The organism is Streptomyces sp. NPDC027189, from assembly GCF_055566975.1.
The window spans coordinates 490,368-547,442 of the sequence record NZ_JBVHRI010000001.1; the positions used below are offsets into that span (position 1 = coordinate 490,368).

Consider the following 57,075-nt stretch of genomic DNA (forward strand, 5'->3'; position numbering starts at 1 on the left):
ACCGGCGAGCCCGAGGTGCCGCCGATGGTCTGGCAGGCGGAGGTGTAGCGGACCGAGTCCTTCCAGGTCCAGTCGCCTTCCTTGAGGCGGTAGACGAAGCCGTCGATGTTGCAGGCGTAGGTCCGCTTCCAGTAGCCGGAGACGACCGTGATGGCCGTACCCGCGACCGGGTGCGTGTCCTGAACCGTGAGCGCGCTGATGCCGTACGAGCTCTTGATCTGCGCGTAGGTGGTGGTGAGCTGGTAGATCGTGACGTCGGTGTCCGTCATCGTCGAGTACGCGACCTTGCTCGCGCGCAGCGTCCCGACCCTCGTGGCCGAGGAGTTGAGCAGCCCGAAGCTACGGCTGGACGCCTGGTCGACGATGACCTCGCCGGGCTCCGGGAAGCCGGTCTCCAGGCAGTGGCCGTTGGTGAGCACCAGCGCCGGGTCGTTGTCCTCGGAGTTCGGGAAGCGGATGACGGAGCCCGAGCAGTTGCTGAGCGAGACGGTGCCGGCGAAGTTGACGGCCTGGATCGCGGGTGCGGCCGTGCGCTTCGTGGTCGCGCCGTCCGTGGTCACGCCGTCCGTGGTCACGGGCGCCGCGACCGCGGGCGCCACGCCTGCCCCGGCGATCACCAGGGCGAAGAGCGCGGCAACGAGAGGCTTTCTCATGTGGGGGTCCCCTCTTGCGACTTGGGTGACCGAAGAATTTCCGGTCACCTGTTGATTTGTCATGCGCATTGTGAGGGGAGAGGGGTTGGGGGGCAAGGAGTTGTTTTTGGCCTACGGGTCGGCTGGTTCGAGTGCCGCGTCCGACGTATTGGAAGAGCATCGGCACGGACGTGGCGACCCAGGCACCGAGTTCCTGGGACCGGGCCTCGCGGTTCGGGGTGATGCGGCTGGTGAAGAACACGGCGGGCCCCTTGTCGCGCTCGCGGTCGCGCCAGTCCTGCAGATCGGTGAGCCCCGCGTCACGGTCGAGTCCACGCTGCACGTCGGAGATCAGCAGGTCGATGCGGGTGACGCCGAGAACGTGCTCCGCCCGCTCCCGGCCGATGGCCAGCCAGACCTTCGCCCCCTGGGACTCCAGACGCTCGACGAACTCGGCGTTCCGGTCTGGGTGGTCGTCGATCCACAGCACGTGCTCCCGGCGTACGAGGGGACGGCAGAGCCGGGAGTCCTGGCCGCCGGGGGCTCCTCGGAGCGCGCTACGGCGATTCCGGGGACGCCTTGCTGCAACCGCCCCACCAGATCGTCCAATTCCGCCGGCACGACCAGTTCGTCGACGAGGGCCACGAAGTTCTGATCGCGCGCCAGCTCCGGAAAACCGGTGGGCACATACCCCTCCAGCTCGGCGAGCCGCGTACCCCAGACCCCGGGAAGTTCCCGATCCGGCGCGTCCAGGTCGTACGCGGCCAGGCAGTTCGCCGTGGCTTCCCAGGTCCCGTCCGCGGGCCGGACGGACGGTCGGTTCAGCACCTGCCGCGCCGTGCGGTAACGGAGGAACTCGTTCCCGCGCCGCGGCCCCTGGCCGTCGACGCCGGCTGGGGCACGGGCAGCGAGAAGTCCATGCCCTGCCTCCCCCTCACGGCGGGGCCAACCTACTGGCATCGGCGGCTACTTGGGCCGCTTCGTGGCTCCTTGGCCGTGACCGTTGGAGTTGCCTGGGCCCCCCTGGGTCGTGGACGTGGCGGTGGCGGTCGCCGAAGCCGAGGACGCCGGGTCCGTCGAGGCGCTCACGGACGGGGACGCGCCCGGGGAGGCGGCGCCCGCGCTCCCGGAGGCCCCGGGCGACGCGGTGGGTGACGGGCCTGCCGAGGAGGTTCCCGCGGTCGTGGCGGAGCCCTCCGTGGGTGCGGCGGCCCCCGTGGCAAGTCTCGGGGGCGAGGCCGTCCGCCCGGTCGTACCGTCCCGCCCCTTGGACGATCCGGACGGCCCGGAGTCGAAGGCTCCCGAGATCACGAGGGCGAGGAGGACGACGCAGACCGCCCCGCCGGCCACGGACAGCCGGCGCAGCAGCCGGGTACGGCGCCGGCGCAGCAGCCGGTCGCGGCGGCCGGACGGGGCACCCGGCGGATCACCGGGAACGGCGCCCTGGACGAGCGTGTCGTCCCCGTCCCCGTACGCCTCCCGCAGGGCGGCGTCACCGTCACCGCCCTCCTCGTACCCCTTACGCCAGCCATGCGCCTCGGCCGGGTCCGTGTACGCCTCATAGGCCGGGGGCGCCTCGCCGTCGCTCTGCGGGAGGTACACCCTCGGCGCGGCTTCGGGTTCGCCGGACTGCCAGGACATGGGCGCGCATTGTAGGGACCGCAAGGGCTTACGGTGTAGCGAGCGGACAAAGATGACCAAACCGTCACGTCTCACGTGGTGAAAAACACGCCCCGCGGAGCGTTACGCGGCCGTAAGCTCACGGACATGCAGGTGATCCAGTCCACGAAGCTCGCCAACGTCTGCTACGAGATCCGGGGTCCGGTTCTTGAGGAGGCGATGCGGCTCGAAGCTGCCGGTCACCGCATCCTCAAGCTCAACACGGGAAACCCGGCGGCGTTCGGTTTCGAGTGCCCGCCCGAGATCCTGGAGGACATCCTCCGCAATGTCTCGTCGGCCCACGGCTACGGCGACGCGAAGGGCCTGCTCGCGGCGCGCCGGGCGGTGGTCATGCACAACCAGACCCTTGGCATCGAGACGGACGTCGAGCACGTCTTCATCGGCAACGGCGTCTCCGAGCTGATCGTGATGGCGATGCAGGGCCTGCTGGACGACGGCGACGAGGTGCTCGTACCGGCGCCGGACTACCCCCTGTGGACGGCGGCGGTGTCGCTGTCCGGCGGCACGGCGGTCCACTACCGCTGCGACGAGCAGTCGGACTGGATGCCCGATCTCGCCGACATCGAACGCAAGGTCACGGACCGCACCAAGGCGATCGTCATCATCAACCCGAACAACCCGACGGGTGCGGTGTACGACGAGGCGATGATCCGGGGCCTGACGGACATCGCCCGGCGCCACAACCTTCTCGTCTGCTCCGACGAGATCTACGACAAGATCCTTTACGACGGTGCCACGCACACGGCGACCGCCGCGATCGCCCCGGACCTGCTCACGCTCACCTTCAACGGCATGTCGAAGGCGTACCGGGTGGCGGGCTACCGGGTGGGCTGGATGTCGATCTCGGGCCCGCGCGCGCACGCGGACTCGTACATCGAGGGGCTGACGATCCTCGCGAACATGCGCCTGTGCGCGAACATGCCCGGTCAGCACGGTGTGGTCGCCGCGCTGAGCGGACGCCAGACGATCAACGACCTGGTGCTGCCCGGCGGGCGGCTGAAGGAACAGCGGGATGTCGCCTACGAGTTGCTGACGCAGATCCCGGGCGTGAGCTGTGTGAAGCCGAAGGGGGCGCTGTACCTCTTCCCGCGCCTCGATCCGAAGGTCTTCAAGATCAAGGACGACCGGCAGATGGTCCTCGACCTGCTGCGCCGCGAGAAGATCATGGTCGTCCAGGGGACGGGCTTCAATTGGCCCGAGTCGGACCACTTCCGGGTGGTCACGCTGCCGACGGTCGGGGATCTGACCGACGCGGTGACCCGGATCGGGAACTTCCTGGACGGCTACGGCCAGCCGTGACGCTCACGCTGTGTGCGCAGCGCGACGAGTTCTGCGACCGGGCTCAACTTTAGACGAAATCTAAGCTAGGATGGCTTCCTGTCAGAGCACAGGAGGCCATCCCATGTACGAACCGATCCGCACCAAGTCGGTCCACACGATGGCCGGCACCGCCCCCTCCGACTTCCCCCACCGGTCGCGCGAGGAGGAGCTGGACATCCAGCTCGCCGGTCACCTCGCGGCACTGCTCGCGATGACGGACGAGATCCGCGGACTCGCGCCGTCCGCCGACCTGGACGCCGCCGCCGAGCGGCTCGCCGAGCAGGTGGCGCGACTGCGGGGAGGGTCGGCACCCGTACGTTCCACGGTGGCCGCCGCCATCCATGAACCCGGCGTCGCGGCGCTCCACCAGCGGGCGCACGCCCTCGCCGGACGCGCCCTGGTCGTCGCGGCATCGCGCGCCGACACCGCCGCCGCGATCCTGGCGGCCGAGCGCATGGACGCCCACGCATCCGCCGCCGACCCCCGCGAACTCGCGTCCCACTGAGCCCCCCCCCCGGCTCCCTTCGGACGGCCCCGGTCCGCGTGTACCCGCAGCGACGCGCGGACCGGGTTGCCACAGCACCGCCTTCGCAGCGGCACCCCGCGAAGTGACACCCCCGGTTCCGGTTGCCTACCGGGACCCGGTGGTCACCCCGTGTTCATCCCCCGAGACGGGGAACGTTGGATTCCGAGGTGCACTCTCCAGGCGTGAGACGTATCGCAGGGATCGTCCTGGCGGTACTGCTGATCGGCGGAGTGGTAGCAGCCGTCGTCGCGGGCCGCAATGGTCAGGACAAGGGCACGGCAACGAAGACCGTGCAGGGAGTGATCGGTTCGGAGAAGGCGGAGTTCTTCGCCGATCCCGACGTGGTGAAGGCCCTCGCTGCCAAGGGCTACACCGTGAAGACGGAGACTTCCGGGTCCTGGGCCATGGAAGGGCTCGACCTCAAGGGGTACGACTTCGCCTTCCCGTCCAGCCAGGCGCCGGCCGACGAGCTCGCCGACAAGTACCACGTACGGCAGCCCCTCCCCCGGCCCTTCTACTCGCCCCTAGTCGTGGTGGCCCATCGCAGCGCGGCCCAAGTACTCGCCGCAGGCGGACTCGCCACCCTCGACAAGAACACCGGCACCCTCAAGATGGCCGCCTACCTCGACGCGGCCGAGCACGACCGGACGTGGCAGCAGCTCAAGGGGGCCAAGGCGCACGGGGAGTTGACCGGCACGCTCTACATCACCACCACCGACCCCGAGACCTCCAACTCCGGCGCCCTCTACCTCGCCGCCGCCTCGTACGTCGCCGACGGCGGACGCGTGGCCGCCGACACCGCTGCCGTCGGGCGCACCGCGCCCCTGATGCACAAGCTGATCAGCGTCCAGGGCGCCCAACAGTCCAGCACGGACGCGGCGTTCAGGGACTTCATCAGCGGCGCGGGCAACCCGCTCGTCCTCGTGTACGAGTCGCAGGTCGCCGCGCTGCTCGCCGAGGGCCAGGACGTCGGCGACCTCACCGTCCTCTACCCGGACACCACGGCGAACAGCGACCACACCGTCGTACCGCTCACGCCGCAGGGCCGCGCGCTGGGTGAACTCCTCAGCAGCGACCCGACCTTGCGCAAGCTCGCCGTCCGGCACGGGTTCCGGCCGCAGGGCGCGACCGCCGAGTTCACGGCGGCGACCGCGAGCCACACCGCGTATCTCAACCAGAAGCTGACCGGCGTCCGGCAGGCGCCCGTGCCCGCCTCCAAGGTGCTGCACGAGATGGCGCGCCGGGCCGGGAACTAGGGGGAACCGACACATGACAACCGAACAGAACGAGTTGACCCTCACACCGCCCGAGGCCGTCGCGCCCGTGCCCCGTGAGAAGGCCGGCGGGCTCGTCCCCGTCGACCCGTCCGTGCGGGACGAGATGGCGCGGCGCGCCGCCGAGTACGTCGGCGGGCTCGCCGCCCTCGACGCCCGCTCGCCCGAATTCGCCGGCAAGGTCGGTGAGATCGCGGGCCTGGGCGCCGGCGAGATGCGGGGCGCCGCCGCGCAGTCCAACCGGATGCTGGAGCGCACCCTGCGCAGTCTGCCGGGCAAGGGCGAGGACGCCCAGTCGCATGTCGCGGGCTCGCTCGTCGAACTCCGCCGCGTGGTCGAGGACCTGGACCCGCGCGACCTGCCCGCGAGCAAGGGCAGGAAGTTCCTGTCCCGGCTCCCGGGCGGCAACAAGCTGCGCGACCACGTCGCCAAGTACGCCTCCGCGCAGGGCACGTTGAACAAGATCGTGGGCTCCCTGCGCGGCGGCCAGGACGAGCTGCGCCGTGACAACGCGGCGCTGCAGACCGAGCGCGTCCGGCTCTGGGAGACGATGGGCAAGCTCCAGGAGTACGTCGTCCTGACCCAGGCGCTCGACACGGCGGTCGAGGAGCACATCGCCGGCGTGGAGACCCAGGACCCGACGCAGGCCGACACCCTCCGCTCCGACGTCCTCTTCCCCGTCCGCCAGAAGCACCAGGACCTGCTCACCCAGCTCGCCGTCTGCGCCCAGGGCTACCTGGCCATGGACGTGGTCAGGCGCAACAACGACGAGCTCATCAAGGGCGTCGACCGTGCGGCCACCACCACCGTCTCGGCCCTGCGCATCTCCGTGATGCTGGCCTCCGCGCTCGACAACCAGCGCAAGGTCGTCGATCAGGTCAACGCCCTGCGCGGCACGACGGAGGACCTCATCCGCGGCAACGCCGAGATGCTCGCGACCCAGAGCGGCGAGATCCAGCGCATCGCCGCCGACCCGGCCGTCGGCGCGGAAACCCTCCGCACCGCCTTCCAGCAGATCTACCGCACCCTCGACGCGATCGACACCTACAAGGTCCAGGCGACCGAGGCGATGGCGACGACGGTGGAGTCCCTGACCTCGGAACTCCAGCACGCGAGCGCCTACTTGGAGCGCAGCCGCTCACAGGGTGCGCTGGAAGGAGGGCTCGCATGAGAGAGGGGAATTCATCACCCCCGGAGCATGGGGGCAGTCGTTCCGCAGGACGGAGACGGGCACACGCGGCCCACGGCGCGGCAGCCGCCGTCGCACTGGCGTTGGTGACGGCGGGATGCACATCATCCGCAGAGGACCCCGCCCGGGCCGACAAGCCCGAACCCGGCACCCTCCGCATCCTCGCCTCCAGCGAGCTCAGCGACATGAAGCCGATCCTCGACCGGATCCACAAGGACACCGGCATCACGGTCAAGCCCACCTACATGGGCACCCTCGCCGCCGTGGACCTGCTCGCGCAGGGCAAGGCGGACAGCTCTTACGACGCCCTCTGGCTGTCCTCCAACGACTACCTGCACCTTCGCCCGGACGCGGCGAAGAAGGTCGTCTCGGAGACCCCGGTCATGTCGAGCCCCGTGGCCATCGGCGTCAAGCCGGCGACCGTGAACGCGCTCGGCTGGAAGCCGGACGACGTCACCTGGTCCCAGGTGGAGAAGGCGGTGACGGACGGAAAGCTGACGTATGGCATGACCGACCCCGCCCGGTCCAACTCCGGTTTCTCCACGCTGATCTCGGTCGCCTCGGGCCTCTCCGGCGCCCAGTCGGCGCTCACGGACGCGGACGTGGACAAGGCGACCCCGAAACTGCGGGAGTTCTTCAAGGGGCAGAAGCTGACCTCGGGTTCCTCGGGCTGGCTGGCGACGGCCTACGAGCGTCGAGGCACGGTGGACGCGCTGCTCAACTATGAGTCGGTCCTCAAGGGAATCAAGGGCCTGACCGTCATACGGCCGCGCGACGGAGTGGTGACCGCCGACTACCCGCTCTCCTCCCTGGCCGCGTCCAGCAAGGACACCCGCGAGACCGTCCGCCGCCTCACCGAGGCCCTGCGGACACCGAAGGTGCAAGGCGAGATCACCCGTGACACGCATCGCCGTCCGGTCGTCGCCTCCGTGCCTCCGGCCGCGGGCCTCGACACGGGAAGGCGCCGCGAACTCCCCTTCCCCGGCAGCCGATCCGTCGCCGACCGGCTCCTCGACTCGTACGAGAACAAGCTCCGCCGGCCGTCCAGGACCGTATACGTTCTCGACACCTCGGGCTCGATGGGCGGCAACCGGCTCGCCCGGCTGAAGAAGGCGCTCACCGATCTGACGGGCGACTTCCGCGACCGCGAGGAGGTGACGCTGATGCCGTTCGGGTCGAAGGTCAAGAGCGTCCGCACGCATGTGGTGCGGCCCGAGGACCCGAAGGCCGGGCTCGACGGGATCCGCAAGGACACCCGCTCGCTCAGCGCCGAGGGCGACACCGCGATCTACACGTCGCTGGAGAAGGCGTACGAGCATCTGGGCGCCGGCGACGACACGTTCACGTCGATCGTGCTGATGACGGACGGCGAGAACACGACGGGCGCGAGCCCCGGCCACTTCGACGACTTCTATGCCGGGCTGCCGGGCGGCCGGCGGGAGATCCCCGTCTTCCCGATCCTGTTCGGCGACTCCGACCGCGGCGAGCTCCAGCACATCGCCGACCTGACCGGCGGCCGCCTCTTCGATGCCCAAAAGGGCTCGCTCGACGGCGCCTTCGAGGAGATCCGTGGCTACCAATAAGCTTGTCGGCTTCCTTGAGTCCCGCAAGAACCTCACCGGCAGCGCCTGCGGGCTCGTCGGCCTGGCGCTGACCTTCACCGGGGTCGCGGGCCCGTACTGGCCCGTCGTCGTCGCCGGTCTGTACGGCGCGGGCGCCCTGATCGCCCCGCCGGAGCGCCCGCCGCTCCCGGACTTCCCGGACCCGTCGGCCCAACTCGACGAGTTGCGCGGCGACTTCGGCAAGCTGCGGGAGTATCTGGATGGGGTCGAGCTGCCACCCGCCGCGGCCGGCCGGCTCACCGAGCTGACCGAACTCCTGGCCGCGCTGCTGGACCCCGGCTGGGTCGCCGAGGTGCTCGCCCAGGACCCGGAGGGCGTGCACATACTGTCCCGTGCCGTGCGGCAGGACATCCCCGAGGCCGTCGACACCTTCGTACGGACTCGGTGGTGGACCCGGCTGACCCCCGGCAGCGAACCGCCGGAGCGCCATCTGGAGCGCCAACTCACCCTGCTGTACGAGGAGTCGGACCGGCTGGCGGCCTCGCTACGGGAGACCGAGGCGCGGCGGCAGGAGTCGCACACGCGCTATCTGGAGGACCGGGGGCGCTCGTAGCCCCGTCACGCGTTCGCGGCGATGACCACCAGGATCACCACCACCGCGATCAGCAGGGCGACCTTCAGCGCCTTGGCCCAGGCCCCGCCCGTCCGCTCCTGCTCCCCCGGCCCGTGCGGCACCGGAACCGGCACCGGCCCGTTGAACACGTCGTGCCCCGTCACCGCCGCCCGCGTGCACCACGGACAGGACGTCAGATGGGAGCCGTACGTGTGCAGCGGCCGGTTCTGGCAGACCCGTACGAGGGAGCGCTCCTTGTCCAGGGCGCGCAGCCAGGCCTCCGCCGGGGGGCGCGCCGCGGGGGCGTGCACGCCGGGGCCGAAGGCGGCGCGGGCCAGGGTGAGGAGTTCGGGGGGCAGCACGGAGGGGTCGATGGTGCCGCGCGGGATGACGACCAGCTCGGGGCGTACGACGTAGGAGCAGCTGGCGGCGATGTTGTCCTTGACGGTCGACTCGGAGGCACTGTCGTGCGGGACGCCGCCGAAGGGATGGTTGCCCGCGGTCAGCAGCTGGTAGACGAGGACCGCGAGGGCGAAGTCGTCGGTGCCGCGAGTGGCGGGGCCGCCGGCCTGGCGCTCGGGGGACGAATAGTCGGTGGTGTGCATCAGACAGGGGAAGAGTTCCCCGGTCACCGGATCGTTGAAGGCGATGGAGTCGCAGTCGAGGAAGGTGACGAACCCGTTGGCGTCGACCACCACGTTGCTGCTGGAGAAGTCGCCGATGACGAGGTTGTCGTAGTGCATGCGGGCGGTCATGAAGGCGAGGTTCCAGGCGACGCCGAGCAGAAAGCGCCAGTCGGCCCGGTCGGGGAAGAGCTTGAGTCGCTGGGCCCGGGTGAACAGGCCGATCAACTGAACGTGCTGGGGCTCGCCGAAGCGGCGCATGGCGTAGCCGAGGAACTCGCCCTGGGGGCCGCGGGCCAGGGCGGTGGGCCAGGCCAGTTCGGGCGGCTGGGACACGTCAGTGGGGCGGGCGGCGAGCGGGGACATGGTCAGCATCCGCATCAGCCGGCGCTCCTGGTCCAGGCCCGGCGGTTCGCGGTAGAGCTTGACGACGATCCCGTCGTCGCCGACGACCGGGAAGACGGCCGCCTGGCCGCCGCCCTTGAGCGGCAGCTCCGCGAGGGTGACCGGCTTCCCGTCCAGGAACACCGTGAGGCCGCTCATGGCCGCGCCTTGAGCACGGCCCGCAGCAGGGTCTTGTCGTCGGCGTTCAGAGCGGTGAGCCGGTCCGACCTCAGCAGGGTCGCGAGCCCCTCGTGGGTGTTGTCGGTCACGGTGTCGAGGGAACGGAACACGGCGTCGACGAAGGACGTGTTCGGGGACAGCGCGCCGCCGCCGGCGCGGTTGAGCGCGGCCTGCACGAGTCCGTCGGTGGACAGCAGCACCCCGTCGATCCCGTCGTCGGACACGCAGTCGGTGTGCACCCAGCGGGCCGCGTCCGGCGAGGTGAGGAAGACCGTCTCGTTGCTGTACTCGCTGGCCGCCATCGCCTGCGGCAGCAGATGGAACTGCCGCTCCCCGTCCTCCGTACCTGCGCGGAGTACGACGAAGCCGTCGCCCACGGTGAGATGGCCCAGCCAGCCGGGCGCGAGCACCACGACGGTGAGGGTGGTCGCGAAGTCCGCGGCGTCGGCGCCGGTGGCGTCCAGGAACATCTTGCTGACGTCGTGGAAGGCGTCTTCGAGCAACTCGTGCACGGCCTCCCCCGGATGGCATTCCGCCGCGGCCGCCGCCCGGCGCGCGAACTGCTCCGCGGCCAGTTCGACGGCTAGCCGCGATCCCTCCTCGGAGCGCGGCCTGCTGCCCGCGCCGTCCGCGACCGCGAGCACCGCCACGGACGCCGACACCGTGTACGCGCACGCGTCCTGGCAGGGCAGTCCCTGGCGGCGGTGGCGGTAGCCCTCGACGCTCATGCCGTGGATCCGCCAAGGCGATTCACGCTCGTCGACTCCGGTCATCGGTCAGGATTCCCATCCGGTCGTGAGCCAGGACCCGTATCCGGCCATGGGTCAGGATTCCCAGGCCGGACGCTGCGTCTTGAACTGACTGAAGATCTTCTCGAAGACCTCGTCGCCCGCGCCCTTCTGCTCGGCGTTGGCGCTGGCGGACATCATCTGGAGCAGCTCGCGGAACGGGAATCCCTGCAGGCGGGCGTTGAACTTCGGCGCGAACGCCTGGAGCACCTGCTCGCCCATGTCGGTGATGCCGCCGACCCCTATCGCGTACAGCCGGAAGCGACGGGCGCGCTGCTCCTCGGCCAGGACCGGGATCAGCCGGTGCCAGGAGTCGGTGAGATGGCCCGTCCCGTCCGTCGGCAGTCCGTCGGTGACCAGGCAGATCTGCGGCCGGTAGTACTGGAGTCCGGAGGCGCGCAGCTCGGCCTTGCGGGCCGCGACGATGTGCATCGACAGCTCCAGTGCCTCCGTCATCAGGGTCACCCCGGCGGCGGTGAGCTGCGGCGGCCGGAACATGTGCGCGGGCAGGAAGGGGCTCACCGGGGCGCGCGGGGCGAGGAGTTGGGGACCACGCCAGGCGGCGACGCCCTGGCCTCCGAAGGTGACCAGGGCGACCTCGACGCTGTAGCTGAGGCTGACGTCGTCGTGCAGTTCCCGGGTCCACTCCATGAGCGCGTTGTTGAGCGTCTGGATCGGCTGTCCCGCCATGGAGCTCGATGTGTCGAGACAGAGGACCAGCGGCAGGCGCTGCGCGTTGTTCTCGAACTCGATGTCGGCGTACTCCGCCGGCAGCGTGGGCGGGTATTCGCTGTGCATCTCTGTTTCTCCTGGTCTCGGGCCGGTGCCGTTGTTCTCAGGTCCGGGTGCCGTTGTTCTCAGGTCCGGGTGCCTTTGGCATGCCGTCCCGTGGTCGGCGGGAACGCGTACAGGACGTCGGAGTCCCGCTCCCGCGCGTCGGTGACGTCGACGAGTGAGCCGGGAGCGGGCGGGGGCCGCCCGGGCTCCGCCCACACCACCCGGTACAGCACGCGGTCCAGCTCGACATAGCCCTGCGGATGCAGTTCGGTGCGGACGACTGCGGACCTGGCGGGGCCCGGCACGTTCCCGACCCGCCGACCGTACTTGGGCGTCGGCGTGACCCGGAGGCGGGTGGTGGTCTCGTCCCGTGCCCGGGCGTGGGCGCTGGCGGGCACGGCGCCCACGCCGGGCGCGGCGAGGGCACGACGCGGCAGCGTGCCCACCGCCTGGGAGGACCGCCGGATCAGGAACAACAGGACGGCGAGGAGGAGGACGAGTACGGCGCAGAGGACAGCGAGGATCTGGGTGGTGGTGTCCCAGCCCGAGCCGGAGGAGGCGGCGTCGGGCGGAAGCGACGCGGGCTTGGTGGGAGACGGGCTCTCGGAGGCGGGCGCTCGGCCGTCGGCGATGGTGTACGCGTGCTGCTTGGAGAGGTCGGTCGCCTGACTCAGCGCGATCAGGTCGTGACCGTTCAGCGGACCCTTGGCGAGCTGGGCGCACAGGTCCTTGGGGTTCTTGGAGTTCTTGGGGTCGCAGACCGGGAGGCTCGCCAGCTCGTTCACCGCCTCGCGCGTCAGCTGGTCGATCGTGGCGCCCGGATCGACGAGACGGGAGCCGGGCTTCGCCAGCAGGAGGAGCGCGGTTCCGCCTGCTCCGGTGTGCCCGCCCTTCGGTACCTCGACCACGAGCTTGGCGCGTTCGCGAAACAGGGTCTGCTCGACGTCCTTGCGCTCCTTCGCGCCGCCGTCGAACGCCACCGCCTCGTCCAACGTGACCCGGACGGTCCCCTGACCGATCCACTGGGACCAGCACTGGAGGCGCTCCTTGAAGTCCTTGCCGCACACCTCGTCGGCCGACGCGGCCCCCGCGGGAGCCAGCACGGCCAGCACTCCGAAAAGCACGGTGAAATAAAGCGAACGCCGCATCGGAAACCCCCCGTGGCCTGAAAGGCACACCCCCGTGGCCCTGAAAGGCACTCGCCCATAGTGGGGGCAACCGGCGTGCGCCCGGAAGGGGTTTGGGGCACACGACGGCTTTCACTTCTACAACTTGAAAACCTGATGGCAGCGGGTGAACATCTGCCGCGCCCGTTCCACCCAATCACTGGCCAGAGCATCGAAATCCGCTTGCGTCATCCGGCAGGTCAACGGGAGATCGCAGACCCCGGCGAGACAGGGACGCGGCCCCCGTACGTCCCACACGGACAGCATGGGATTCAACTGTTCGGTATTCCACGCGTTCGACGCCGCCGCGGCGACGGCCAGTTGATCCTGGCGCAGATAATGGCCGTCGGTCGCAAAAGCGACAAGGAGCCGTTTGGTGGTCATGAACCTCACCGTGACCATTCGCCCCGTTTCCTTGAGATCGAATTGCATGGACACCGAAACGGTGTCGGTCACCGTGTGGTAATTGCGCAGGCCCACCCAGTTCTGCACCAACTGCCGCCAGTGCGTGCCTATTTCGAGGATCTCGTGGCCGCGGCCGGGAAAGGACTCAGGCGTCGCCACGGCCCACCGCCTCGGCGACCATCGCGTCGGTCAGCCCGGCGTCCAGCAGCGCCTGGGCGTGCAGCAGCAGACAGGAGGGCACGGACACACTCGTCCCCTGCTTGCGGCGGCCGGCCAGGTCACGGGTGCGCGCCTTGATGCTGTGGGCCACGGCGGGCGGCGGCCAGGACGCGGACTTCGGCGCCTGCTCCAGCAACTCGGCCAGCAGCTGGCCGAGTTGGGGCCGGTCCTCGGGCCGCTTGGCCAGACAGTGCGCGATCAGCTCGCGCATGGACGCGGGTACGCCGTCGAGCTCGGGCTCGGCGAGGACGACCCGGTAGCGCACCGCCTCCCCGCTGCCGTGCGGCGGGCGGCCCGTCAGGGCGTAGACCAGCACCCCGCCAAGGGAGAAGACGTCGCTCGGCGGGCCCACCGGCGCGCCCTTGATCTGCTCGGGCGACATGAAGGGCGGGGTGCCGACGACGACGCCCACCTGAGTGAGTCCGGGGGCGCCGTCGACGCGGGAGATGCCGAAGTCGATGACGCGGGGCCCGTCGGAGGCGAGGAGCACATTCGCCGGCTTCAGGTCCCGGTGCACCACGCGAGCGGCGTGGATGGCCTGAAGCGCCTCGACCAGGCCCGCGCCGAGCGGCCGTACCTGCGGCTCGGGCAGCGGCCCGTCCGTGCGGACGGCCTCGGCGAGCGAGGGTCCGGGCACATACATCGTGGCCAGCCACGGCAGTTCGGCCTCGGTGTCGGCGTCGACCACGGCCGCGGTGTACGCGCCGCTCACCACCCGCGCGGCCGCGACCTCGCGCGCGAAGCGCTCTCTGAACTCGCCCTCCGCCGCGAGCTCGGGCCGCACCACCTTCACGGCGACCTCGCGTCCGGCCGGCGAACGGCCGAGATACACCCATCCCATCCCGCCGGAGCCCAGCCGCCCCACGATGCGGTACGGCCCGATCTTCATGGGGTCGCTGACCGGTGTGCGCACCCCGCTCACCTCATTTCGGGGTTCGTTTCGGGGTTCGTTGCAGGATGTCCCCGAGTGTCCCGCGAATTCCCGGTCTGGGCACAGGTGATGGCGGAAGTGGTGGCGGCGTCCCGTGCGGACACGGCGACGGTGATCCTTTCAGCGGAACGCATCGACGCGCACACCGCCGCGCTGGCCGAGCCGCGGGAACCGATCGCCGCCGGCTGACCCCTCCGAGCCGCGCGATGCGGCTCCCTCATCCGGCCCCGGCCCGCGTGCACCCGCAGCGACGCGCGGACCGGGCGCCACAGCACTACGGTGTGAGCACCTTCGAGCGTAGCTTGCTCTGAGCGAACTCAAGGTTCTCCTCCACACGCTCGCGATGCTCAGCAGGCAGCTTCCCACCCTGGAGCAGGCGTTCGCAGCATCTCTTCGACTCCTCGTACTGTCCGACCCAGTAGGCGGAGATCGCGAGTTCGTCGAGCGCGCGCCAGTCGTACCAGTCGAACTCGACGAACAGGATGTCGTTGGGACGCGGGGTCACCGCAGCTCGCAGCGCAGACTTGTACGCAACCTCCCATCGCGGCCCGTTGAGCCGGGCCAGGCGCGCGAGGTCACCGAGGGCCTCGGCGCGTGAGGGGCGGCTCTCGTGCGCGCGAAGGTACCGGTGCATCACCTCGGCCAGCGGCCGCTGAAGCTCTTCCGCGAGCCGTGCGGCATAGAGGCCGGCGCAGAAGGCCTCTTCGCCCCAGCCGCCCATGGCAGCGCGGCGGTCGTAGGCTTCCAGCGCCTTCTCCGGCTCATCGGCGTCGCGCCAGCTCTGGGCGAGATAGAAGACGTAACGGGCGTTGTCTGGCTCCTTGGCCAGACCTTGCTGGAGGATCTCCGCGTCGCGCAGGTACTTCTTACGCAGGCCCTCACCCCTGAGGCGGCCCCCGCCACCCACGATGAGCATGTTGATGCCTTCGAGAGTCCCGACGGAGAACCGCGTGTCGCACTCGAGGTACTCATGCAGGACGCCGACGTACCGCCACGGCAGCCGCGTGGAAACCAGGACAGGGCGCCAATGGATGAGGGGCCCGTGGTGGATTGCGACCCGGTAGGCGTCGAGGGTCAACTTCGGCATGCGAAAGCCGGGCTGCACCTCCATCACGTCGTCGGCGTCGATGAAGAGGAGGTAGTCGGCGCTGCTGCGGGCGAGTTCGATCGCCTCGGTGCGGCTTCCGTCATACCCCTTCCATGGCCGTTCGTACAGTTTGCCGGGCAGATCGCGGTAGACGTCGCGAATGACGTCCTGGGTACCGTCGGTCGAGCCCGTGTCCACGATGACCCAGGTATCGATCAAGGGCCGTACGGATTCCAGACAGCGTCGGATCACCGGGGCTTCGTCCTTGACGATCATGTTCAGACAGATCGTTGCCTTCACGTGTCCCATCCCACTCAACGGCGGCGAATGACCGATATGTGACGGTATCCAGCCGCTCAAAGCGACGCAAAGAGGCTGGACCGAAGGAGCCTTTTCCATCGATCTGAGCGACCGTGGTCGCGGCCTCGTCAGCCCCGGCTCTTGAGCGGAATCGTCACGCTGTCCGACCAGAGCACCATCAGCCCGGCGACGCCGTCGTCTACGACCGCGGAACACCTGGAAGCTCTACGGCCGAGTTGAGTACTACCTGCCCCGCAACCTGAAGATGCGCGACGTATTCCTGGTCCAGGGCCCCCACCGCGATCAACGACAGGACCCGCAGGAACAGCAAGTGTGGCGATTCCATGGCGCGTCACTCGCCGAGCAAACGCAGGTGGCGGCCGAGCATTCCGGCGAAACCACATCCTTGGTGCGTACATTCGGGTGGTCTGCGTGCCCCAAGTGCCTGCCGAATGGCGGGGTCTTCAGGACGGCCTCGTAACGTCGGCGGAAATGACGGTGGTTCGGACTCCGGTACCGCTGGCACCGCCACGACCTGTTCAGTGTCGGCGACCCGAGATCAGCCACACCCATCCGTCCCTCACTATTCCACGAGATGTGACAAGGTGAAACGTACGAGATTGTGGGCAGGGCTCGCCGGAGCTGCGGCGGTTGTCACCGGCGTGACCATCTGGGCGATTCAGCCCGAGCCGGCCGCGCCCCCGGAATCCAAGGCCATGTCGGTGACCCAGAGGACCCATGAAGCGGGCGTGCTCTTGGAGACCGCCCTTAAACAGCAGCAACGACAGGATTCCCAGGGTGCCGCCCAAACCTACAGGCGCGTACTGAACCTGGACCCCGACAACAAGTTCGCGTGGTACGGCCTGGGCGTCATCGCGCAGATGAGCGGCAACGCATTCGACGCCCGTGCGGCATACGACAAGGCTCTGAAGATCGATCCGTCATTCATGTCGGCTCTCTTCAGCGAGGCGATGATGCTGAAGTCGAGCGATCCCGACCGGACCGTGGAACTCCTGAAGCGTGCCGCAGCTGCCGAACCGAAGGCGGCCACGATCCATATGCAACTCGGGCAGATCCTGGCGGCGAAGGGCCGTGACAACGAGGCCAAGGATGCTTTCCGTCACGCCGTCACGGCCGATCCCTCGCTCCGTCCTCAGGTGCCGGAACCGTACCGGGATTCCGTAAGCCACTCGACGACTTCGAGCGACGCAGGGAGCATCAGATGACGTCGCCCCCGATAGCCAGGTTCTGCGCCTTCACCCCGAGCCACAGGCCCTGTTTTCCGGGTCTTCAAAGTTGAGCGGTGCGTCCCGCTGAGCGCGCCGGCTGCCGTCACAGCACGTGACTGCGTGGGGGACCTCGGCCCTGCATACAGCGCACCCGTGGCCGTTCGTGATCACTTCCGTTCTCTACACAGAAGGATCATGCGGGAGCTTCGGACTTGGTCACCGATACACCGTTGTTGCTTGATCCCGACGGAGTGTTCGTCGAGCGGGTCGAGCCGCTCGCCGACGGGAGTCGTCGGGCACAACTCGTCACGGCCGACGAGACGGCCAGTGCCTGCCCTTCCTCTGGGGTCTTCGCCTCCCACAGGAAGGGCTCGGCCGTGACCCGACCCCGTGATCTCCCCTTTGGCGAGCGGGGATTGGAGTTCCGCCGGCACAAACGCCGCTGGTACTGCCGGGAGGTGGGCTGTCCTCGGAAGTCCTTCACCGAGCAGATCTCGCAGACACCGCCGAGCGGCACCAAGTCGGCCACACCCGCCGGAAGTTCCTCACCTGGTGCGCGGACTCCGACGTCCCCGAGGTGCGGCAGTTCGCCATCGCCATCGACCGGCGGCGGCCCAGAACCAAGCGTTCATCGGCACCAGGTGCCCACGTATTCCTGCTTATGTCGCCCCACGTACGCGGAAATGTGGGGCCACCACCCGATAGCCAGTAGCCTCAAGGCGTGCGGGTGCAGCCCGGATGGTCAGCCACCGGCACCAGATTGGCCTCAACGCTCGAGTACGCGAATTTGTCGAGGACTGTGATCCGGGATTTCCGATCTGAGTTCAGCGACCTACGAACGTGTGCCGAACCGATGAATCGAGCGCCTCCGGTCACAAGGGCGCGCATAATTCGCCGAGTTTTCTTACGATCCGGCGCTCCGTATTAGGGATGCCTGGTCACCCAATTCCTGCACCATTTACGCCACTCAGGGCTTCAGCATCTTCGCGGCAGGCAGGGCTATTCACGCTGTTGCCGTCGATTACGAGCGGGCAAATTCAATGAGGCCGCGGGTGCGGACAGAACGCGGACGATGCCCCGAGGCCCAAGCCTCGGAGCATCGCCGCTCATTCCCACGTGAAGCAGGCAGACCGCTACGGGACCGCCTCTGACATGGAGTTACGGAATCACACCGCAGACCACCCAGGCGGTGAACGGTGACCCCCCTCCCGTCCTGGTAGCCGTCCACCCGACGGCCGGGGTACCTACGCCGCCGGGACCGAGGATGGGGATGCTTTCCCTGAGGGGGCCGCTAGACGAGGAGCCTCCGCCTCCGAGGGCGACGTCGTTGTTCAAGCACTTGACGCTCGCCGTGTCGTCAGCAAGGGGGAGGAGCACGTCGTCGGAGACCGGGGCGGACACCAAGACGTAGGTATCCGCAGGCGAACCCGTGGCACCGGTGGCACCGGTGGCACCCGTCGCACCCGTGGCACCCGTCGCACCCGGGGCACCCCCCTTACCCGGATCACCCGTCGCACCCGTCGCGCCGGTCGCACCCGTCGCACCCGTCGCACCCGTCGCACCCGGGGTACCCACACCCGTGGCACCCGTCGCACCCGTGGCACCCGTCGCACCCGTGGCACCCGTGGCACCCCTGGGACCCGTGGCACCCGTGGCACCCGTGGCACCCGTCTTGCCCCGGTCGCCCTTGTTGCCCTTGTCGCCCTTGTCGCCCTTCGGCCCGCGGTCGCCCTTCGGCCCACGGTCGCGGTCACCGCCGAGGGCACTCTCGGCGCCGTTCGGGTTGTGCAGCGTCGCAGCGCTTTCGGCGCCGGACTTGTGGATCGCGTCGGCGATGGCGGTCGCGCTCGGGGCGACATTGAGCGCCACGGCCAGCGCGCCCGCCGACAGCATCGTGGCAGACCTGACGCGTGAACTTCGGATCGTTCTACGGCTCACCAGAGAACCTTCCTCGAACTTGGATTGACCACGCCTCAAGCGCGCGCACTTGATTTCCTCCGCATAAGTGTCACAGCGCCTGCGGCTACGGTCATCCTTAACTCTCGACGATTGAATGATTACGATCCGGCCCGTGTCACACGCGAGGATCACTCGTACGGCCCCCACACATCGAACGCAGCCATACACGTCGACGGAGCAATGAGGCTCAACTTCCTTTCTATCGTGCCAAATTGTCCGGACGCCTCATATCGGCAGACACTCCGGCGGTCCCCCTCGACAGATGATCCAGCACTCTCGGTACGCAGAATCGCCGGCTTGCTCCGCGCCCCCCTCACGGGTGCCTTACCAGTGGGCATGTGCCCATTTCGATCGGGTACCGAATTCACGAAGGTCGGCGATCCCAGCGATTTGCCATTCACTTGAGGTACGCGCAGGGTCTCGGGCCGACCACTGACGCCCGGCGTTTCATGGAGCAGTTATGCAGGGCCCAGCGCCGCTTGTCGCCACGGCTGTCTTCGCAGAAGCCGCTTCCCAAGGCCCCCACCGCCCATGCCGGGACCCGTCGTAACCACCCGTGCGACGCTCGCTGGGGCCGTCCTGGCCTGCCGCACACCTGATCCCCGCAGACACACGCGTCGTCACATCTCCCGGCAACCTTGCTGACGGCCTGTCAACGATGCATGGATCCTGCTGCGGTGAGACACCATCACGTACTGGCCGCGCAGCCGCCGGCACCGCCCTGCCCGGCCGCAATGCGGACCCCGCGGAGGGGTGGGTCACTTCACGCGCTGCTCACCAGATGCCTGCGAAAGGCATCGCAGCTGCGGGGTGTCGGCTCGTCGAGCCGGATCACGCTCCTTGCCGCCATTGCGATGCTCTCTTTTCTCCGATAAAGAGATCAGTCGGCTACTTCGCTGAGCCACGAAAACCCCTGCAGGCGACATCGCCGCGCGTGACTTCCATTCAGGTGATCGCTCAACCCATCCGCCGTTCCGGCTGGCCCGCTCGTATATATAAGGGAGCAGTTCCTGCTACAGACCGTAGGAGATTTTCATGGTAATCGCCGCGCCGCTTCCCCAGCCACGCGAAGAAGTCCGGAGCACCGAAGCGGTCGAACCCACAAGACGCAGAACGGGGCCGTGGCTGTGGCCGTCCGTCCTCGCCCTCGGCCTGACCAGCCATGGCGTCACCGCCCCGCTGCTGAGCCGCGACGAACTGGTCACCTGGGACGTGGTGAACCGCGGCACCGGCCAGATCCTCGCAACTCTCCAGAACGTCGACGCCGTGCACGGCACCTATTACCTGCTGATGCACATGTGGGTGGTCCTCTTCGGTGATTCCGTCATTTCCCTGCGACTTCCCTCAGTATGCGCGATGGCCGGAGCCGCGTCCGTCACGAGCCTGATCGGAAACCGGCTCTTCGGGCGCCGTGCCGGAATTCTCGCCGGAATTCTCTTCGCCCTCGTGCCGGCGGTGAGCCGCTACGGTCACGAAGCGCGCAGCTATGCGCTGGTGATTCTCATGGTCGCCCTCGCGACACTCCTCTTCCTCCGGGCTCTGGACAAGCCCCGCAGTCCGTGGCGTTGGGCCGCCTACGCGCTGACGCTGACAGGTGTCGGACTTCTCCACCTCATCGCCCTGTCCGTCGTGCTCGCCCACGCCTGCATGCTCGCGGCACACGCACGACACGACCGCTCCGTGTGGTGGAAGTCCGCCCTGACCCTCTTGGCCGTTGCCGCCTGCGTTGCTCCGCTCACCCTGCTCGGCCGTTCCCAGGCCCACCGCCAGCTGTACTGGGTCCAAGAGCCCGATGTCTGGGCGCTTTCCTCCATCTGGCCCGACGTCTTCGCATCCGCCCTGTGCTGCGGAGCGCTGATCGCCCTCGCATGCCTGGCCCGCTCGCCCCGCAAGGCCCCCGTGCTCCTGTGCGCCGTCTGGGCCGTTCTACCGTCCGTCCTCGTCTGGCTCGCCTCCCATGGCGACGTCTCCTACTTCCGTCACGTGTATATCCTCTTCACCCTCCCGGCCTGGGCACTCCTCGCCGGCGCCGGCCTCGCCGCGACCTTTCACTCCCGGAAGGCAACCGCGGCCCTCCTCGCGACACTGGCCGTCCTCACCCTGCCCGACCAGAAGCGAATGCGGGAGCCGTTCGAGCACAACGTCCCCGTCCCCCTCGACTACGCCGCCGCGGCCGACATGGTCACGAGGTACCACCAGCCCGGCGACGCCATCGTCTACGACCGCCAGGACACCTGGCAGCTCGACAGCGGTGTCCAGTACTACCTGCCCCGCGATCTGAAGATGCGCGACGTGTTCCTGGCCAAGACCCCCACTGCCATCAACGATCTGTACGCGATCCAGTGCCCCGTCGCGTACCTCTGCCTCGGAGGCGAGCAGCGCATCTGGCTACTGACCCAGGGCGCCGACCCGGACCCCTTCAACGCCATCAGCACGGACCAAGCGGGCGCTTTGCGGTCCCGGTACCAGGCGTCCATGAGCGCATCTGTGACGGGGATGACCGTCACCCTGCTCGTGCGCAAGGAGAAGAGCTGAACCACCTGTGGTGCTCAAACTGGTTCCGCCGGCACCCCCCGGCAGGCGTCGGAGGAGCGTACGCCGTTGTCCGCGACGGCGTACGCCACCCGGGGCCGAACAGGGGAAAGCGGGCCGTAACGGGCGGGTCGTGGCTGCGCCCCGCTCCGCCGTGCCGCTACGGGTGAGGCATGGCACTACTCTCTCTTCCCGCCGCCCAGGACACCTGCGATGTTCCTGCCCCCGAAGCAGAGCACGACCGGTGGCCGACACCGGTCGGGCTGTGGCTGTGGCCTTCGATGGTCACCCTGGTCGTCGCCACGTGCCGGATCGGCGAACCGCTGCTCGGGCGCGACGAGTTGACCAGCTGGGACATGTCCGGCCGCAGCATCGGCCAGGTGCTTGCCACAGTGCAGCGCGTGGACGGGGTGCTGGGCACGTACTACCTGATCCTGCACGGATGGAGGGTCCTCTTCGGGGACTCGGCCGCGGCTCTGCGCATGCCCTCCGCGTTGGCCACGGCAGGCGCCGCCGCGTGTGTGGCACTGATCGGGCAGCGGCTGTTCAGCCGCCGCGCTGGAGTGGCCGGCGGCCTGTTGTTCGCCCTTGTTCCCGGGGTGAGCCGGTTCGCTCATGAGGTCCGTCCCTACGGCCTGGTGATGCTGGCCGTGGCCCTGAGCGCGCTGCTGCTGCTGCGGGCCCTGGACCGCCCGGGCAGCCCGTGGCGATGGGCGGGTTACGCCCTCGGCCTGGTGGCCGTGGGGCTGTTCCATCTGCTCGCGCTGACGTGCCTGATCGGGCATCTGGTTCTCGTGGCCCTGCGGGTCCGGCGCGAGCGTCGAGCGTGGTGGGGCTTCTGCCTCGCGGTCCTCGTCGGTCTCGCCTCGGTGTGCCCGTTGGTGGTGCTGGGCAGGGCACAGACCGTCCGGCAGATCTACTGGATCGCCGAGCCGACGGCCTGGGGCCTGGTCGACATCTGGCCGCAGCTGTTCTACTCCGGCGTGTGCGCAGGAACGGTGATCCTGCTGGCCATGGTGGCGTGCCGGGAGCGCCGCGACGCTGTCGTCTTCTGCGCCGTGTCCGCCGTGGTGCCCGTCTTCCTCATCTGGGCGGTCTCCCACGGGGAGAGCTCGTACTTCTACTTCCGGTACATGCTGTTCACCCTGCCGGCGTTCGCGGTTCTCGCCGGAGCCGGGCTCGCCGCCGCGGCTCGGTCCCGGCTGGCGCTCGCGTCGGCCTTCGCGGCCCTCGCTCTGTTCACGGCATCGGAACAGGAAACGTTGCGGGAGCCGCTCGCGCACTACTGGTCGGGCGGCCCCGACTTCGCGGCTGCCGCGCGGACCATCCAGAAGTACTACGTGCCCGGCGACGCGGTCGTCTACCCCAGGAAGGAAGAGGAAGCCATCGCGCTGGGCGTCCGCTACTACCTTCCTCGCGATCTGAAGCTGCGCGACGTGTTCCTCGCTGAATCGCCCACCCACCGCAACGATCTGGCGGCGACCGAGTGCCCGCTGCCGGCCCGATGCCTGCGAGGCGAGAAGCGGATCTGGTTGGTGGTGAGGGGGGACGAGACGGATCCGCTGAACGGGCTGCCCATGGACCAGTCAGCGGCTCTTCGCACCCACTACAGGCTATATGGGGCCGAGCGTCCCAGCGGTCTGGCAGTGGTTCTGTTGGTGCGCACCTCGTAGTGACGTCGGCTGCATGATGTCCACCCGCCACCCACTACGGCGATGCCGTAGTGGGTGGCGCCGGGACGGGGATATCTCCGTCTTGCTCTGTCTGGATGTGACCGACAGCAGTGGCGCCAACGCCCTGCAGTGGGATTGCACCGAAACTCCCTGCCGGTGCCGGCAGTTGGAGCCGGTGCCCGGGCAGGACCGGGCCCCTCAAGGGCCCGGTCGATTGACGGAGAGCGCCGCCTGACCGCACGTCCCCTGAGTTTCATGGGTTGGTCCGGCCGCCGAGGGAGTCCTGTCAGCTTCCCTGTCCGCGTCGCGGGCTCGGCCAGGCGATGCCTGTCGCGGTGACCTGCGCGGCGTCGCTGTCGTGGGCGACGTAGTAGGTCGGGCGCTGCCGAACGGCGGTGTAGATGCGGCCGATGTACTCGCCGAGCAGACCCAGGCAGATGAGCTGGACAGCGCCGATGAAGAGAACGGCGATGATCAGGGAGGTCCAGCCGGGGGCGGTGTCGCCCGCCGCGTACACGGTCAGGGTGTACAGGAGCACGCCGAGGCAGACGAATAAGGCGAGGGTGCCGAGCCAGGTGGCCGGCCGCAGCGGGGCGACGGAGAAGCCGATAATGCTGTCGACCGCCGGCAGGACCATCTTGCGCAGGGGGTACTTGGTGTGACCGGCGACGCGTTGATTGCGATGGTAGGTGACCTCCCCGCTGGGGAAGCCCAGCCAGGGAACGAGGAGCCGGTACACCTGCGGCTGGTCGGGCAGGGCTTTCAGGGCGTCGAGGGCGCCTCGCGAAAGCAGACGGAAGTCGCCGGCCTGGGCGGGGACGTGGCTGCCGACCACAGGTGCTGCGCGGCATCAACTCCGGGGGCCGGTGGCCTTGTTCGCCGGGCTCGCGCTCAGCAGCGACGTCCCGCCCCGGCGCACCGGACCCTGCCGGACGCGCCGTACCTGGAGGTCGGCGCGCTGATCGTGGCCAATGCCGCCGTGACGGTGCTTCGCTTCGGGCTGCTGCGGTTGTGGGTGTTCAGAGGCCCGTGACACACCGGCATGGCGTGTCTGCGTACCCCTTACCTGCACCGGTGGATAGGTTCGGCGAACGATCGTCCACGACGGCGGAGTGAGTCCAACCGATGAGCGCAATGCCGACCGTTATCCCTGCCGATGTCCGTGCCGAGCCCGCGCAGTTCGACAGCACACTCCCGGCCGATCCGGTCCCCCTGCACGAGCGGTCGCGCAGGCTGGCACGCCGCTATGGGCCGGCGGTCGGATGCTACGCGGTACTGAAGCTGGCCGGTTTCGCGGTCTTCATGTGGCTGGTGGACTCCTCCGGCTACCACCTCACGAAGTCTCTGCGGCTGGGCGGCGGCGCCCACCCCTGGGACGTACCCGCTTCCTTCGACGGCTGGTGGTACCAACAGATCGCGGAGTTCGGGTACGACCCACAGCTGGTGCCGGTCACCAATTCCCCCTGGTACACAGTCCAGGAGAACTCGGCCGCGTTCTTCCCGCTCTACCCGGGCCTGATGCGCCTGGTCTCCGAAATCACCGGCCTCGGCCTGTACGGCGCCGGAATGCTGGTCTCGGTGGTTGCTTCGCTGTTCGCCGCGGCCGGCATCTTCGCCGTCGCGGAGCGGCTCGGCGGGGTCCGGGCCGGTGTGATCGCGGCCGGCCTCTGGGCGGTCATCCCGGGATCCGGCGCAGAGTGGGCGGTCTACTCGGAATCCGCCTTCGTCGCGCTCGTCGCATGGTCCTGTTACGCCGTGATGACCGGGCGGTGGATCACTGCCGGAGTGCTCACCCTGGCGGCCGGGCTCAGCCGGCCGACCTCGGCGACCTTGATCGCAGCGGTGGGCCTGGCGGCGCTCGTCGCGCTCTTCCGGCGCAGGGACGAAGTCGGGCGCCCTCTGGTCGCGATGGCGCTGGCGCCGCTCGGGTTGTTGGGGTACGTGGGCTGGGTCGGCTGGCGGATGGGTGACTGGAGCGGCTACTTCAAGCTCCAGCGCGGGGCCTGGCTGCACTTCTTCGACGGGGGCCGGTTCACTGTCGCCACGATGCGGAGCATCCTGCTCGGGCGCAGCGACTACCTGTTCGCCTCTCCCATTCCCGACCTGCTGGCCGGACTGATCATCATGGCGCTGCCGATCCTGATCGTCCTGTTGGTGCGGCTGCGCCCACCTTCCGTCCTGATGGTCCATACCCTGGTCACCATCGCTGTCATCGTTGGCAGCCAGCAGGTCTTCTCCAACGTCTCGCGCTTTCTGCTGCCCGCCTTCCCGTTGTTCATCCCTCTCGCCATCGCCCTGAGCAGGCTCCGCCGACCTGCCCTGGCGGCTGTCCTCGGCACCTGCGCTCTCGCCTCCGGCTGGTACGCCGGATTCGCGATCTTCGAACTCGGTGCCCCGTAGCAGCGGCCCGCCGTTGACGGAACCCCCGGGAGTCGGCCCCCGGTGCGAAACGACGGGGTCGGGGCCCGCGCCGTACGCCGTTGTACGGTGCGGGCCCCGACCCTGTTCGTGGCGCTCCTCGCGGTGCCTGTCACCGCGGCCGGTCGTGACGACGTCGCAGGTCAGGGCAAGCCGGACCGGCCGCGGAGCTTGGCGGCGGGCGTCAGCCCAGGCGCTGCACCAGCGCGTGGTACTCGTCCCACAGCTCCTTCGGCGTGTGCTCGCCAAAGGTGTTGAGGTGCTCGGGCACCAGCGCGGCCTCCTCGCGCCACACGTCCTTGTCGACGGTGAGCAGGAAGTCGAGGTCGGACTCCGAGAGGTCGAGACCGTTGGTGTCCAGGGCCCCCTTGGCCGGCAGGACCCCGATGGGCGTCTCGACACCCTCGGCCTTGCCCTCGAGGCGCTCGACGATCCACTTCAGGACACGGCTGTTCTCACCGAAGCCCGGCCACACGAACTTGCCCGCGTCGTTCTTGCGGAACCAGTTCACGTAGTAGATCTTCGGGAGCTTCGCCTGGTCCTTGTCCTTGGCGACGTCGACCCAGTGGCCCATGTAGTCGCCCATGTTGTAGCCGCAGAACGGCAGCATGGCGAACGGGTCGCGGCGCAGCTCGCCGACCTTGCCCTCGGCCGCGGCGGTCTTCTCGGAGGCGACGTTCGCACCGAGGAAGACGCCGTGGTTCCAGTCGAAGGACTCCGTCACCAGCGGAACCGCGCTGGCGCGGCGGCCGCCGAACAGGATCGCCGAGATCGGCACGCCCTTGGGGTCCTCCCACTCGGGCGCGATGATCGGGCACTGCGAGGCGGGGACGGTGAAGCGGGCGTTGGGGTGCGCGGCGGGCGTACCGGACTCGGGGGTCCAGTCGTTGCCCTTCCAGTCGGTGAGGTGCGCCGGAGTCTCCTCCGTCATGCCCTCCCACCAGATGTCGTTGTCGTCGGTCAGCGCGACGTTCGTGAAGACGGAGTTGCCCCACAGCGTCTTCATCGCGTTGGCGTTGGTGTGCTCACCGGTGCCGGGCGCGACGCCGAAGAAACCGGCCTCGGGGTTGATCGCGTACAGCCGGCCGTCCTCGCCGAACCGCATCCACGCGATGTCGTCACCGATCGTCTCGACCGTCCAGCCCGAGATCGTGGGCTCCAGCATGGCGAGGTTCGTCTTGCCGCAGGCGCTCGGGAAGGCGGCGGCAACGTACTTGGACTCGCCCTGCGGCGGCGTCAGCTTCAGGATGAGCATGTGCTCGGCCAGCCAGCCCTCGTCGCGCGCCATGACGGAGGCGATGCGCAGGGCGTAGCACTTCTTGCCGAGCAGCGCGTTGCCGCCGTAGCCCGAGCCGTACGACCAGATCTCGCGGGTCTCGGGGAAGTGCGAGATGTACTTCGTGGAGTTGCAGGGCCACGGCACGTCCGCCTCGCCCTCGGCCAGCGGCGCTCCGAGCGTGTGCACAGCACGCACGAAGAAGCCATCGGTGCCGAGCTCGTCGAGGACCGGCTGTCCCATGCGCGTCATCGTGCGCATGGACACGGCGACGTAGGCGGAGTCGGTGATCTCGACGCCTATCGCGGAGAGGTCCGAGCCGAGCGGGCCCATGCAGAACGGGACGACGTACATCGTCCGGCCCTTCATCGAGCCACGGAAAACGCCCTGCTCACCGGCGAAGATCTCCCGCATCTCGGCGGGGGCCTTCCAGTGGTTGGTCGGGCCCGCGTCCTCCTCCTTCTCGGAGCAGATGAACGTCCGGTCCTCGACCCGCGCGACATCGGTCGGGTCGGAAGCGGCGTAGTACGAGTTGGGGCGCTTGATCGGGTCGAGCTTCTTGAAGGTGCCCTTGCGGACGAGCTCCTCGCTCAGTCGCTCGTATTCGGCCTCGGATCCGTCACACCAGACCACGCTGTCCGGCTGGGTCAGTTCTGCGATCTCGTTGACCCACGAGATCAGTTCCTGGTGATTGGTGGGGACGACGGTAGTGGGAGCCGCGATGTCGCGCGCCACGATTGCTCCTAAATGAGGGGTTTTGTTGTTGTGCCCCGTGGGGGCTGCGACCCGGATGCTTCACGATGGTGGATCTCTGGCGCTCATCCGGTGCCGACCGCACTCATTTGATCATCCGACTGAACCGCCCATATGTCCAGAGGACGTCACACCTGAGCGGAGTGAGCATCGCCACTCGCCGGAAGGTTTCCCTCCACACACCCCGGGTTCACCCCGGGTATCCCTGGGAAGTCCGGCCACCCGCGTGAGACCATGGCCACTATTGGCGGCTCATTACGCCGGACCGATACGTAACTTACGGTTGCGTAGGTACGATTCGACGCATGACTGCGCCCGTCCCCGACGCGCCCACGGACTCGCCGGCTGCCGGCCACGATCCCGCCGCGCTCTCTCTGCCGCATCCGGTCAAGCCGAAGCTCCGCGGCTGGCTGCATCTCGGTATGTTTCCGGCCGTACTCATCTCCGGTCTGGTGCTCACCGCTCTCGCGGACTCGCCGCGCGGCCGCATCGCCTGCGGGATCTACGTCCTCACGGCCTGCCTGCTGTTCGGAGTGAGCGCGCTCTACCACCGCGGCAACTGGGGCCCGCGCATGGACGGCGTGCTGCGCAGACTCGACCACGCGAACATCTTCCTGATCATCGCGGGCACCTACACGCCTCTGACGATGCTGCTGCTGCCGGGAGCCAAGGGACAGTGGCTCCTGTGGGGCATCTGGGGCGCGGCGGCGGCCGGCATCATCTTCCGCGTGTTCTGGGTCGGCGCCCCGCGCTGGCTCTACACCCCCTGTTACATCGCGATGGGCTGGGCGGCCGTCTTCTTCCTCCCGGACTTCATGCGCACGGGCGGGATCGCCGTGCTCGTGCTGGTGATCGTCGGCGGCCTGCTCTACAGCGCGGGCGGCGTGATCTACGGGATCAAGCGCCCCAACCCGTCACCGCACTGGTTCGGCTTCCACGAGGTCTTCCACTCCTTCACCCTCGCGGCCTTCGTCGTCCACTACGTCGGAATCTCGCTGGTGGCGTATCAGCACGGGTGACCTGCGACCCGGCTCCCCGCCGGGTCTTTCCGACCGACTCCTCTTCAGTGGCCGTGGCTTGGAAGCCGCGGCCACTTCGCATGTCAGGACGGCGACACCCACCAGCACCAGGCCGACGACGGCCGGCGTGCCCCCGGCGATGAATCCGGCCACGCAGAGCACCGCCGCCAGCAGCGCCACCACCCTCGTCACCACGACGTTCACCTCGCCCTCCCCTCCAGTGATCACATTCCGTGCCTCGCCGCGATCTCAGAGTGACACGCGGCACTGACAATGAACCCGACCGAACAGATTGACAGACACAATCTTTTGAGAGTTACTCTCATTTCATGGTGACTCTCACTCAGGGCGGCGCCGAACGGCGCGACCCGCGCCGCTGGTGGGCCCTTGGGGCCCTGGTCGCGTGCATGCTCGTGCTGGGTTTCGACATGACGATCCTCAGTGTGGCGCTGCCGACGATGGCCCGTGACCTGGGCGCGTCCACCGGCCAGCAGCAGTGGATGGCGGACGCGTACGTCGTGGTCTTCGCCTCACTGATGCTTCCGGCGGGCCTGCTCGGCGACCGCTTCGGACGGCGCCGGATGCTCATCACGGGCCTCGGCATCTTCCTGGCCGGCTCCCTGGTCGGCGCGCTCGTCGACGACGTCACCCCGGTGATCGTCGCCCGCGCCCTGATGGGTGTCGGCGGCGCGCTCGTGATGCCGCTCGCGATGGCCGTGCTGCCCTCGCTGTTCGGTCCCGACGAGCGCACCAAGGCCGTGGGCGCGGTCTCCGCCGCCTCCGCCCTCGGTCTGCCGCTCGGCCCGATCGTCGGCGGCTGGCTGCTCGACCACTTCTGGTGGGGCTCGGTCTTCCTGGTCAACGTGCCGATGGCCGCCATCGGCATCGCCGCCTGCGTCTTCCTGCTCCCCGAGACCCTCCCCCACTCTCAACTTCGTTCGAGCGGGGGGACCCCCATCCCGGCCTCGCCCAAGGTCGACGCCGTCTCCACCGGGCTCACCGCGGCCGGCCTCAGCATCCTGATCTACGCGATCGTCGAGGCCCCGCACCGCGGCTGGGGCGACCCGCTGATCCTCGGCTTCCTCGCGGCCGCGATCGTCCTGGTCGCACTGCTCGTCATCCGCGAACGCCGCAGCGTACGCCCGATGCTGGACCTCTCCCTCCTCGCCCAGCGCGGCTTCCTGCTCAACATGCTCGCCGCGACCCTCGTCATGTTCGTGCTCTCCGGGCTGATGTTCGTGCTGCCGCAGTATCTGCAGGCGGTGCTCGGGCACGACGCGTTCGCCACCGGAGTGCGGATGCTGCCGATGATGGGCGGACTGCTGATCGCCTCCAGGGGTGCCGGGCCACTGCTGACGAAGTTCGGACCGCGCGCGGTGATCAGCGCCGGGCTCGTCGCCCTCGCCTTCGCCGCGATACTCGGCAGCCGTACGTCCGTCGACGACGGCTACGGCTTCACCGCCCTGTGGCTGTCCATCGCCGGGCTCGGCTTCGGCTTCGCCGTGGTCCCGGCGATGTCCGCCGCCCTCGGCGCCCTGCCCCGCGACCGCGCCGGCAGCGGCTCCGGGCTGCTCATGACGGTGCGCCAGGTGGGCGGCGCGATCGGCATCGCCCTGCTGGGCTCGCTCCTCGCAAGCGCGTACAGCGACCGGCTGGACACCTCCGGCCTGCCGCACGCGGTCGCGGGCGCCGCCTCCGACTCGGTGGTCGGCGCCCATGTGGTAGCCGCGCGGCTCGGGGACCACGCGCTCGCCGCCTCCGCGGACGCCTCGTACATCCACGGCATGGACCTGGTTCTGCTGGTCAGCGGGATCGCGGCGCTCGTCACCGCGCTGCTGGCCGCCGCGCTGCTGCCGAACCCTGAACCGGCCCCCGACGCCGCGCCCGGCCGCACCCCCGAGGAGGACACCGACATGGCCCCGTCCCCCGCGGATGCCGGACAATGAGCACCATGGCCGCCACCGCACACAGCTCCACTCCCGCCGCGGTGCCCCAGCCGGGGCTCCGCGAGCGGAAGAAGATGAAGACCCGGATCGCGATCCGCGACGCGACGTACCGACTGATCCAGGAGCAGGGGTACGACGCGACGACCATCGAGCAGATCGCGGAGGCGGCCGAGGTCTCCCCGTCCACGGTGTTCCGTTACTTCCCGACCAAGGAGGACATCGTCCTCACGGACGAGTACGACCCGGTCCTCGAGCAGGAGCTGCGGGCGCGGCCCGCGGACGAGCCGTGGTTCGACTCCCTGCGGCACGTGTTGCAGAAGGCCATCGGCCTCGGGAACACCGAGGAACCCGAGGTGACCCGGCTGCGGACCCGGCTGATGGTCGAGGTCCCCGCGGTGCGCTCCCGGATGATGGAGAGCATGTCGGTCACCGGCCGCCTGCTGTGCCGGGCCATCGGGGAGCGCGTCGGCCGGGACCCGGAGAGTCTCGAAGTACGCGTCTTCGCGATGTCGCTGATCGGCGGCCTGATGGAGACCTCCCTGTACTGGGCCGAGGGCGGCCACCAGGAGGACTTCGCCGACGTCGTCGACCGCGCGGTGGACGTCCTGGAACACGGCCTGACCGCCACGGCCCGCACCATGCCCACCCCCGGAAACCCGGAGGCCGCAGGCACCCCCCGCATGACATCCTGACCATGTGAACGGACCGGAGATCCACGTCGAATTCGCCCCCGAACTGGGGCTGTTCGTCCCGCACAGGCGACGCACCGGTGCCACCCAGGTCGGCACCGACGGTTCCTCCACGCTCGGCCATGTCATCGAGTCACTGGGCGTCCCGCTGACGGAGGTCGGCGCCCTGGTCGTGGACGGCCGGGAGGTGCCGTTCGCGCACATCCCGGCGGCCGGAGAGACCGTGCAGGTCCGTACGGTCGAGCGCCCGCAGCGGGTCCCGGGGGCCCCGCTCCGCTTCCTCCTCGACGTCCACCTCGGCACGCTCGCCCGCCGCCTGCGCCTGCTCGGCGTCGACACGGCGTACGAGTCCACGGACATCGGCGACCCGGCCCTCGCCGCCCGTTCGGCGGCCGAGCGACGCGTGATGCTCAGCCGCGACCGCGGACTGCTGCGCCGCCGCGAGCTGTGGGCGGGCGCGTTCGTGTACAGCACCCGGCCCGAGGACCAACTCCGCGACGTGCTCCACCGGTTCGCGCCCGAGCTACGGCCGTGGACGCGGTGCACCGCCTGCAACGGCCTGCTCCGCGACGCCACGAAGGAGGAGGTCGCCGACCAGCTCGAACACGGCACACGACGGTCGTACGACGTCTTCGCGCAGTGCGGCGAGTGCGGCCGCGCCTACTGGAAGGGCGCACACCACGAACAGCTGGAGGCCATCGTGGAACGCGCCCTGACCGAGTTCCCGAGCCGGGCCTAGCAGTGCTTCGTCCGGTCCTCTGATCTTGTCTTGCCTGGTCGGCGACCTGTTGGCGGTATGAGGCCCGGGAGGTGGGACGACGACGGCAGTGGACTTCAGCCCGTGGCCACCGGCTCGTCCGCCGCCTGTGGCCGTGGTACCAGCCCACCTGCCTGAACCGGCCCGGTCCTGGCCGCGGTGGCCGCGGTGCAGAGCGGGCGCAGGAGGAACACCGCGGCGGCTACCAGCAGCCCGTCGCGGACGGCCAGCATGACGACAGCGGACCAGGTGCTGTTGATGACGCTCCAGTAGGTACACGGGTAGAGGACCAAGGTGAAACCGCACGCCGCGAGGATCATGCGGGCCGGAATCCGCAGCCCTGAGGTCCGCCAGCTGGTGCCGACGGCGGCGAGTCCCACGGCCCAGATCATGAACTGAGGGCTGAAGACCCGGCTGGTGAAGATGCAGAGCAACACAGCGGCGAGACCCAGGACGCACGGCGCGGCGCCCGTGAAGAAGCTCGCCGGAAGGCGCAACCTCAGCCACACCAGCCCGGCCAGTCCCAGGACATTCAGTACCAGGAGTGCGTGCGCCACAAGGTCTACGTACGGCCCCGTGAACTCCATCGCGCCATAGGCCATCTCCGCCTGCCCCGGCCAGCCGAAGTGGCGGGCCACATGGAAGGGCAGCGCGCCGAACGACTCGATCTGGAGACCACGATCCCGCTGCTCGGAGAGGAAGGACCACGCCCCTGGCAGGGCGGCGCCGAGCGCCAGGCAGAGACCGGCCGCGGCTCCCAGGGCCCGCTTCCACGCCGCACGCATGGCCCCTCCCGACCCGACCCCCAGCAGCACAAGCACCGGCCAGAGCTTCATGGTTGCCCCGACGCCGACCAGGGCACCCCCGACTCGGGCACGGGTGGGCAGCCAGAGCAGAGCGGCCACGCAGATGCCCGTGACCGTCATGTCCAGGCGTGCGTAGGGCATCGACCCGAGCAGCGGGATGCCGATCGTCCAGACCCAGGCGCCCATCATGCTGCGCCCCTCTCGACGGCCGGTGCGCACCAGCGCGGCGCACACGGCGGCGTCGACCAGGAAGGCGGCCAGGACGAAAGCGTGCTTGTAGGTGAGCACCGGCAGCAGCGCGGGCGCCAGGACCGCCAGAGACATGCCCGGGGGGTATTGCCAGGTCTCGTCGCCTACGGGGAAGCTCCCGGACTGAAAGACGTACAGCCACTGCTGGTAGATGCCGAGTTCCCCGTCGTTCCCGTCCACGACCGGCAGGGAGACCAGGCCGAACACCAACATCAGCAGCAGCAGTCTGCTGATCCCCCACTCGAAGAGCGGTCCCGCTTGTCGTCCCCGGTCCCGTTGGTGGCCGATCATGAGATTCCTTTCCTTCGTGCCGCGCACCGCATGCACGCAAAGGCCCCTAACTCCGGACAAATGGCGCCGAATGTTTCAGACCAAAGGATGCCGAAAGAGCACGGGAACCCTAGGGGAGCCACCGCTTCGGGGTATGGGCGCCTGGCGCGGCTGCTGCACTTTTCGCCCGTTCGGCGGGCTTGGCGCCGGGTTACGGGTGCATGCGACGGACGGGGAAGGCCACTTGGCCTTCCCCGTCCGTCGCATGCGAGGTGAATCTTGCAGGGCCGTCGAAGCTAGCGCATCTTCCTCACATCACCCTTTCCACAGGCCACCCCGTCCCTGTTCGGGTCGAGGCCCAGTGGGTCGTCCCTGCCGTTGACCTTCAGACGGCCGTAGTCGTTCGCCTTGAGCCAGGCGCAGCGCGCGGCCGTCGTCTTCTTCACCTCGGGCGGGAACACCGTCGGCACACACACGTTGGCCGAGCCGTAGTGCCGTTCGCAGCCGGAGATCGTCGTGCTGACCTTCTGCGAGGCGCGCTTCTTGCCGGGGCTGACGGTCTTGCCCTCCAGGGAGTCGGCGAAGGAGTGGACGTGTGCCGAGGCGGTGTCCGTGGCCAGCGCGGACGGGCCCTGGAGGTGCACCCACTTGGCGACCGACGGGACACCGTTGGCGTCGACCGCGAAGAGCATGTACCAGCCGGGCGGCGCCAGGTTGGGGTTGCTCGTCACGTTCAGGTCGACGTTGTTGCCGTCCACGCTCAGCGGCAGGTCCACGAACCGCTGGTTCGGGTCCGAGGAGTGCGTCACCGCGGCGGGGCGGATCAGCTCGGCCTTGACGATGGGCCGGTCGACGGTGATGCGCTGGGTGTCGCCGTACACCCACTCGTTGTCGATCACCGAAGTGATCGTCGGGCGGGTGCCCTTGAGCAGGTAGGGCGGGGTGTAGATGGACACGTTGTGGTTCCAGGTGCCGTTGCCCGGGTTGTCGCCGGTGGCCATCACGCGGCCGTCGGGCAGCAGGAACGCGGAGGAGTGGTAACCGCGGGCCTCCGGGTCGGCGGCCACCGGGTCGAAGGTCGTGGTCGCCGGGTCGAAGATCGACGCCTCGTAGACGGGGTTGGCGCGGTTGTGCAGGCCACCGCCCGTCTCCAGGACCTTGCCGTCGGGCAGGAGTACGGCGGAGACGTACATCTTGCCCTGGTTGCCGGTCTCGGCCACCTTGCCGTTGCCCAGGTCCACCGTGCCCTGCGGGATCTGCGGGCCGACGGTGTACGCCGGGTCGGCGGCCTTCAGGTCGATGATGTCGGTGAGCCGGTTGGCGTCCGGGTTTGAGTCGATGTTGCCGCCGCCGATCGTCAGGACCTTCTGGTCCTGGGCCGGGGGCAACAGCACGCTCGCGGACTGGTCGCGTTCGTCCTTGTTCCTGAGCCCGGAGACCGCGGTCGTCGTGTTGGCGTCGTAGTCGTAGATCGCCGAACCCGTGCCGGGCGTGCCGTTGCCGAAGACATGGCTGCCCGAGTAGAAGAGCCGCCCGTCCTGCATGAGGATCATCGACGGGTACAGGCCCCAGAACGACCAGGTCTGGTTGACCTGCCACAACGGCAGCCACTTCTGCTCCGCGGCCGACCAGCGCTCGGCGGTCACCGAACCGGACGAGTCCTCGCGCAGACCGCCGAACGAGATGATGTCACCGTTGCCCAGCTCGGTGGCCGACGGATACCAGTGGCCGTCGTTCAGGTCGTTGGTCTTGCTGTACGTCTCGGTGACCGGGTCGAAGATGTACGAGTCCTTGTACCCCTCGTACCCGTGCCCGCCCGCGACCGGGAACGCCTTGTTGCCGCTCATCACCAGCACACGGCCGTCGGCGAGCTGGACGTGCCCCGCGCAGAACATGTCCTTGGGCGTGGGGATCGTCTTGTAGGTGCCGTTCGCCGGGTCGTAGACCGCGCTGGTGAACGTGCCCGCGTTGAACTGCTCCTCGCTGTTGCCGGAGCCCGCGATCAGCAGCACCTTGCCGTTGTTGAGGACGACGGAGTGCATGGAGCGGACCGGGTTCTGCGTGGGCAGCACCGTCCACTTGCCGTCGGCGCACTCCTCGGCGGTGCCGGTGCAGGTGGCCGGCGGGATCGGGTCGGAGACCTGCTCCATCGTGTAGTCGTCGGTGGTGGCGGAGCCGGTGCCGTAGACCGAGACGCCCCAGGTGATGCGGTCCGTGCCCGCCGGGACGGCAGGGGTCCGGACGGTCGCCTGGGTGTAACTGCCCGCCATGTCCAGCGTCTTGAGGTCGGTCCAGTACTGCCAGCCCGCGGTCGTGTCGTGCCGGAAGAGCGTGATGGCGGCGTCGGGAGTCGTCGTCTTGTACCAGAGTCCGAGGTCGTACTGCTTGCCCGCGGTGACCACCGGCGCGCAGGTCGTGTCCTCGGTGATCAGCGCCTTGCGATCGCCGTCGGTCCGGCGGGTCAGTGTGACCTTCATGGCCTTGGAGCCGGAGTGGGAGTCGGCCACGGTGGAGAAGGTGAAGTCGTTGTCGCCCCAGCCGGACTTCTCCCAGCAGTACGGCATGCCGTCCGTGCCGTCGGTCTCGAAGCCCGGGTTCGTGACGAGGTTGGCGGCGGACGCCGGCTGCGGCGAGATCAGCAGCATCCCGGCGGCGAGGCCCGCCACGGCCAGTAGGGAGGTTCTCCGCCGTGGTCGTGCCACGTGGTGCATACGTTTCATGCGGCTCTCCTTGCTGTGCGGCTCCCGCCCGCGGACTTGCTGTTGCGGCGCGGCAGATAGACCAGCGCTTCGGTCCCTGCGAAGCGCAGGACGAAGGTCGTCACCAGGGCCAGTGCGGTGGCGGAGAGTGCGCCCATCCCGAAGCGGTCGACGAAGAGCGCGATCAACGGGATGCGCAGCACCAGATCGGCGTTGGCGAGGAGCGCGAACCGGCCGACACGGTCCCACCAGTGCCGGTGCTTTCGGCGCTCACGGAAGAGAAGGTGCTCGATGAGCAGGAAGTTCCAGGCGACCCCGAGCTGGTTGGCGAGGATCTCGGCCGGTACGTAGTGCAGTCCCGCGGCGGTCAGCGCGTACAGGCCGAGCAGGTTCGGTACGAAGCCGGTGGCGCCGATCAGTCCGAAGACCACCATGCGGGCGACCGGCGTGGCGGTGCGCAGCCCGACGAGGTGGCGCAGGAACCGGAAGCCCTCCTGCGCGGTCGACTTGGATTCGCCCGCGAACCGGTCCTGGAAGACGAAGGGCACCTCGGTGACCCGGCGGGGGCGGCTGCGCACGGCGAGTTCGAGGAGGATCTTGTAGCCGAGCGGCTGGAGGACCTCCGCGGTGACCGCGCTGCGGCGGATCGCGAAGAACCCGCTCATCGGGTCGCTGATGCCACGCAGCCTGCGCGGGAAGAGCGTCTTGGTCAGCCAGGTCGCGCCGCGTGAGACGGCGATGCGGTAGCCGCCCGCGAGTCCGGCGCGGCTGCCGCCCTTGATGTAGCGGCTGGCGACGACGAGCCCGGTGTTCGCCCGCTCACCGGTGGCGACCAACTCCGCTACCAGGGACGGCGGATGCTGGCAGTCGCCGTCCATGACGACGATCCAGTCGGACCCGGCCTCCTTCATCCCCTCGACGACCGCACCGCCGAGTCCGCCGACCGGCTTCTCCCGGTGCAGAACGGTGACCGGGAAAGGGCAGTCCTTCGCCGCTTCGTGGATGACATCGGGGGTGTCGTCCGTGGAGTCGTCGACGAAGACGACCTCGCAGGGCAGCCGCGCGGGCACCGACTCGGTGATCTGCTGCAGCAACTCCCGTACGTTCGCGGACTCGTTGAACGTCGGTACGACGATGGTGACGGCGCCCGGCTCGGGTACCTCGGCACCGCGTACGGCCGGGTCACCCAGCTCCTCGGGAACAGTGGACTCGTAGCTCATCGGGACCCTCCCACGGGCTCGATGCGGCGGATCTCGATGCGGTCCTCGCCCTTGCCGAAGGTGGCCACCGGCGTCGAATGCTCGATCGCCGCCTTGACGTTGGGCAGGTCGACCGCGTCGCGGCGTACCGTCGGGGAGGCCACGACGTAGTCGAGGTCCTTCCAGCCGCGCGGCATCGTCTTGGTCACGGCGGGGTCGAGGTCGGCCTTGTAGAACCAGATGACGCCGAGCCCCGGCCGGTAGCCGTCGTGGACGAGGTCGAGCCAGAGGGCGTCGTCGACGAGGACGCGGGTGTCCTTCGGGTCCTCCACCTCGGTCTTCAGCCACGAAGAGGCCGCCCGGTAGGGGGCGTTGGCGTCGGCAGTCACGGCGGTGTGGTCACCGTCGTACCAGTGGGGCACGACATAGGCGCCGGCGGCCAGCACGAGCACGGCCGCAAGTCCCCTGCGCCCCCAGGTGACGTACGTCTTCTCCTCGTCGCTGCGCCACCTGCGCAGCACCGCGTGGGCGACGCTCGCGGTGCCCCCGGCGAGGACGAGTGCGAGGAAGGGCAGCGCCTGGATGACGTACATCGCGGGCAGGTAGCCGCTCGGGCGCAGCGCCACCAGGGCGAGGATCGCCACGGTGAGCGCGGGTCCGGCCAGGGCGCGCGCGGTCACCGACCAGCGCCAGGTGACCAGGAGCAGCAGGGCGCCCGCGAGGCCGCCGAGCGGCAGCACACGGTCGTAGTACAGCCAGGACTGCAGGACGCCGTATGAGCCGGTGCCCCGGTCGAGGATGAAGCCGGAGCCGGGGCGGCTCATCTGGTACCTGATGCCGTCCCAGAGCGAGACGTGTCCCGAGCCGGGGAACAACTCGCCCTTGAGCAGGGCGAAGAGCGGGTACGCCAGGCCGATCAGCGCGCAGGCGGTGACGGCGCCGGTGAGGGCGAACTTGCGGGTGTCGCGGTGGCTGTGCCGCCACATGGTGACCATCAGCGCGGGCAGGATGACGAGCATCGTCTCCTTGGTGAGCACGGCGGCCGCGGCCGCGATGCCCGCCCCGAAGTGGTGCCAGAGATGGCGACTCGGGGACGCGGCCAGGCAGAACGCCAGGAGCGTCCACATCACCGCGATGTTGTCGAGGAAGATCTCGCGCTGGAGCACGACCGACAGCGGCGAGAGTCCGAAGAGCACCATCGCGAGCCCGGCGGCCCACTGCGGCAGCGAGAGGCGGCGCGCGAGGATGTACACAAGGACCGCGCTGATGGCGCTGATCAGCAGCATCGCGAAGCGCATCGAGCCGACGGTCATCAGGGACGGGCTGAGGTGCGCGGGGATCCAGGTCAGCACGGCTATCTGGATCCAGCCGAGCGGCGGGTGGTCGTACCAGTACGTGTAGTGGGCCAGGCCCTTGCCCTGCTGGACCGCCCAGGCCTGGGCGAGATAGGTGCCCTCGTCGTCGCTGAGCGTCGGATAGGCGGCGATGTTCCAGCCCTGGACGACGAGGATCGCCGCGAGGAGCACCGCGCACAGGATCAGATCGGAGCGCGAGCTGCGAAAACGCAGGACCGGGTGAGCGTTGGGGACGATTTTGGGCGCACGAGGCCGCTGCGCGGGGACCGTGGGTGTAGTCGCCGCGGGAAGAGTGGAGGTCACGCAGGAACGTCCTCTCGGATCACTTCGGTGAGATGCGCGCCGACATGACTGGTCAGCTCCCAGTCATTGCGCCCCCGTTGCTCGCGCCACACGGCACGCACGGCGGCGCCCGCCAGCAGCACCTGGTAGAAGGGGCCGCCGACAATGAGCTTCAGGTAGTGGATGAAGCGGACTCGAAGCCCGTACTGCTTGCCGAAGTCGTGGAGTCCGACAAGCTCGAAGGCGAAGGTGACCAGAGCGGTCACGGCCGGCAGGAACGTGATGAAGGCGATGCCGACCGGCACGTCGAGGAAGAGCGCGATGGCCACGTTGAGCGGGATGACCACGCCGGAGACGGCCTGCAGGTACGGCGTCATGAGCGTGTAGCGGGCGAGCAACCGCTGCCCGAAGCTCGGGAGTTGCCTCCAGTCCTTCTTCCGGTAGACCTGCAGGAAGCCCTGGTTCCACCGGGTGCGCTGCTTCATCAGCGACATCAGGCTGCCCGGGGTCTCCTCCCGGGTCACCATGTCGGAGTCGTACGCGACGACGACCTTCTTGCCGACACTGGAGAGCCGCACACCCAAGTCGCAGTCCTCGGCGAGGCAGTTGGGATCCCACCCGTCGGCTTCCCGCAGGACCTTCGTCCGTACGAAGACGGTGTTGCCGCCGAGCGGGATGAAGCCCTTCTGCGCGTGCAGATGGAGCCTGGAGCGGAACCAGAAGAAGTACTCCAGGCAGTTGCGCAGGCTGTACCAGCTGGAGTGGAAGTTGATGAGCTGGACACCGCCCTGGACGACGTCCGCCTCCGTCGTACGGAACGCGTGGTCGACGTGGGCGAGCAGCTCCGGATGGACCTGGTCCTCGGCGTCGAAGACTCCGACGACGTCCCCGCGGCAGTGCGGCAGCGCCGTGTTCATGGCCTTCGGCTTGTTCTTCTTCTCGTGGGTGTCGACGACGACGCGGACGCGCGGGTCGCGCTCCTCGGCGGCCCGGGCGACCGCGGTCGTCTCCGGGTCGTCGTGGCCGACGATCACGATGATCTCGAAATCGGTGTGGCTGGACTCCAGCAACCGCTGGATCGTGTGGTCGAGCACGGCCTGCTCGTGCCGCGCGGGCAGCAGCAGCGAGAAGGACAGGCTCTCACCGCCGTCCGGACTGCTGAACCGGGTGGAGGCCAGCACTTCGGGCGTACGCCACGCGTGCATCTGCCACCACAAGGTGAAGGCTGCCATCCAGAAGAGCGCCAGAGAAACGGCAACGATGAAGACAGACGTGAGCAACAGATCCCCCCAGATCCCCAAAACCCCCTGTCGCGACAGCGAGTCACACCTGCCGCGCCACCGTGGAGAGACTAAGTGGGAGCTGTGAAGCCTATGGGTTGTTCAGATAAATAGAATGTTTCGGAATCCTCAGTCAAAGAAGGGGATGTATCCGGCTACGTCGGGGGTTTCCGGTCCAGGGGTGACTGTTTCAGACGGCGTTTGCGCTGCCGAGCGCGTCCTTCAGCCGCTGGACATCCGTTGTCGGCGCGTCACATGTGAAGTTACGGCAGACATACGCGGCCGACTTTCCGTCAACCAGCGGGCGACCGGCGAGCAGTGGCAGCTCGTCACTCGCCGGCACTCCCACGGCGACGACGGCGCCCGGGGCGGTGCCCAGAAGTGCCGCACGGTGCAGGACCCTGGTGGCCGGATCGTCGGCCGGCCCCACGATCGCGACCTCGCGCGGCCCGTCGAGGAGCGCCTCGGCGACCGCCAGACCCCAGCCGATGAAGCGGGGCGCGCGCGGACCGAGCGCCTTCACCACACCCAACGCCCGCTCGGCGGCGGTGCGATGGGGTTCGGCGCCGGTCTGGGCGGCATAGCTCAGCAGCGCACCGGCCGCCGCGCTCCAGCCGGAGGGCGTGGCGTTGTCGGTCGGATCCTGTGGTCGGCGGATCAGCTGCTCGGCGTCGGCCGCCGTGTCGTAGAGCGCACCCGACTCGGAGTCGGTGAACTGCGCGATCACGTGGTCGAGCAGGAATCCGGCGAATTCCAGCCAGACACCTTCCCCGGTGACGGACGCGAGCGCGAGGAAGCCCTCGGCGACATCCGCGTAGTCCTCCAGCACTCCTGTGTTCGCGCCGACTTGACCGTCCTTGCTGGTACGGGCGAGGCGCGCGCGATCGTCCATGTGCAGCCGTACGAGGAGGTCGGCGGCGCCGATCGCGGCGTCCACGAGGTCGGGGCGCTCGAAGTAGGCGCCGGTCTCCGCGAGGGCGGCGACGGTGAGCCCGTTCCAGGCGGCGACCACCTTGTCGTCGCGGCCCGGGGCGGGGCGCTCGGCGCGCGCGGCGAGCAGCCGCTCGTGGATGGAGGCGATCTTCTCGGCGTCGAACACGCCTTCGTGCTGCGGGAGTTGGAGGACGGACGCACCCTCCTCGAAGGTGCCCTCCTCGGTCACCTCGAAGTACTGGGCGGCGAGTTCGGCGTCGTCGCCGAGGACTTCACGGAGCTGCTCGGGCGTCCATACGTAATACGCGCCCTCGACATGCCTGCCGGTCCCGTCGTCGCTGTCGGCGTCGAGGGCGGAGGCGAACCCGCCCTCGTTGGTGCGCAGTTCACGCACCATGAAGTCGGCGGTTTCGAGGGCGACGCGGCGGGCGAGCTCGGAGCCGGTGGCACGCCAGAGATGTGCGTAGACACGGCACAGCAGGGCGTTGTCGTACAGCATCTTCTCGAAGTGGGGCACGATCCAGTCGCGGTCGACGGAGTACCGGGCGAAACCGCCGCCGAGCTGGTCGTAGATGCCGCCGCGGGCCATGCGCTCGCAGGTGTCCTGCGCCATCTGCAGGGCGCCCTCGGAGCCGGTCCGCGCGTGGTGCCGCAGCAAGAACTCGATCACCATGGACGGCGGGAACTTGGGCGCCCCGCCGAATCCGCCGCGCGCGGCGTCGTACTCCCGGGTGAGCCCGAGGAGCGCACCGGCCAGCTCCTTCCCGCCGGGCACCTGGTCGTCACCGAAGCTCATCTCCCGCCCGGCGAGATCCCGCACGATCTTGCCCGCGACCTCGGCGACCTCGTCCCGCCGGTCGTTCCAGGCGTTGTGCACGCCCTCCAGGACCTGCCGGAAGGCGGGCATGCCGTGACGGGGTGCGGGCGGGAAATAGGTACCGAAGTAGAAGGGCTCGGCGCCCGGCGTGAGGAACACGGTCATGGGCCAGCCGCCCTGCCCGGTCGCCGCCTGCACGGCCTCCATGTACACGGCGTCGACGTCCGGTCGCTCCTCGCGGTCGACCTTGACGCTCACGAAGTGCTCGTTCAGATACGTGGCGGTCGCCTCGTCCTCGAAGGACTCGTGCGCCATGACGTGGCACCAGTGGCAGCTGCTGTAGCCGACGCTCAGCAGCACCGGCACATTGCGTTTGCGGGCCTCGTCGAAGGCCTCGGCCGACCAGGGCCACCAGTCGACGGGGTTGTCGGCGTGCTGGAGGAGGTACGGGGACGTCTCATGGGCCAGTCGGTTCACTCTCCCACTCTCCCACGGTGTCCGGGACCGCGTAGAAGCGCAGGTGCACCGGGCGTGCCCCGGCGGGGGCATCTTCACGACAGTGGCCGTACCGGTCCAGGAGCGCCCGGTACTCGCGTACGAAGTCGAGGAGTTCGTCCCTGGTCATCCAGTTGCCGGAGCGCTGGACCTGGGCCCACCCCTCCGGGCCCGCGTACTCCTGGTGGGCGCGGAGATAGAGCTCGGTGTCCATCTCGATCTTCAGCAGCGCCACGCCCTCGGCGGCGGCGTACTCCTCGGCGGTCATCGTGGCCGGATCGGGTGTGGTGTGGCTGAACGGGAGCGCCCGCCACCAGCGTTCCCGGCCGCCCGACTTCTCAGGGATCTCCTCGATGAGGCGCTGCTCGGCGAGCTTGCGCAGGTGGTAGCTGGTCGTGCCGGAGCTCTCGCCGAGCTCCCTGGCGAGCACGGTCGAGTTCGCCTCGCCGTGCCGGCCGAGGTAGTCGAGGATGCGGCGGCGCAGCGGGTTGCCGAGGGACTTGTACAGGGCGGTGCGTTCGACGCTGGTCAGCTCGGGGTCGGGCATGTCGGGGTCGGGCATGCGACCACGGTATCCCCGGCCCACTTCCCTCCGCAGAGTAAGTTCTGCAGAATTTTCTTTGCAGAATTCTCTCTGCGGTTCTATCGTGGTGGCATGCGAACGAAATGGGCTTTGGTGTTACTCGGCGCCACCGCCGTGGCGCTCGTGCCGTGGATGGTGCTCCTCGTCCGGATGCTCCCGGCGAGCACCGAGGTGCGGAACTGGCAGGTGGCGTGGGTGGGACTCGACGTACTGATGGCCGTGGGGTGTGCGGCCACCGCCGTGCTGGGCTTCCGCCGCAATCCGCACGCCCGGCTGACCGCGTCGGCCACGGCCGCGGTCGCGGTGCTCGACGCCTGGTTCGACATAACCACCGCGCGGCCGGGCGCCGCCCTCGTCCAGGCCCTCGCCTGCGCGGTGGCGGAGGCGGGGCTTGCCTGCGCGTGCGTGTATCTCGCGCTGTCCAAGGGGCACGCGGTGTGTGAAGGAGCGGGGTAGCCCTGTCCGAATGATCGCCGGGCCTCTCGCGTTCCCGTCCCGCACGAAGGACACTCATGGGCAAAGGAGTTGCTGCCGGAGGGGGACGTGACATGCGGGACAGCCATCGGGCGGAAGCCGAGCGGCTGTTGGCCCGGGCGGTCGAGGAAGAGGTCCGGCGCACGGGTGGGCGCGTTGACGGGGGTGTGCTGCTGTCCCGGGCGCGGGGCGCGCTCGACGCGATGGGGCAGACGGCTGCCGAGGAATACGAGGCGTATACGCGGGCCCTCGACGACGCGGAGGCGGGACGGCTGACGTTCGGGCAGCGCTATGCGCGGGAGGGCGGCGGAACTCCCCTACTGGTGGCGGCCGTTGCTGCAGTCGCCGCAGTCGTCGCGGACCTGGCGCTGGGCACGGGCGCGGGGACGGCGATCGGCGCGGGTGCCACGGTGGGGGTGGTGGGCGCGGCGGCCACCGTGCTCAAGGTGACGGCCTCTCATCTGCCGGCCGCGAGCCGCCGGGCCGGGGCCATCGGGCAGCCCGGCGGCCCCGAGCAGCTGCGCCTGCAGTGGCTCACGGCCCTGGACGTACGGGGCATCCGACCGTTCCTCGACCAACAGCGGGTACTCAGCGCCTCCACGGGCGCGAAACAGGGTGCGCCCCAGTTGCGCCGCACCGACAAGAGCGCGGCGGCGCGGCGGCGCAGTGTGCTGGAGCAGTCGTTCGGTCAACTGCCGGAGCCGGCCGGGCCGTTCGCGGGACGCCGCGCCGAGCTGTCACGGGTCGCGCAGTGGGTGCACGCGGCGCGCGCGAGCACCGAGACGAAACCGACGGTCGTCGTGCTGTACGGCGCGCCCGGCTCCGGCCGCAGCAGCCTCGCGATCCGGGCGGCGCACGACCTCAAGGACCAGTTCCGCGGTGCCTGCGTGGTGGACCTGCGCGGCGACAGCCCGGACGACCCTCCGCTGACCACACGCGACGCGCTGCTCCACCTCCTGAACCGGCTCGGCGCACCGCGTGAGCAGCTCCTCTTCCGCGAGCGTTCCTCACCGGACCAGCAGGTCAGGCGGCTGAGCGAGCTGTACCACCAGCACCTGACGGGCCTGCCGGTGACGATCGTCCTGGACGACGCAAGCGACGCCGAGCAGGTGCGCACCCTGGTCCCCGAGCGCTCGGAGAGCCTGGTCCTGGTCACCGCCCGTAAACCGCTCGACCTGCCCGCCGACCTCCCCGCCTGGGTGCACCAACTCCCCGTCGAGGCGCTGGACGCGGCAGGCGCCGAGGAGCTGTTGAACGCGGCGGCGCAGGACAAGTCCAGCCCCTACGACGCCGAATCCACCGACCACGTAAGGGAGTTGTGCGGCGGCCTGCCCCTGGCCCTGCGCATAGCCGGCTCCTCCCTCGGCCCCCGCACCCCGCGCCAACTGGCCACGGACCTCACGGCGTACGGCCCCGTGGAACCGGTCGAGCGGGTGCTGTGGCTGCGCTACACCGACCAGTCGGACATGGCGCGCCGGCTCCTGCGCCGCCTGGCCCTGGCCGGCCGCGCCTCGCTGGGCGCGGCCGCGGCGGCTTCCCTGCTGGCCACCGACGAGCCGGAGGCCACCCGCCACCTGACCGCGCTCTCCCAGGCGGGTCTGATCGACCACGTCCGCGGCAGCCGCTACCGCCTGCACGACCTCGTGCGGGCCTTCGCGGGAGCCCGCCTCCTGGACGAGGAGGAACCCTCCGAGCGCACGGCCGCGCAGGAGCGCCTGATCGTGAACTACGCGGAGCTCGCCGACACGGTGATCCGCCTGGTCGACGGCAAGACGTCCACGCGCGCCGGTCAGTTCGGGCCGCACGGCTTCACCTCCCTCGACGCGGCCCTGCGCTGGCTGGACGACGAGTCGAGCTTCATCACGGCGGCACTGCGGCACGCGGAGGGCGTGAACCAAGCCGCGGTACTCAACCTCCTGGGCGCCCTGTGCGACTACTGCCTCCTGCGCGGCGACCTCTACCGCCTGGGTGAGATCAGCGAGTTGACGCAGGCGGTCGACCAGGGCCTGCTCGTCCGCTCGGTCCAGTGGCGCACCGGCATCGCGGCCCGCCAGCTGGGCGAACTCGACAAGGCGCGCACGACCCTGGCCTCGGTCGTGGACCTCTACTTCGAGGCCCACCACGACGCGGGCGCCGCCAGGGCGCTCTGCTCCCTCGGCATCACCCTGCACCACCAGGGAAACCTCACCGAGGCGGCGGCCAAGCTCCAGGAGGCCATGGACCTCCAGGCCTCCCCCGACCTCGCGGCCGACCGCGCCTGGACGATGCACGCGCTCGCGGCGGTGGAACGTGACAGGGCCCGGCTCGCCCGGGCCCTGGACCTGCTGACCCAGGCCCTGGTCCTGCACCGCGAGGGCGAGTCCGTGCACGGCGAGGCGTGGGCCCACTTCCAGCTCGGCCAGCTCGGTCTGCGGATGGGCGACGTACCGCGCGCGGAGCGCGAACTGCGCGAGGCCCTCGACCTGTACGGCCGCACCCGCGACACCCGCGGCGAGGCCTGGGCCCTCACCCAGCTGGCCCGCGCCCGCCTCCTCGACGGCGACCCGTCCTCCGCGGTCGCCGGCCTGCGCCAGGCGGCCTCCCGCCACCGCGAGAACGAGGACGCGCGCGGCGAGGCGTGGACGATCTACTACCTGGGCCAGGCCCTGGAGGAGACCGGCAATCTGGACCAGGCGGTCCGCGAACTGGAGCGCTCCCGCACGATGTTCTCCCGCATGCGCGACGTGTACGGCCTCGCCTGCGCCCGCCACCACTCGGCCCGCGTCACCCGAGACCAACGGGCCGCCCAGACAGGTTCGTTGAGGAACTCGGGCTTCGCCCGCCAGCTCCTGGTCGACGCACGCGCCGACTTCCAGCGCATCGGCGTCGCCCACGGCGAGGCCTGGACCTGTCTGGAACTGGCGGTCGTCGACGCCGGCAACGCCCGTACGCAACAGGCCCTGGCCCTGTGCGAGGAGGCGATCGGCCTCTTCACGTCGTACGGCGACCGCCGGGGCGAGGACTGGGCCAAGTTCCTCAGGTGCACCCTGCTCCCCTACGCCGCCCCCGGCGGCTACGAGGTGGGCGCCGCGGTGGCCCAGGAGGAACTGACCCAGCTCTCCCGCACCGGACATCCCTCCCGGGACGGAAAGGTGGACGACTACATCGAGGCGTACCAGCTGCTGCTGGAGCGGGGCGTGGACCTGGACGCCGGCTGGCAGGCCTGGCGACTCGGGATGGTGCCGGGGCGGCATGCGCGGGATGTGATGGGGGTGGCGGTCGGCGCCGGGCGGGAGTGAACCCGGGCGGCGCCGCCCACGCGGAGACAAGGCTGCCGCGGATCCCCGCCGGGCATGCGCGGCCCTCGCGGAGGGAGGCGGCCGACAGGGGCGGCGACAGGGGTCTCCCGGGCGCCCCGGTAGGGGTGGGCGCGACACGTGCGAAGGTCCGGACGCGGTGTGTCGCGGCGTCCGGAGGTCCGGACGCGGTGCACCGTCACGTCCAGACGTCCAGACGCGGTGCACCGTCACGTCCAGACGTCCAGACGCGGTGCACCGTCACGTCCAGACCTCCGGACGCGGTGCGCCGCGTAGCCGTATCCGCGCGACGCCCGCAATCACCGCCGCATCGGCTCGACGCGAGCGAGATGCACGTCCGCTGGAACGGCGCGGCGGGCGCGCACTCCGGCCATCCGCGGCCGGAGTCCGCGCACCTGCTGCTGTCCCTGCCCCGCCCCTGGCGGGCCCGCTCCTGTTGAGTGCTGCGCACTCGCAGGGGGCAGGCTCAGCCCTTCGCGGGCGAAGCCTTCCCGCCCTGGGCGGACCCGGCGCCGGTGGCCTTGCCGGTCGGGCCGGAGGCCGCCACGTCCTTCTGCGGGTCCTCCTCGAAGGTGACCTTGCCCATGTGCCGGTTCATGGACTTCATCAGCCCCCACACCGCCAGGGCCATCACCGCGAAGACGATGAAGCCGAGGACGCCGGGGGTGACCTTGTTCTGGTCGACCTCCTTGGCGAGGGGGACGAGCTGTGTCAGTGCCAGGCTTGCGCTCATGTCAGGCATTGTCGCGGATGCCCGCAAAGAGGTCGTCCTCGGGGAGGGAGGTATCGACGAAGGACTTGGCGAGCTCGTACTCCTCGGTCGGCCAGACCTCCTTCTGGATCTCCATGGGGACCTTGAACCAGCCGCCGTCGGGGTCGATCTGTGTGGCGTGCGCGATCAGCGCCTTGTCCCGGATCTCGAAGAAGTCCGCGCACGGAACGTGCGTGGTCAGCGTGCGCTCGGTGCGCTCGAACTCCGACCAGCGCTTCAGCCACTCCCCGTACGGCGACTCCAGGCCGCGGTCGAGGAGGGCATTGTGCAGAGCTTCGGTCCGCGGGCGGTTGAAGCCCTGGTTGTAGTAGAGCTTCTGCGGCTGGAACGCCGGGCCGAACTCGGACTCCGGGTATTTCTCGGTGTCCGCCGCGCCCTCGAACGCCACCATCGAGATCTTGTGGGTCATGATGTGGTCGGGGTGCGGGTAGCCACCGTTCTCGTCGTACGTGGTGATCACCTGCGGGCGGAAGGAGCGGATCTGCTTGACCAGCTCACCGGCCGCCTTGTCGACGTCTTCCAGGGCGAAACAGCCCTCGGGGAGCGGGGGCAGCGGGTCGCCCTCGGGCAGGCCCGAGTCGACGAAGCCGAGCCACTCCTGCTTGATCCCGAGGATCTCGCGGGCCTCGTCCATCTCCTTCTTGCGTACCTCGTGGATGTGCTCCTCGATGTACTTGTCGCCCTGAAGTTTCGGATTGAGGATGGAGCCGCGCTCCCCGCCCGTGCAGGTCACCACCAGCACGTCCACCCCCTCGGACACGTACTTCGCCATGGTGGCCGCGCCCTTGCTCGACTCGTCGTCGGGGTGGGCGTGCACGGCCATCAGTCGCAGCTGGTCAGTCAAGACACAATCCTCGGTCAGTCGGCTGTCGCCTCGTAGGTCGGCTGTCGGCGCCCGGCGTGAAACAGCGCGATGGGCGGCTTCTATAGTGACGGAATCGGGGGGCCAATAATTCCAGAGCCCGGTCTCCGGGCCCCTTCCAGGACATTGGTCCCGGCCGGCCGAGAGGACGATCATGAGTACGGCGAGCACGCAGCTGCCCGAGGGCCGGTACGGCCGCTCCGCGGACGAGCGCGCCGACCGGAAACTCAAGGTCATCGGAGCTGTACTGGGCGTCGCCCTGCTTGCCCTGGTCGGCTGGTTCGGGTTCCAGTATGTCGTCGGCAACAAGATCAGCGCCGAAGTGATCACTTTCAAGGCGGCCTCGGACAGCGCCGTCGAGGTGCACCTGGAGGTGCGCAAGGACGCGGACGCCCACGGCTACTGCACCCTGCGCTCGCAGAACGCCGACGGCGCCGAGGTGGGTCGCGCGGACTTCCGTTTCGACGAGGACTCCTCACGCATCGACAAGGTGGTTACCCTGCGTACGACGGCCCGCGGCTCCACGGCGGAGCTGCTCGGCTGTCACGCGGACTGAGCGAACCAGCATGGGCAGGGGCACAGGCGCTGACGCGGGCACCGACACGGGTCGGGATCACTCTCAGCTCCTACCCGCTGACCTGCATTGACGTAATTCTGATGCCTTATGTCCTCCCCCTTGAGCCGCTGAATTGTTAGGCTCGTGGTTTCGCCCACCCGTGAAGGAACATTCTTCTGGGTAGGGCGATGCTTTGTATTCCCAGTACCTACGAGGAGCACCTGTGACCCAGACCAGCGAGAACGTCACCTGGCTGACCCAGGAGGCGTACAACCAGCTCAGGGCCGAGCTGGAGTACCTGTCTGGTCCTGCGCGCACGGAGATCGCCGCCAAGATCGCGGCCGCGCGCGAGGAGGGGGACCTGCGCGAGAACGGCGGGTACCACGCGGCCAAGGAGGAGCAGGGCAAGCAGGAGCTCCGTGTGCGCCAGCTGACCCAGCTCCTGGAGAACGCCAAGGTCGGCGAGTCTCCCGCGGCGGACGGTGTGGTCGCGCCGGGCATGGTCGTCACCATCGCCTTCGACGGCGACGAGGACGACACCCTGGACTTCCTGCTGGCCTCGCGCGAGTACGCCAGCTCTGACATCGAGACGTACTCGCCGCAGTCCCCGCTGGGCTCCGGTGTGAACGGCAAGAAGGTCGGCGAGGACGCCCAGTACGAACTGCCGAACGGCAAGTTCGCCTCGGTGAAGATCCTCAAGGCCGAGCCGTACCAGGGCTGAGCCCAGGACCAGCGACTACGGCGATGCCCCCGGCCGCGTGGCCGGGGGCATCGTCATGCCCGGGTCAGGCCGTGGCGGACCGGTACTTGCGCACCGCCAGCGTCCTGAATATCAGGATGATCAGGATCGAGTAGATCACCGAGGCCAGGATCGAGTGCTGCATGGGCCAGGCGTCGGACTTCGACTGCCCAGGGTTGGCGAAGAGCACCCGACAGGCCTGCACGGTGGCGCTGAAGGGGTTCCAGTCCGCGATGTGCCGCAGCCAAGGCGTCATGTTGCCGGAGTCCACGAACGCGTTCGAGATGAACGTGACCGGGAAGAGCCAGATCAACCCGCCGGAGGTGGCCGCCTCGGGTGTGCGCACGGAGAGGCCGATGAGGGCACCGATCCAGGTGAACGCGTACCCGGCCAGAAGCAGCAGCCCGAAGGCACCCAGCACCTTGCCCGCATTGGTGTCGCCGTACGAGCCGACCCGCCAGCCGACCAGCAGGGCGACCACCGCGAGGACCAGCAGGGTCAGGGCGGTCTGCACGAGGTCGGCGAGCGTGCGCCCGGTCAGTACCGCGCCGCGCGCCATGGGCAGCGAGCGGAAGCGGTCGATCAGGCCCTTGTGCATGTCGTCGGCGATGCCCGCGCCGGCGCCCGCGGTGGCGAAGGTGACGGTCTGCGCGAAGATGCCCGCCATCAGGAAGTTGCGGTAGTCGACGGGGCTGGTGCTGCCACCGATCATCATGGAGCCGCCGAAGACATAGCTGAACAGCACCACGAACATGATCGGCTGGATCAGTCCGAAGATCACCATCTCCGGAATCCGGGACATCCTGATCAGATTGCGCTTGGCAACGACCAGCGAGTCGCGGACGGACTGGCCGATCGGGTTCGAGGGCGCCGCGACCTGCACGGCATCGGTCACGGCACTCACTTGCCGACCTCCTTCTTGCGCTTACGGCCCTTGGTGTCGTCCGCCACTCCGTTGCCCTCTTCCCGCTCCTCGGCCACATGGCCGGTGAGCGAGAGGAAGACGTCGTCCAGGGTGGGGCGGCGCAGGCCGATGTCGTCGATCTCGATGCCACGGGTGTCCAGCTCGCGGATGACCTCCGCGAGCAGCTTCGCGCCGCCGGTGACGGGCACGGTGAGCTTGCGGGTGTGCTCCTCGACCGTGGTCTCGCCCTTGCCGAAGCCGCGCAGCACCTCGGAAGCGGTCGCTATGTGCTCGCGCTCGTGCACGACGACCTCGACGCGCTCGCCGCCGGTCTGCGCCTTGAGCTGGTCGGCGGTGCCGCGGGCGATGACACGGCCGTGGTCGACCACGCAGATGTCGTGCGCGAGGTGGTCGGCCTCTTCCAGGTACTGGGTGGTCAGCAGCAGTGTCGTGCCACCGGAGACCAGCTCCTTGATGACATCCCACAGCTGCTGGCGGTTGCGCGGGTCCAGGCCGGTCGTCGGCTCGTCCATGAACATCACCGGAGGTGACACGACCAGGGCGGCCGCCAGGTCGAGCCGGCGGCGCATACCGCCCGAGTACGTCTTCGCGGTACGGTCCGCGGCGTCCGCGAGGTTGAACTGCTCCAGCAGCTCGTCCGCCCGTACCTTGGCGGCCTTGGCCTTCATCTGGTAGAGCTGGCCGACCATCTGCAGGTTCTCGCGGCCGGTCAGGTACTCGTCGACCGCGGCGAACTGTCCGGAGAGGCCGACCCTGCGCCGTACCGCGTCGGGGTGTTTGAGTACGTCGACGCCTGCGACGACGGCCTTGCCGCTGTCAGGGCGGAGCAGGGTCGTCAGACAGCGGACCGCGGTCGTCTTTCCCGCGCCGTTCGGCCCGAGCAGGCCCAGCACGGTGCCCTCCGGGACATCGAGATCGACGCCGTCCAGAGCCTTTACGTCACCGAAGGTCTTGACCAGGCCTTCGGCATAGATGGCGCCTGGCATGTGAGTTCTCCACGTCGTTGGGGATTTTCGCGAAAAGTGTGACTTTTACTGTTTCGCACCGCCCGGTGGGCGAACGCATCGTCCGCCCGGCAGTTCCATGGCCGGGGAGACACACCGTAACGCGATGTATCGCGTTGCTCAACAGATTTTTCCAACAGGGGACGAGGGCGCTCGTGACCTCAGTCGATGACCGTGTAACCCGCCTCGCGCAGCGCCCGGTTCACCTCGGCGCAGTGCTCGGGGCCCTTCGTCTCCAGGTGCAGCTCGACCTCCACCTCCGTGAGCCCGAGCCGTGGATCGGTCCGTACGTGACTCACATCGAGGACGTTAGCGTCTGCCACTGACAACACCCCGAGAAGTGTGGCCAGGGCTCCGGGACGATCGGTCAACCGCAGCGTGACCGCCAAGTAACGGCCGCCCGCCGCCATGCCGTGACGCAGGATGCGCTGCATCAGCAGCGGGTCCACGTTTCCGCCCGACAGCAGGGCCACGACCGGGCCCTCGAAGGCTCCGGGCTCGCGCAGCAGCGCCGCGACGGGGCTCGCGCCGGCCGGCTCGACGACCAGCTTGGCGCGCTCCAGGCAGAGCAACAGAGCGCTGGAGAGATTGTTCTCGGACACCGTGCGGACCTCGTCGACCAGTTCCTCGACAAGGCGGAACGGCACGTCGCCCGGCCGTCCGACCTTGATGCCGTCTGCCATCGTCGCCGGGTTCTCGATCGACACCGGGCGCCCGGCCGCCAGCGAGGGCGGGTACGCCGCGGCGCCCTCCGCCTGCACACCGACGATCCGTACGTCCGGACGGATCGACTTCACCGCGAGGGCGACGCCCGCGGCCAGCCCGCCGCCGCCGATCCCGACGACGATCGTGCGCACCTCGGGGCACTGCTCCAGGATCTCCAGGCCGACCGTGCCCTGGCCCGCGATGATGTCGGGGTGGTCGAAGGGGTGGATGAACACGGCGCCCGTCTCGGCCGCGTACTCCTGCGCGGCGGCCAGCGTCTCGTCCACCACCTGCCCGTGCAGCCTCACCTCGGCGCCATAGTCGCGCGTGGCCGCGACCTTCGGCAGCGGGGCGCCGGTCGGCATGAAGACCGTGGAACGCACGCCGAGCAGCGTGGAGGCCAGGGCGACGCCCTGGGCGTGGTTGCCCGCGCTGGCGGCGACGACACCCGCCGCGCGCTCCTCCGGAAGCAGCCCCGCGATCCGCACATACGCACCGCGCAGCTTGAACGAACCCGTGCGCTGGAGGTTCTCGCACTTGAAGTGGACCGGCGCGCCCACCAGCTGGGACAAGTACCTGCTGCCCTCCATCGCGGTCACGCGTGCCACCCCCGTGAGCATCTTCTGCGCGCCACGTACGTCGTCGAGAGTCACGCTGTGCAAGGAGTCAGCCGTGCTGTAGCTCATGACCACCAGTCTCGCAGTTCACGCGGGCGCACTCCGGCCGTGACCACGCTCCGAGACTGGTTTGCGCAGCGCCGGTACGGCCCGCGCCCCGGCCGCGTACCCTGTCCCCCAACCCAGCTCCCCACGCATGAATTGAGCCCCCGGCCATGCCCACAACACCTGAAATGTCGATGGACATGACGACCGTCGGTGACACCGGTCTTCTCGACACGCTGCAGCACGAGGTCGCGGTCTTCGCGCGCCGTGCCGAACAGACCCGGCTCGGCGGGGTGGGGCAGGTGCGCAACTCCATGGACCGTGCCGCGTACCTGCTGCTCAACCGCCTCGACAAGGAAGGCCCCATGGGCGTCAAGGCGCTCGCCGCGAGCATGGGCATCGACTCCTCGACGGTCACCCGGCAGGTGGCGCCGCTGGTCGACACCGGGCTCGTCAAGCGCACCTCGCACCCCGAGGACGGGCGTGCGGTGGTGCTCCAGCTGTCGCCGCGCGGGCAGTCCCGCCTCGACGAAGTGCGCTCCTCCAGGCGTCAGTTGATGGCTGAGCTGACACACGACTGGGCGCCGGAGGAGCGCGAGGCGTTCTGCACGCTCCTCACGCGCTTCAACAGCGCGCTCTCCGCCCGCCAGGCGGCACAGGGCCTGCCCGGCGCGGAGTCGCAGCCGGCCTCCTGAACGACCCGGGGCGCTTCACCGCGTCCCCGGTCGGTACCCGCGCGTAGGCCGTTTCGGGGTCTCCCCGCTCTGCACGCGCGCGTGCATGTGCGTCGGACTCTTGACCGGAAGGCGGCGCCTGGCCTCATATGAGACCGGGTCCTTGTCGTACGCGGTGCGGCCTGTCGTACGCGGCCGGGGCCCCGTTTCCCTCAGGGTCACCCTCAGCCGGAGGCGTGGTGCGAGAACGGCATGCGTCCCAAGGCGCCCGCCGAGCCCGGGAGTTCGAGGCGTTCGTCGCGGGCGCGGCAGGGCGGCTGCTGCATGCCGCCACGCTGCTGACGGCGGAGCCCCGGGACGCCAACCCGCGCGCCCGGCGCCTGCTGACGCTGGCCCTCGCCCACACGTACGCCTCCTGGGACCGGCTGCGCGGCGAGGACCCGTACGACCGTGCCCGCCAGCAGCTGGCCGTGCGCTTCGCGCGCTCGGCCTGGCACCAGTACGGGAGCTTCGGGCGGCCGCGCCCCTCTGCCGACAACGTGCTGGCCCGGCTCACGCCCCAGGAGCGGCTGATTCTGGTCCTCAGGCTGTACGAGGGGGTCGCCGAGGAACAGACGGCAGCCCTGCTCGGGCTCCCCACGGAACGCGTGCACACGATCTGTGCCCGTGCGATGGCGACTCTGCTGCATCCGCCGCGGGGCCCGGCGCCGACCAGGGTGGAGGTGGCGCCGTCGTGAACCTGCCCGAGCGTGAGGCGGCCGTACGGCGGATGCTGGAGCAGGCGCCGCCCCCGGTGCCGCCCGACCTGTACGCGGACGTCGTACGCCGTGGCGGGCGCATGCTGCGCCGCAGGACGGCGGCCCGGCGCCTGATGTGGCTGGTGCTGTTCGCGGCGGCCGTCGCCTTCATCGTCTGGGCGAGCATGGCCCGCCCGTGGGTGGAGCCGCCGTCGGAGACGACTCCACCGCTGACGGGCTGGTGACCCGGCTTAACCGAGGGCCTGCTGGAGGTCCTGGAGCAGGTCGTCGACGTTCTCGATGCCCACGGAGAGGCGTACGAGATCGGCGGGGACCTCGAGCGCCGAACCGGCCGCCGAGGCATGCGTCATGCGGCCCGGGTGCTCGATCAGGGACTCGACGCCGCCCAGGGACTCGCCGAGCGTGAACACCTTGGCGCGGTTGCAGACCTCGACGGCCGCCTCCTCGCCGCCCTCGACCTGGAAGGAGACCATGCCGCCGAACGCCCTCATCTGCTTGGCGGCGATCTCGTGACCGGGGTGCTCCGGGAGGCCCGGGTACAGCACACGCGTCACGCGCGCGTGACGCGTGAGCATCTCGGCGACCTTGCCGGCGTTCTCGCTGTGCCGGTCCATGCGCACCGAGAGCGTCTTGGTGCCGCGCAGCACCAGCCAGGAGTCGAAGGGCCCGGCGACCGCGCCCATCGCGTTCTGGTGGTACGCCAGCTCCTCGCCGAGCTCCTGGTCGCTGACGATCAGTGCGCCGCCCACGACGTCCGAGTGGCCGCCCATGTACTTGGTCAGGGAGTGCACGACGACGTCCGCGCCGAGCGCGAGCGGCTGCTGGAGGTAGGGGGTCGCGAAGGTGTTGTCGACGACGAGCTTGGCGCCCGCCTCGCGCGCGATCTGCGCGACCGCGGCGATGTCGGTGATGCCGAGGAGGGGGTTGGAGGGCGTCTCGACCCAGACGGCCTTGGTCTTCGGGGTGAGGGCGGCTCGTACCGAGTCGGGGTCGCTGGTGTCGGCCACGGACCATTCCACGCCCCACCGGGAGACGACCTTCGCGAAGAGGCGGAACGTACCGCCGTACGCGTCATTCGGGATGACCACGTGGTCGCCGGGGCTGAGCAGCGTACGCAACAGGCAGTCCTCGGCCGCCAGTCCGGACGCGAACGCGAGGCCGCGGCGGCCGCCTTCGAGGGCGGCGAGGTTCTCTTCCAGGGCGGTCCTGGTGGGGTTGGCGCTGCGGCTGTACTCGTAACCGCCGCGCAGCCCGCCGACGCCGTCCTGTTTGTAGGTCGAGACCTGGTAGATCGGCGGGACGACCGCGCCGGTGAGGGGATCGGCGGTGTTGCCCGCGTGGATCGCGAGGGTCTCGAAGTGCTGACTGATGTGCCTGTCGCTCATGGGCCCGAGCGTAGTGCGCCCGCGGGGCCGATGACGGCGTATGTCCTCCGGAGCGGGCCGGACCGACCGCGTTGGGGCCGCCCAAGGGGTTCCTGACCGGCCGGGTCGGGGCCGCCGGGCAGGATCCGGACCCATCTCTTTGGGGCCGCCGCGCAGGATCCGGACCGACCTCTTTGGAGCCGCCGCGCAGGATCCGGACCGACCTCTTTGGAACCGCCGCGCAGGATCCGGACCGACCCGGTCGGGGCCGCCGCGAAAGGTCCGTCGGGACCAGGTTGGCCAATTGTCGGACCAGTCTGGTTCGCTTGAGGCATGGAGATTCTCTGGGTCCTGATGGCGCTGGCCATGTTCAGCCTGGTCCTGCTGCCGGTATTCAGGCGCAGGCGCGCCGGTATTCAGCTGGTGTCGCCCGGCGACCCGGACGCGGCGGACCCGGCGAACTACGGGTTCCTGCGCCAGGAGGAGCTGGACATCCGCATGCCCGGCCCGGACCAGGACCTGCTGGACGTGCTGGACCTGGTGCAGCGCACGCAGGACTACCGCTCCGCCTCGCAGCTGCTCGCGGGCACCGAGGTGGACGGCGAGCGACGCTGGCAGCGGGTGCAGGCCTTCGCGGGTGCCGCGTCGCTGGAGCTGCAGCAGCGCCCCGGCGGGGTCAGCGAGATGCCCGGCGGACAGTGGCTGCGGGTGTGGCGTGCCGAGCAGCCCAAGGACGCGGGCGGCGCGGCGGTGCACGCGGAGTTCCTGGTGCAGCAGGCATGGCGTACGTCGACGCCGGGGACGGACGAGTTCCGGATCATCATGGAGGAGGCGAAGGCGGCCTGCGACGAGGCGGCTCTCCTCTCCCCCGGTGACCCGATCCCGTACATCATCGAGCTGTCGGTGGCCCGCGGCCTCGGATACCCCCAGCCGGAGTTCGAGAAGCTCTGGCTGAAGATCCTGGACCGCGCGCCGTCCCACATGGGAGCGCACCTGGCGGCCCTGCACTACTGGTGCGAGAAGTGGCACGGCTCGCGCGAGGTGGCGTACTCGTTCGCGGAGGCCGCGGCCGCGCGTGCCCCGCAGGGGTCGCTGCTCGCGGCCATGCCGCTCTTCGCGGTCTTCGAGCACCTCCCCGAGGTGAATCTGGTCCGCAGCTTCTACCAGAGCGAGGTGGTGACCAAGGCGGTCCACGGCGCGCTCTTCGCGGTGCACGCGGCCCGCGCCGACGACCCGATGCTGGCCCACGTACGCCACCTGCTCGTTCTCTTCCTGGTCCGCAGCGAGCGCTGGGCCGAGGCGATGGACCAGTTGGTGCACGTGGACGGCCACGTCGGCGCGCTCCCCTGGACGCTGACCCGCGACCCGGCGGCGGACTACGCGATATACCGCGCGCTGGCGGTGGCGGG

Annotated in this window: 48 protein-coding genes and 1 pseudogene (2 of these 49 running past the window's edge); 23 read left to right on the forward strand and 26 right to left on the reverse strand. The window is 69.4% G+C overall.

Going from position 1 to position 57,075, the window contains the following annotated elements; translation table 11 throughout:
* The 3 genes from ACZ4RZ_RS02250 to ACZ4RZ_RS02260 form a co-directional block, all read right to left on the reverse strand.
* A protein-coding gene (locus ACZ4RZ_RS02250; protein WP_467741165.1) for a S1 family peptidase crosses the window boundary here: on the reverse strand, positions 1-653 show its 5' portion. 223 nt of this gene lie to the left of the window's left edge; 653 of the gene's 876 nt are visible here — the first part of the coding sequence; the start codon lies at positions 651-653; its stop codon lies beyond the left edge, outside the window.
* Between the two features lie 330 nt (positions 654-983).
* Positions 984-1,460: a hypothetical protein gene (locus ACZ4RZ_RS02255; RefSeq protein WP_467741167.1), complete on the reverse strand. Its 477-nt coding sequence runs from the start codon at positions 1,458-1,460 to the stop codon at positions 984-986.
* Between the two features lie 138 nt (positions 1,461-1,598).
* Complete coding sequence (locus ACZ4RZ_RS02260) at positions 1,599-2,273, reverse strand: hypothetical protein (protein WP_467741168.1); 675 nt, start codon at positions 2,271-2,273, stop codon at positions 1,599-1,601.
* A gap of 126 nt (positions 2,274-2,399) precedes the next feature.
* On the opposite strand from ACZ4RZ_RS02260, the gene ACZ4RZ_RS02265 reads away from it, so the two are divergent.
* The 6 genes from ACZ4RZ_RS02265 (at position 2,400) to ACZ4RZ_RS02290 (ending at position 8,796) form a co-directional block, all read left to right on the forward strand.
* Complete coding sequence (locus tag ACZ4RZ_RS02265; protein WP_467741170.1) at positions 2,400-3,611, forward strand: pyridoxal phosphate-dependent aminotransferase; 1,212 nt, start codon at positions 2,400-2,402, stop codon at positions 3,609-3,611.
* Positions 3,612-3,714: 103 nt separating this feature from the next.
* Positions 3,715-4,137 (forward strand): SCO4983 family protein, encoded by a 423-nt coding sequence (locus tag ACZ4RZ_RS02270; protein ID WP_467741172.1) that lies wholly within the window; start codon positions 3,715-3,717, stop codon positions 4,135-4,137.
* Between the two features lie 203 nt (positions 4,138-4,340).
* Positions 4,341-5,414 carry a hypothetical protein gene (locus ACZ4RZ_RS02275; protein WP_467741174.1) on the forward strand — a complete coding sequence of 358 codons (1,074 nt, stop codon included), beginning with the start codon at positions 4,341-4,343 and terminating at the stop codon, positions 5,412-5,414.
* A gap of 13 nt (positions 5,415-5,427) precedes the next feature.
* A complete protein-coding gene (locus ACZ4RZ_RS02280; protein ID WP_467741176.1) occupies positions 5,428-6,603 on the forward strand; it encodes a toxic anion resistance protein in 1,176 nt (391 codons plus the stop codon).
* A complete protein-coding gene (locus ACZ4RZ_RS02285; RefSeq protein ID WP_467741178.1) occupies positions 6,600-8,204 on the forward strand; it encodes a substrate-binding and vWA domain-containing protein in 1,605 nt (534 codons plus the stop codon). The genes ACZ4RZ_RS02280 and ACZ4RZ_RS02285 overlap by 4 nt, the downstream gene beginning before the upstream one ends.
* Positions 8,191-8,796, forward strand: a complete 606-nt coding sequence (locus tag ACZ4RZ_RS02290; protein WP_467741180.1) for a hypothetical protein — start codon at positions 8,191-8,193, stop codon at positions 8,794-8,796. The genes ACZ4RZ_RS02285 and ACZ4RZ_RS02290 overlap by 14 nt, the downstream gene beginning before the upstream one ends.
* A gap of 5 nt (positions 8,797-8,801) precedes the next feature.
* Here the strand turns inward: ACZ4RZ_RS02290 and ACZ4RZ_RS02295 are convergent, their stop codons facing one another.
* The 6 genes from ACZ4RZ_RS02295 to ACZ4RZ_RS02320 form a co-directional block, all read right to left on the reverse strand.
* Positions 8,802-9,962 carry a hypothetical protein gene (locus ACZ4RZ_RS02295; protein ID WP_467741182.1) on the reverse strand — a complete coding sequence of 387 codons (1,161 nt, stop codon included), beginning with the start codon at positions 9,960-9,962 and terminating at the stop codon, positions 8,802-8,804.
* Positions 9,959-10,756, reverse strand: coding sequence for a PP2C family serine/threonine-protein phosphatase (locus tag ACZ4RZ_RS02300; RefSeq protein WP_467741184.1), 798 nt, complete (start codon positions 10,754-10,756; stop codon positions 9,959-9,961). The genes ACZ4RZ_RS02295 and ACZ4RZ_RS02300 overlap by 4 nt, the downstream gene beginning before the upstream one ends.
* Before the next feature lie 51 nt (positions 10,757-10,807).
* On the reverse strand, positions 10,808-11,569 hold the full coding sequence (locus tag ACZ4RZ_RS02305) for a vWA domain-containing protein (protein WP_467741186.1): 762 nt from the start codon (positions 11,567-11,569) through the stop codon (positions 10,808-10,810).
* Positions 11,570-11,628: 59 nt separating this feature from the next.
* Entirely contained in the window at positions 11,629-12,696 is a 1,068-nt protein-coding gene (locus ACZ4RZ_RS02310) for a hypothetical protein (RefSeq protein ID WP_467741188.1), read from the reverse strand.
* Positions 12,697-12,813: 117 nt separating this feature from the next.
* Entirely contained in the window at positions 12,814-13,278 is a 465-nt protein-coding gene (locus ACZ4RZ_RS02315; RefSeq protein WP_467741190.1) for a hypothetical protein, read from the reverse strand.
* Positions 13,265-14,251 carry a serine/threonine-protein kinase gene (locus tag ACZ4RZ_RS02320; protein ID WP_467741192.1) on the reverse strand — a complete coding sequence of 329 codons (987 nt, stop codon included), beginning with the start codon at positions 14,249-14,251 and terminating at the stop codon, positions 13,265-13,267. Before ACZ4RZ_RS02320 ends, ACZ4RZ_RS02315 begins: the two co-directional genes overlap by 14 nt.
* Positions 14,252-14,341: 90 nt before the next feature.
* Here ACZ4RZ_RS02320 and ACZ4RZ_RS02325 point away from each other — a divergent pair.
* Positions 14,342-14,458 (forward strand): annotated as a pseudogene (locus tag ACZ4RZ_RS02325) (SCO4983 family protein); the annotation flags it as partial.
* An 85-nt stretch (positions 14,459-14,543) separates the two neighbouring features.
* Here the strand turns inward: ACZ4RZ_RS02325 and ACZ4RZ_RS02330 are convergent.
* Positions 14,544-15,632 carry a tetratricopeptide repeat-containing glycosyltransferase gene (locus tag ACZ4RZ_RS02330; RefSeq protein WP_467741194.1) on the reverse strand — a complete coding sequence of 363 codons (1,089 nt, stop codon included), beginning with the start codon at positions 15,630-15,632 and terminating at the stop codon, positions 14,544-14,546.
* Between the two features lie 686 nt (positions 15,633-16,318).
* Between ACZ4RZ_RS02330 and ACZ4RZ_RS02335 the strand changes: the two genes are divergently transcribed.
* The gene (locus ACZ4RZ_RS02335; RefSeq protein WP_467741196.1) at positions 16,319-16,882 is read left to right on the forward strand and encodes a tetratricopeptide repeat protein; all 564 of its coding nucleotides are present in this window, start codon (positions 16,319-16,321) and stop codon (positions 16,880-16,882) included.
* A gap of 1,161 nt (positions 16,883-18,043) precedes the next feature.
* On the opposite strand, the gene ACZ4RZ_RS02340 is transcribed toward ACZ4RZ_RS02335, so the two are convergent.
* On the reverse strand, positions 18,044-18,823 hold the full coding sequence (locus tag ACZ4RZ_RS02340) for a hypothetical protein (RefSeq protein WP_467741198.1): 780 nt from the start codon (positions 18,821-18,823) through the stop codon (positions 18,044-18,046).
* Between the two features lie 1,056 nt (positions 18,824-19,879).
* Between ACZ4RZ_RS02340 and ACZ4RZ_RS02345 the strand changes: the two genes are divergently transcribed.
* Together ACZ4RZ_RS02345 and ACZ4RZ_RS02350 are read left to right on the forward strand one after the other, a co-directional pair.
* A complete protein-coding gene (locus ACZ4RZ_RS02345) occupies positions 19,880-21,379 on the forward strand; it encodes a glycosyltransferase family 39 protein (RefSeq protein ID WP_467741200.1) in 1,500 nt (499 codons plus the stop codon).
* A 170-nt stretch (positions 21,380-21,549) separates the two neighbouring features.
* A complete protein-coding gene (locus ACZ4RZ_RS02350) occupies positions 21,550-23,049 on the forward strand; it encodes a glycosyltransferase family 39 protein (RefSeq protein ID WP_467741202.1) in 1,500 nt (499 codons plus the stop codon).
* Between the two features lie 286 nt (positions 23,050-23,335).
* Here ACZ4RZ_RS02350 and ACZ4RZ_RS02355 read toward each other — a convergent pair whose 3' ends face one another.
* On the reverse strand, positions 23,336-23,884 hold the full coding sequence (locus ACZ4RZ_RS02355; protein ID WP_467741204.1) for a hypothetical protein: 549 nt from the start codon (positions 23,882-23,884) through the stop codon (positions 23,336-23,338).
* Between the two features lie 290 nt (positions 23,885-24,174).
* Here ACZ4RZ_RS02355 and ACZ4RZ_RS02360 point away from each other — a divergent pair, with 290 nt between their 5' ends.
* Positions 24,175-25,449: a hypothetical protein gene (locus ACZ4RZ_RS02360; RefSeq protein WP_467741206.1), complete on the forward strand. Its 1,275-nt coding sequence runs from the start codon at positions 24,175-24,177 to the stop codon at positions 25,447-25,449.
* Positions 25,450-25,651: 202 nt separating this feature from the next.
* Here the strand turns inward: ACZ4RZ_RS02360 and ACZ4RZ_RS02365 are convergent, their stop codons facing one another.
* Positions 25,652-27,478, reverse strand: coding sequence for a phosphoenolpyruvate carboxykinase (GTP) (locus ACZ4RZ_RS02365; RefSeq protein ID WP_467741208.1), 1,827 nt, complete (start codon positions 27,476-27,478; stop codon positions 25,652-25,654).
* A 323-nt stretch (positions 27,479-27,801) separates the two neighbouring features.
* Here ACZ4RZ_RS02365 and trhA point away from each other — a divergent pair, with 323 nt between their 5' ends.
* The 4 genes from trhA to ACZ4RZ_RS02385 all read left to right on the forward strand — a co-directional run bounded on the left by trhA (position 27,802) and on the right by ACZ4RZ_RS02385 (position 31,889).
* Positions 27,802-28,515 (forward strand): PAQR family membrane homeostasis protein TrhA, encoded by a 714-nt coding sequence (trhA, locus tag ACZ4RZ_RS02370; protein ID WP_467741209.1) that lies wholly within the window; start codon positions 27,802-27,804, stop codon positions 28,513-28,515.
* Positions 28,516-28,844: 329 nt separating this feature from the next.
* Positions 28,845-30,461, forward strand: a complete 1,617-nt coding sequence (locus ACZ4RZ_RS02375; RefSeq protein WP_467741211.1) for an MFS transporter — start codon at positions 28,845-28,847, stop codon at positions 30,459-30,461.
* A complete protein-coding gene (locus ACZ4RZ_RS02380; RefSeq protein ID WP_467741212.1) occupies positions 30,458-31,153 on the forward strand; it encodes a TetR/AcrR family transcriptional regulator in 696 nt (231 codons plus the stop codon). The genes ACZ4RZ_RS02375 and ACZ4RZ_RS02380 overlap by 4 nt, the downstream gene beginning before the upstream one ends.
* A 4-nt stretch (positions 31,154-31,157) precedes the next feature.
* A complete protein-coding gene (locus ACZ4RZ_RS02385; protein WP_467741213.1) occupies positions 31,158-31,889 on the forward strand; it encodes a Mut7-C RNAse domain-containing protein in 732 nt (243 codons plus the stop codon).
* 95 nt (positions 31,890-31,984) lie between these two features.
* Here ACZ4RZ_RS02385 and ACZ4RZ_RS02390 read toward each other — a convergent pair whose 3' ends face one another.
* The 7 genes from ACZ4RZ_RS02390 to ACZ4RZ_RS02420 all read right to left on the reverse strand — a co-directional run bounded on the left by ACZ4RZ_RS02390 (position 31,985) and on the right by ACZ4RZ_RS02420 (position 42,854).
* On the reverse strand, positions 31,985-33,253 hold the full coding sequence (locus ACZ4RZ_RS02390; RefSeq protein WP_467741215.1) for a glycosyltransferase 87 family protein: 1,269 nt from the start codon (positions 33,251-33,253) through the stop codon (positions 31,985-31,987).
* Positions 33,254-33,528: 275 nt separating this feature from the next.
* Positions 33,529-35,952, reverse strand: coding sequence for a galactose oxidase-like domain-containing protein (locus ACZ4RZ_RS02395; RefSeq protein ID WP_467741217.1), 2,424 nt, complete (start codon positions 35,950-35,952; stop codon positions 33,529-33,531).
* Positions 35,949-37,151: a glycosyltransferase gene (locus ACZ4RZ_RS02400; protein WP_467741218.1), complete on the reverse strand. Its 1,203-nt coding sequence runs from the start codon at positions 37,149-37,151 to the stop codon at positions 35,949-35,951. Before ACZ4RZ_RS02400 ends, ACZ4RZ_RS02395 begins: the two co-directional genes overlap by 4 nt.
* Entirely contained in the window at positions 37,148-38,788 is a 1,641-nt protein-coding gene (locus ACZ4RZ_RS02405; protein ID WP_467741220.1) for an ArnT family glycosyltransferase, read from the reverse strand. Before ACZ4RZ_RS02405 ends, ACZ4RZ_RS02400 begins: the two co-directional genes overlap by 4 nt.
* Entirely contained in the window at positions 38,785-40,047 is a 1,263-nt protein-coding gene (locus ACZ4RZ_RS02410; protein WP_467741222.1) for a glycosyltransferase, read from the reverse strand. Before ACZ4RZ_RS02410 ends, ACZ4RZ_RS02405 begins: the two co-directional genes overlap by 4 nt.
* 190 nt (positions 40,048-40,237) lie before the next feature.
* On the reverse strand, positions 40,238-42,274 hold the full coding sequence (locus tag ACZ4RZ_RS02415; protein WP_467741224.1) for a thioredoxin domain-containing protein: 2,037 nt from the start codon (positions 42,272-42,274) through the stop codon (positions 40,238-40,240).
* A complete protein-coding gene (locus tag ACZ4RZ_RS02420; RefSeq protein ID WP_467741226.1) occupies positions 42,255-42,854 on the reverse strand; it encodes an ArsR/SmtB family transcription factor in 600 nt (199 codons plus the stop codon). The genes ACZ4RZ_RS02415 and ACZ4RZ_RS02420 overlap by 20 nt, the downstream gene beginning before the upstream one ends.
* A gap of 93 nt (positions 42,855-42,947) precedes the next feature.
* Here ACZ4RZ_RS02420 and ACZ4RZ_RS02425 point away from each other — a divergent pair, with 93 nt between their 5' ends.
* Positions 42,948-43,331, forward strand: a complete 384-nt coding sequence (locus tag ACZ4RZ_RS02425; protein ID WP_467741228.1) for a hypothetical protein — start codon at positions 42,948-42,950, stop codon at positions 43,329-43,331.
* 92 nt (positions 43,332-43,423) lie between these two features.
* Complete coding sequence (locus tag ACZ4RZ_RS02430; RefSeq protein ID WP_467741230.1) at positions 43,424-46,627, forward strand: tetratricopeptide repeat protein; 3,204 nt, start codon at positions 43,424-43,426, stop codon at positions 46,625-46,627.
* Between the two features lie 484 nt (positions 46,628-47,111).
* Here the strand turns inward: ACZ4RZ_RS02430 and ACZ4RZ_RS02435 are convergent, their stop codons facing one another.
* Together ACZ4RZ_RS02435 and mca are read right to left on the reverse strand one after the other, a co-directional pair.
* The gene (locus tag ACZ4RZ_RS02435) at positions 47,112-47,378 is read right to left on the reverse strand and encodes a hypothetical protein (protein WP_467741232.1); all 267 of its coding nucleotides are present in this window, start codon (positions 47,376-47,378) and stop codon (positions 47,112-47,114) included.
* Position 47,379: 1 nt separating this feature from the next.
* Positions 47,380-48,240: a mycothiol conjugate amidase Mca gene (mca, locus tag ACZ4RZ_RS02440; RefSeq protein WP_467741939.1), complete on the reverse strand. Its 861-nt coding sequence runs from the start codon at positions 48,238-48,240 to the stop codon at positions 47,380-47,382.
* Positions 48,241-48,433: 193 nt separating this feature from the next.
* Here mca and ACZ4RZ_RS02445 point away from each other — a divergent pair, with 193 nt between their 5' ends.
* Both ACZ4RZ_RS02445 and greA read left to right on the forward strand, forming a co-directional pair.
* On the forward strand, positions 48,434-48,835 hold the full coding sequence (locus ACZ4RZ_RS02445; protein ID WP_467741234.1) for a DUF4307 domain-containing protein: 402 nt from the start codon (positions 48,434-48,436) through the stop codon (positions 48,833-48,835).
* Between the two features lie 223 nt (positions 48,836-49,058).
* Positions 49,059-49,556 carry a transcription elongation factor GreA gene (greA, locus tag ACZ4RZ_RS02450; RefSeq protein WP_467741236.1) on the forward strand — a complete coding sequence of 166 codons (498 nt, stop codon included), beginning with the start codon at positions 49,059-49,061 and terminating at the stop codon, positions 49,554-49,556.
* A 64-nt stretch (positions 49,557-49,620) separates the two neighbouring features.
* On the opposite strand, the gene ACZ4RZ_RS02455 is transcribed toward greA, so the two are convergent.
* The 3 genes from ACZ4RZ_RS02455 to ilvA all read right to left on the reverse strand — a co-directional run bounded on the left by ACZ4RZ_RS02455 (position 49,621) and on the right by ilvA (position 52,894).
* Complete coding sequence (locus tag ACZ4RZ_RS02455; protein ID WP_467741238.1) at positions 49,621-50,478, reverse strand: ABC transporter permease; 858 nt, start codon at positions 50,476-50,478, stop codon at positions 49,621-49,623.
* Positions 50,475-51,485, reverse strand: a complete 1,011-nt coding sequence (locus ACZ4RZ_RS02460) for an ATP-binding cassette domain-containing protein (RefSeq protein ID WP_467741240.1) — start codon at positions 51,483-51,485, stop codon at positions 50,475-50,477. Before ACZ4RZ_RS02460 ends, ACZ4RZ_RS02455 begins: the two co-directional genes overlap by 4 nt.
* A gap of 179 nt (positions 51,486-51,664) precedes the next feature.
* A complete protein-coding gene (gene ilvA, locus ACZ4RZ_RS02465; protein ID WP_467741242.1) occupies positions 51,665-52,894 on the reverse strand; it encodes a threonine ammonia-lyase in 1,230 nt (409 codons plus the stop codon).
* 164 nt (positions 52,895-53,058) lie between these two features.
* Here ilvA and ACZ4RZ_RS02470 point away from each other — a divergent pair, with 164 nt between their 5' ends.
* The 3 genes from ACZ4RZ_RS02470 (at position 53,059) to ACZ4RZ_RS02480 (ending at position 54,526) form a co-directional block, all read left to right on the forward strand.
* Entirely contained in the window at positions 53,059-53,565 is a 507-nt protein-coding gene (locus tag ACZ4RZ_RS02470) for a MarR family winged helix-turn-helix transcriptional regulator (RefSeq protein ID WP_467741243.1), read from the forward strand.
* A gap of 218 nt (positions 53,566-53,783) precedes the next feature.
* The gene (locus ACZ4RZ_RS02475; protein WP_399089131.1) at positions 53,784-54,281 is read left to right on the forward strand and encodes a sigma factor-like helix-turn-helix DNA-binding protein; all 498 of its coding nucleotides are present in this window, start codon (positions 53,784-53,786) and stop codon (positions 54,279-54,281) included.
* On the forward strand, positions 54,278-54,526 hold the full coding sequence (locus ACZ4RZ_RS02480) for a hypothetical protein (protein ID WP_467741245.1): 249 nt from the start codon (positions 54,278-54,280) through the stop codon (positions 54,524-54,526). Before ACZ4RZ_RS02475 ends, ACZ4RZ_RS02480 begins: the two co-directional genes overlap by 4 nt.
* A gap of 6 nt (positions 54,527-54,532) precedes the next feature.
* On the opposite strand, the gene ACZ4RZ_RS02485 is transcribed toward ACZ4RZ_RS02480, so the two are convergent.
* Positions 54,533-55,687, reverse strand: a complete 1,155-nt coding sequence (locus ACZ4RZ_RS02485; RefSeq protein ID WP_399089137.1) for a cystathionine gamma-synthase — start codon at positions 55,685-55,687, stop codon at positions 54,533-54,535.
* Between the two features lie 312 nt (positions 55,688-55,999).
* Between ACZ4RZ_RS02485 and ACZ4RZ_RS02490 the strand changes: the two genes are divergently transcribed.
* Positions 56,000-57,075, forward strand: partial view of a hypothetical protein gene (locus tag ACZ4RZ_RS02490; protein ID WP_467741248.1) — the 5' portion only. 43 nt of this gene lie beyond the right edge of the window; only the first 1,076 of its 1,119 coding nucleotides appear in the window; it begins with the start codon at positions 56,000-56,002; the stop codon falls past the right edge of the window.

Excerpts from the sequence above, each read along its gene's own strand:
- ACZ4RZ_RS02260 (WP_467741168.1), bottom strand. The coding sequence starts at position 2,273 with ATGTCCTGGCAGTCCGGCGAACCCGAAGCCGCGCCGAGGGTGTACCTC.
- ACZ4RZ_RS02265 (WP_467741170.1), top strand. The coding sequence starts at position 2,400 with ATGCAGGTGATCCAGTCCACGAAGCTCGCCAACGTCTGCTACGAGATC.
- ACZ4RZ_RS02270 (WP_467741172.1), top strand. The coding sequence starts at position 3,715 with ATGTACGAACCGATCCGCACCAAGTCGGTCCACACGATGGCCGGCACC.
- ACZ4RZ_RS02280 (WP_467741176.1), top strand. The coding sequence starts at position 5,428 with ATGACAACCGAACAGAACGAGTTGACCCTCACACCGCCCGAGGCCGTC.
- ACZ4RZ_RS02285 (WP_467741178.1), top strand. The coding sequence starts at position 6,600 with ATGAGAGAGGGGAATTCATCACCCCCGGAGCATGGGGGCAGTCGTTCC.
- ACZ4RZ_RS02295 (WP_467741182.1), bottom strand. The coding sequence starts at position 9,962 with ATGAGCGGCCTCACGGTGTTCCTGGACGGGAAGCCGGTCACCCTCGCG.
- ACZ4RZ_RS02300 (WP_467741184.1), bottom strand. The coding sequence starts at position 10,756 with ATGACCGGAGTCGACGAGCGTGAATCGCCTTGGCGGATCCACGGCATG.
- ACZ4RZ_RS02305 (WP_467741186.1), bottom strand. The coding sequence starts at position 11,569 with ATGCACAGCGAATACCCGCCCACGCTGCCGGCGGAGTACGCCGACATC.
- ACZ4RZ_RS02310 (WP_467741188.1), bottom strand. The coding sequence starts at position 12,696 with ATGCGGCGTTCGCTTTATTTCACCGTGCTTTTCGGAGTGCTGGCCGTG.
- ACZ4RZ_RS02330 (WP_467741194.1), bottom strand. The coding sequence starts at position 15,632 with ATGATCGTCAAGGACGAAGCCCCGGTGATCCGACGCTGTCTGGAATCC.
- ACZ4RZ_RS02345 (WP_467741200.1), top strand. The coding sequence starts at position 19,880 with ATGGTAATCGCCGCGCCGCTTCCCCAGCCACGCGAAGAAGTCCGGAGC.
- ACZ4RZ_RS02350 (WP_467741202.1), top strand. The coding sequence starts at position 21,550 with ATGGCACTACTCTCTCTTCCCGCCGCCCAGGACACCTGCGATGTTCCT.
- ACZ4RZ_RS02360 (WP_467741206.1), top strand. The coding sequence starts at position 24,175 with ATGAGCGCAATGCCGACCGTTATCCCTGCCGATGTCCGTGCCGAGCCC.
- trhA (WP_467741209.1), top strand. The coding sequence starts at position 27,802 with ATGACTGCGCCCGTCCCCGACGCGCCCACGGACTCGCCGGCTGCCGGC.
- ACZ4RZ_RS02375 (WP_467741211.1), top strand. The coding sequence starts at position 28,845 with ATGGTGACTCTCACTCAGGGCGGCGCCGAACGGCGCGACCCGCGCCGC.
- ACZ4RZ_RS02380 (WP_467741212.1), top strand. The coding sequence starts at position 30,458 with ATGAGCACCATGGCCGCCACCGCACACAGCTCCACTCCCGCCGCGGTG.
- ACZ4RZ_RS02390 (WP_467741215.1), bottom strand. The coding sequence starts at position 33,253 with ATGATCGGCCACCAACGGGACCGGGGACGACAAGCGGGACCGCTCTTC.
- ACZ4RZ_RS02395 (WP_467741217.1), bottom strand. The coding sequence starts at position 35,952 with ATGAAACGTATGCACCACGTGGCACGACCACGGCGGAGAACCTCCCTA.
- ACZ4RZ_RS02400 (WP_467741218.1), bottom strand. The coding sequence starts at position 37,151 with ATGAGCTACGAGTCCACTGTTCCCGAGGAGCTGGGTGACCCGGCCGTA.
- ACZ4RZ_RS02420 (WP_467741226.1), bottom strand. The coding sequence starts at position 42,854 with ATGCCCGACCCCGACATGCCCGACCCCGAGCTGACCAGCGTCGAACGC.
- ACZ4RZ_RS02425 (WP_467741228.1), top strand. The coding sequence starts at position 42,948 with ATGCGAACGAAATGGGCTTTGGTGTTACTCGGCGCCACCGCCGTGGCG.
- ACZ4RZ_RS02430 (WP_467741230.1), top strand. The coding sequence starts at position 43,424 with ATGCGGGACAGCCATCGGGCGGAAGCCGAGCGGCTGTTGGCCCGGGCG.
- ACZ4RZ_RS02435 (WP_467741232.1), bottom strand. The coding sequence starts at position 47,378 with ATGAGCGCAAGCCTGGCACTGACACAGCTCGTCCCCCTCGCCAAGGAG.
- mca (WP_467741939.1), bottom strand. The coding sequence starts at position 48,240 with ATGGCCGTGCACGCCCACCCCGACGACGAGTCGAGCAAGGGCGCGGCC.
- ACZ4RZ_RS02445 (WP_467741234.1), top strand. The coding sequence starts at position 48,434 with ATGAGTACGGCGAGCACGCAGCTGCCCGAGGGCCGGTACGGCCGCTCC.
- ACZ4RZ_RS02460 (WP_467741240.1), bottom strand. The coding sequence starts at position 51,485 with ATGCCAGGCGCCATCTATGCCGAAGGCCTGGTCAAGACCTTCGGTGAC.
- ilvA (WP_467741242.1), bottom strand. The coding sequence starts at position 52,894 with ATGAGCTACAGCACGGCTGACTCCTTGCACAGCGTGACTCTCGACGAC.
- ACZ4RZ_RS02470 (WP_467741243.1), top strand. The coding sequence starts at position 53,059 with ATGTCGATGGACATGACGACCGTCGGTGACACCGGTCTTCTCGACACG.
- ACZ4RZ_RS02485 (WP_399089137.1), bottom strand. The coding sequence starts at position 55,687 with ATGAGCGACAGGCACATCAGTCAGCACTTCGAGACCCTCGCGATCCAC.